We start from the raw sequence: 57,671 nt of genomic DNA, 5'->3' as shown, positions 1-57,671 counted from the left end.
GCCAGGACGCAGCCCTGGGTCGGGATATTGAATTTGTCGATGACGCCGTACACGGTATCAAGTACGCGGCTTAAGTTTTCCACGTCATCTGTTACCGGGTTAACGCCAATCACCGCATCGCCCGCCCCGAAGGACAGCCCTTCGTAGATTTGTGCCGCAATACTCTGCACGTCATCACGGGTGTCGTTCGGCTGTAAACGACAGCTGAAGGTGCCCGGCAGACCAATGGTGGTGTTGGCCTTTTTGATCACCGGCATTTTCTTACCGCCGTAGATCAGGTCCGCGTTAGAGCAGATTTTTGCAACCGCTGCGACCACTTCCGACGTTAATCCTTTGCGCGTAAACGCAATGTCATCAACGGAGGTTTCATCGCTCAGCACGTACTCGCGCAGCTCGCTGATACTCCAGTTTTTGATGCGGTTATAGGCCGTTTCGTTGACGTCGTCCTGAATCAGACGCGTCACGCAGTCCTCTTCATAGGAAATCACCGGGTTGTTGCGGATATCCGCTACCGTCATTTCCGACAGCACCTGTTTGGCCGCCACTCGCTCTTGCGAACTGGTTGCGGCTACCCCTGCCAGCACATCCCCCGAACGCAGTTCGTTGGCTTTTGCCAGCACCTCTTTAACATCCTTAAACTGATAAACATTGCCGAACAATGTGGTCTTTAGTTTCATAAGTCGTTCCCTCAGGAAGGAAATGCGAGTGATTTCACCGTCACCGGCACAACCGATCCGCCAAAAAGAGGCGTACCAATGTCGATATAGTCCCCCGCCCGGACAACCACCTCATCGATGACTGCCAGCGGGTGTTGCTGTAACTGTGGGCGTAACAGCATGCCCAGGGCTTTACCAAAATCCTGCTCGGCTACCACCAGCAGGGGATGCGGATTCGGATGGCGCGCGACAAAGGCCAGTAGCGCATCAATAACCGTTAACAGCGCGGCGTAGCGCACCGGCAGCGAACCGGGCAGCGCCAGCACGTAAGCGTCTGTTTGCGGGTCCAGATCGAGCTGCATCAGCGCTTGTTGCCAGGCGGCCACCAAATCAGCCTCATCAACCGGAATCGCCACCGGCAGATTGCGCAGCGGAAGCGCCACACCTTCCAGCCAGATGGTGCTGCCCGAAAGCGACAGCGTATGCGCACCGGCGCCAATCACCGTGGCGCGCACGGTTTGCGCCGGGAACTGCACGTTCATCTCACGCAGACGCGGATGTTCATGCAGCGCCGTCGCTAACAGCGGCCCAATATCGGAAAAACAGAATGGATCGGCAGGCTGGTTGCGGTAGCACTCGCCCACCCCGCCGGACAACGTAATAACTTCCGGCTTCACACCCGTCGGTAACAGACCGGTTTGCATCAGCGCCTGCGCCAGCGGTGACAGCGTGCCGTCAATCACCTCAACGATCAGCGCCGCCATCCGTCGGGCCACCTGAACAAGCTGCGCCGCATTGAGGGTCCGGGCGTCGGTGCCTGGACCAAATACGTCATCAACAATCATCTGTCCTGGCTGATGCGCATGCACCACCCGCCCCTGACCGTCCGTTTCCAGCAGCCGTCCGCCGACGTTCAGGCAGGCCGAACCGCTGACTTTTCCGGCATCGAACAGGACGTAGTTCGACGTCCCGCCACCGATGTCGATATTCAGTACGCGGCACAACTTCTGCTCTGACAGGGTTTGAGCCCCTGCGCCGTGACCGGCAATCACTGATTCCAGATGCGGACCGGCGCTGGCAACCACAAAGTCCCCCAGCGACTGAGAGAGCGTCATTACCGCAGGTCGCGCGTTGCGGGTTTTGGCACTTTCTCCGGTAATGATGATCGCGCCGGAATCGACGGTCTCAGGCGCAATCCCCGCCGCCTGATACTGGGCGAGGATCAGCGCCTTAAGTTCGGCCTCTTTCAGCCCGCCCTGCTTATCAACGGGGGTAAAGAACACCGGGCTTTGCCAGCTAATTTCGCGTTTGATGAATTCGTAACGCGGCACCTGCGACACTGCCGCACGGTTGACCAGCTCAAGGCGTGAGAAGATCACCTGAGTGGTGGTGGTGCCGATATCGATACCGACGCTGAGTAGCTGGCGAGTATTCACGATTGCGCCTCCGGGTTGGTTTCTGCTGGTGCCGGAATATCTTCGTCTTTCGGTACCAACAGCATAGCCACACCAATCGCCGTCACGCCGCCAATCAGCTTGCCGACAATCATTGGGAAGATCATCGCGTTCATGTTGGCCGCGGCGAAACCTAAGTGGTCACCCAGAGCGAAGGCTGCGGAGACCGCAAAGGCGCAGTTGATCACTTTGCCGCGGGTATCCATATTCTTCATCATGCCGAACATTGGGATGTTGTTCGCCAGCGTCGCCACCATGCCCGCAGCCGCAATATTATTGATTTTTAACAGGTTACCAACGCTCATCAGCGGCTTTTCAAACCAGCGGGTCAGCAGCAGTACCATTGGGTACGCACCCAGCAGCACGCAGGAGATAGAACCGATAACTTCGATGGCGCGCATCACTTCACCCGGCTTGTCACCCGGTGCCATGAAGATAGGATCAAGGCCCGGAATCAGTTCCCAGCCGAGCAGGAATTTGATTACCGCTGCCGCCAGACCGATGGTGATCAGCGCCACCAGGAATTTCGCGAAGATCTGGAAGCCGTTGATCATTTTTTCCGGGATGAATTTCAGTCCCAGCGCCACCAGCACGGCAACGATCAGCACCGGGATCATGTTCATCAGGATCAGCGCGAAGGTGAACTCCACCGGCTGCCCGTTGATTTCGACACCGGAGTACATCGCGATCAAACCACCCGCAATACAGCCAATCGGAATGGTGACGATCCCAGCCAGCACGCCCAGCGCCAGATAACGACGGTCGGACGGCTCAATAATCCCCAGCGCAACCGGAATAGAGAAGACCAGCGTCGGCCCCATCATCGCCCCGAGGATCAGGCCAGAGTACAGCCACGCCGCAACGTCGCCGCCCGCCAGTTCTTTCGCCAGGAAGAAGCCGCCCATATCGCACGCCAGCAGCGTTCCGGCAAACATCGACGGGTTAGCACCTAACATTTCGTACAGTGGAATAATCACCGGCCCGAGCACATGCGCCAGTACCGGTGCCAGCGCGGTCATACCGACCATCGCCAGACCCAGCGCACCCATCGCCATAAAACCTTCTTCAAACTGGCCGCCCGATCCCTCAATACTCTTCCCGAACTTACCGAGGAAGCGTGCCGAACCGCCGAACTGTGACAGGATCCTGTCCACGGCGGCAATCAGCATAAAGAACATCATGATGTACATGATGATTTCGTTAATTCCCATAACCTTCACTCCCTGTCATATGTGTATTTATTGTGCCGCCGCATACAACGCGATAATGTCGGCCTGCGTGGCGGTGCGTGGGTTACTGCGAATACAAATATCTTCCAGCGCGGCGTGAGCCCATGCGCTGTAATGCTCGGGCTTCGCCCCAACGTCAGAGAGTCGTTTGGTCTGGCCCACTTCGCTAATCAACTCGCTGACGGCGTTGATGGCATCGCGATCGTCCGACTTCTTGTTGGTTAGCGCCCGTCCGATATGGCTGAAACGCTCACGACACACCATGCGGTTGAAACCCATTACTGTGGGCAGCAGCATGGCGTTAGCCTGTCCATGTGGGATGTGCAGCGTCGCACCCGGCTGGTGCGCCATCGCGTGACACAGGCCCAGCCCCGCGCTGGAAAACGCCATCCCGGCCATACAGGAAGCCAGTAGCATGCTTTCTCGCGCCGCCAGATCCTGACCATAGCCAACGGCCTTCGGCAGCGATTTACCTATCATCGCAATCGCGCCAATCGCCAGACTGTCGGTAAACGGCGTCGCGTTCAGAGCGCTATACGCTTCAACAGCGTGCGTCAGCGCATCTATCCCGGTCATCGCCGTTACGTGTGCGGGCACACCTTCCGTCAGCGCGGCGTCAAGAATCGCCACATCCGGCATCAGGGTTGCGTGGGCCAGCACTTTTTTAAGCCCGGTCGCAGCGTCGATAATCACCGTGACATTAGTGGTTTCTGAACCCGTTCCGGCGGTAGTCGGTACGGCAATCAGCGGCAGACGCGGGCGTAACGCGCTGCTCTCGTCCATGTCTGCCAGCGTCTGGGTGGGATTGGTCACCAGCAACGCCACGGCTTTTGCGGCATCCAATACGGAACCGCCACCAAAGGCCACTACGCCATCGCACTTCGATTCACGCAGTTGCGCGACCGCCGCGCAGACGTCCGTAATGCACGGTTCGCCCACCGGACATGGCCACAGCGTCATCGCCACGCCTTTCATCGCCAGGCTGCGTTCCAGTGCGGCGGTCATCCCCGCCTGGTGCAGGAAACTGTCGACCATGACGAACATATGCGTCAGGCCGCGCGTTTGTGCTTCCTGTCCGCAGGTACTGAGCGCTCCCAGTCCACACAACGTAACCGGTGGAACGCTAAACGTTTTTACGCGTTGCAGATTCAGGGTATCGAATGCCTGAAAGAGCGCGGTCTGCAATTCAGCTTGCATAGATTCCTTCCGCTTTTTCTTTTCCGCTATTTGCAATCGCCAGCGGGGTCATAAACAGGCTGTGCTGGGGTAAATGCACCTGCAGTTCCGGGAAACGCTTACGAAACAGTTCATCAACGCCCGGCTGCATACAGGAACCACCGGCCAGCCATAAATCAGCCACGCCCTGTCCGGCAATATGGTGAGCCACAATTTCCGCCATTTTTTCGTAGACCGGCTTAACCACCGGCCAGATTTCTTTACCGTTGCTGCGTTTGTACTGCTCCGCCTCTTCCAACTGGATGCGACGGTTCCCGGCAAGCGTCAGAGAAATGTGGTGCCCGCCAGTCGCTTCATCGGCGGAGTAAGTCACCTTGCCTCGCTTCACAATCGCAATCCCGGTGGTACCGCCACCGATATCCACCACGCCAGCGTTATCAAGCTGCAACAGGTCCGCCACCGCGGTCGGTTCGTCGAGCACATGACTGACTTCAAGCCCGGCAGATTCCAGCACGTTGATCGAGATCCGTGGGTCAGTTCCCGGTGGAAACGAGGTTGCCGCGTGGGTAAAGCGGCAACCCAACTGTTGTTCGAGCGTATCGAGATGGCGACGAACGATAGTCACCGCACCGAAGAAATCCCAGACGATGCCATCGCGCACGACGTCGGCCCAGTCCAGGCAAACCGCAACCGGCTGTCCGTCACTGTCGACAACCATCGACACCACATCACACGTCCCTAAATCCACGCCCAGCCACAGCGGTGAATCGCTCTTTACGGGCGTCTGGTTACATAGCGTTGCCGCTTTTAGCAATCTGGGTGTCAGCCAACGTTGTTCGTCGTGCGCCATGTCGTTTACTCCTTATACAATTCTGAAGGCGTCCACCAACACACAGCGACGCAGACGCACAAACGTGCGTGCGCTGGTCACCCCTTCCCCGGTTGGCGTGGTAATGGTCATCGTGGTCCAGCCTTCGCCGCCGAGTCCAAGACCGGCAATGCACGGTCCGTTCTTAACGAAAATGCTGGTATCAATGGCGTTGGCCATGCGGTTCATGTTGTCGATATTGCGCGAGTGCATCGCCGCCGTATGGTGACAGCCGCCTTCAAGCTTGACCGCCAGTTCAATGGCCTCATCGACGTTGGCGACCCGCACGACCGGCAGAACCGGCATCATCAGTTCGGTTACGGCAAACGGGTGAGTCGCAGAGGTTTCGACGAATAACAGCCGGGTTTGCTCCGGTACGTTCAGACCAATCGCCGCAGCGATTTTTCCTGCGTCGCGGCCAACCCAGTCACGACTGACCGTGCCTTTACCGCGTTCATCGACATTTTTCAGCAGCACCGGTTGCAGCTGTTCGGCCTGAGCCGTGGTCAGCTTGACTGCATGCTGGCTTTCCATCAGACGCATCAGCTCATCAGCGACGCTATCGACCACGATCAGCACTTTTTCGTCAGCGCAGATAATGTTGTTGTCAAACGAAGCGCCTTTGACGATCGACTGCGCTGCGCGTGCCAGATCAGCCGTTTCATCAACCACCACCGGCGGATTTCCCGCACCGGCGGCAATCAGACGTTTGTTGGTGTGCTTACGCGCGGCATCCACTACGGCTTCACCGCCGGTCACCACCAGCAGGCCGATGCCTGGGTACTTAAACAGACGCTGGGCGGTTTCGATATCCGGATTGGCCACGGTAACCAGCAGGTTTGCCGGTCCGCCTGCAGCAACTACCGCCTGGTTAAGCAGAGTGATAGCGCGCTGAGACACGCCCTTGGCAGCCGGATGCGGTGCGAAGACCACGCTGTTGCCAGCCGCAATCAGGCTGATGGCGTTGTTAATAACGGTCGCAGCCGGGTTGGTGGACGGTGTCACCGAGGCCACCACGCCCCACGGCGCGTTTTCAATCAGCGTCAGGCCGTTATCACCGGTCAGAACCTGTGGAGACAGGCATTCCACGCCCGGCGTGGCGCGTGCCTGCGCCACATTTTTGGCAAATTTATCTTCAACGCGTCCCATGCCGGTTTCTGTGACGGCAAGTTCCGCTAATTCTCGGGCATGTTTTTCGCCCGCCTCACGTAGAGCCGTGATAGCCAGTTGGCGCATGGCAACGCTTTTCAGCCCTTGCTGGGCCAGTTTTGCTGCCGCCACTGCGTCATCCAGGGAGGCAAAAACGCCCATTTCTTGAACGGCACTGACGGGTTGGCTGCTGTCTTTCATTTTCAGCAGTACCGCTTTCACGACCTGTTCAATATCCTGTTGATTCATGATTTTCTGCCTTATTTATGGAAGATCACCTGACCACCTGCCACCACTTCATCAACAATGCCAATCACGCACAGATCGACAGGTGATGATTCGTTACGGTGCGCCTGACGGGCTGAGCTTCCGCTGACCAGCAGCACCCACTCTCCGGTTCCCGCCCCAATGCTGTCGATAGCAACAGCACATTGCCCGTCGGGATTTCCGCAGGCATCAATCATTTCCACCATCAGCAACTTGTCGTGCGCGAGCCCCTGATGGCGTACGGTACAAACAATTTGTCCTGTGACGATTGCCAGTTTCATACGCGCCTCCGTGGCATATTTCAGGTAAAACCTCCCCCTACCCTCCGCAGAAGGTAATGTGAAAAGGAGAGAGGGTGACGCCAGCAATGAAGTCTGTGGCGTCACATGGACGACTTACATGTCGTTGCTGTCGCCTTTAAAGCTGATCGGGAACACTTCTTCCAGATCGCCATGCGGACGCGGGATTACGTGTACGGAAACCAGCTCACCAATACGCTGTGCAGCAGCAGCACCAGCATCCGTTGCGGCTTTACATGCCGCTACGTCGCCACGGACCATTGCAGTAACCAGACCGCCGCCGATCTGCTTCACGCCGACCAGTTTCACGCGTGCCGCTTTAACCATTGCGTCAGAAGCCTCAATCAGTGCAACCAGGCCCCGGGTTTCAATCATTCCTAATGCTTCCATTGTGTTTTCCTCTCATTAAGGGGTCCAGAACGGGACCTAAACAACCAGTGTGTGTGAGGCGTTTTCACGACTCATGTCAGTCTGACGCGGCACTGCTGCCACCAACGCCAGTTCGATAATTTCCTGTACGCTACAGCCGCGAGAGAGGTCATGAAGCGGTGCGGCAAGCCCTTGGATTAACGGACCTACGGCACGATACCCTCCCAGACGCTGGGCGATTTTGTAGCCAATATTGCCTGCCTCCAGCGATGGGAAGACCATCACATTGGCATTGCCCTTTAACGGACTGGCGGGCGCTTTTTGCGCGGCGACATCCGGAACAAAGGCGGCATCAAATTGCAGTTCCCCATCCACGGTAAGCTGCGGGGCACGCTCACGAACGATCTCCGTAGCCTGCTGCACGTTAGCGACGTTGGGATGACGAGCGCTGCCTTGACTTGAAAACGACAGCATGGCCACGCGCGGTTCTTCACCGGTAATCGCCTGCCATGTCTGCGAGCTGGCAATCGCAATATCCGCCAGCTGTGCGGCTGTGGGCTGCGGCACGACGCTGCAATCGGCAAACCCTAATGCCGGCCCGAGGTACTGCGGCAGCATCAGGAAAATTGACGACAGCGTTTTACAGCCTGGCTGTAACCCAATAATGCGTAACCCAGCGCGCAGCACGTTTGCTGTCGACGACAAATTGCCCGCAATACAGACGTCAGCTTTACCCGCGCTAACCATGGCGGCGGCGAACATCAGCGGATCGTTGAGTTTTTCCAGCGCATCTGCAGGCGTTTTATCTCCCGCGCGGGCCAGCCAGCGCAGCGCAAACTCTTCACGCATGGACTGGTTGCTTTGCGGGTCGATAACCTGAATGCCATCCATCGCCACCCGATGGCTGAGGGCAAACTGGCGCAGCGCAAACGGACTGGCGACGAGAACAGGATGTGCCAGACCGTGCTGATGCAGGTAATTTGCCGCTTTCAACACCCGAACATCCAGCGCATCCGGGAACACCACCCGTGCAGGTGAGCGCTGGGCGAGTTGACGAGCACGTTCAATGATCATTGCTTCTCCCCCAGTCGCTGTTGAATTTGGCTAACCGTCAGTGGATGCTTCGCTACGCTCAGAATCATCATCACGTAGACCGTACTGGAAAGGCGATTGAGCGCCTGCATGATGTCCGGTCGCATCACGTCAAAACTACGGGTGATGAATACCTGGGCCGCCACCGTCTCCGTTTCACGGACTTTGGTACGCAGCAGATTAAGCAACGCGCAATCACGGCCATGACTGGCTTCAGGCACCAGATGGTCGTGGTCCAGATAGCGCAGCGGCTGATGCGAAAGCCGGTGTAAATCTTCGTCGCTTAACCCGACGATAGCTTGTGCTGCCAGCGGCTCGTCGATAGCGTCGGCGCGCATAATGTTGCCCAGACGCGAACGGATATCCGCCAGCCACGGCTGCCATGGTTCCGCCAGCTCTATCTGCAACCACACGGCCAGGGCGATGGTGCTGTCCAGCGCGGCGCGAAATCCCAGGCGCGGGTCACTTTTAGCGACCATCTTGTCCGCTGTCAGATGCGTCAGCGTGTCTGCTTTCTTCACCACCGGTTGATGACACAGTTCGCAACTGGCCTGTGGATGCGTATCGCTGCTGGTTAAACCATGCACCGGTTGCGGCTGCTGTGCTTCGTCATCAATAAACAGGCTGCCCTGCTCGTCGATAAACTTAATGCGCAGATGTCGGCTTTCCAGTAATTCCCGGGCAGATGGCGTCAGGCGAGCATCAGCGGGGAGATGAATTTCAGCCCCTTCGCTGAGCGTATGATTCGCTCTGAGCCATGCTTCGGTAATGAAATCCTTCATACATCCGCCTTAGCAGGACTGCCAGTTCGCAGGCCAGGCCACATACAGAAATTTCACCGTCGATGGCGTACCAAATTCGATGCTGGAGCCTTTCGGGATAAACATCACGTCCCCGGCTTTAGCAATCATGGTTTCGCCTTCGTGGCGAACGTGCAGCTCGCCTTCCAGAATCATGTCGATTTCGTCGTAGTTCAGCGTCCATGGGAAAAAAGCGTTATCCCACTGCATGAACCCGGCGGCCATGCTGCTACCGTCCTGGTCGGTCACCAGATCGGTTAAACCCACGCAGTGCGGCTGTGCGCCGTCAAAACGACCAAACTTCACGCTGCTGCCGTCGATGACTTTGACGCCGCCTTTGCCGGTCACCGAGTTAAAGCTCGGCTGCATTCCGCCCTGCTCCAGCGACTGTTTCTCCTTCATGACTTTGTCCATCAGTTGGGCGACCAGGCTTTCGGTAAACTGCCCTTCCGGTAACTGCGCAATGATGGTTTCGCGAATGCGCTGGCTTTCCGTTTTGCCATCATCCACCGCAGCTGGTGCGACAGCAGCAGCGGTTGGCGCGGATTCATCGCATTCACTGATGGTGACGCCCAGCAGCTCCGCAACTTCGCGCGCCTCCGGGGTGATGATGCTGGCGCGCAGAACAACCGACATTTCCTGTTCGCCGCGTGCGTGGGCCGCACGAATATCGTTAGCTGTGATGAGTTTTTTCACCTGCCCTTTCCTCCTTTTGGCTGAGCTCAGTCAGATAATCCACCAGGTGCTGCACGCTGCGCGGGTCATGGCTGTTGAGTTCGAAAATCGGCTCCTGGAACCCTATCCCGCGAAGTAGTTGTCGCGTTGCGGCGACGTCGGCATCCGGCATGTCCGTTTTGCTGATAACGGCGATTTGTCGTTTACTGGCGCCGATATCCAACAGCCCGGCAGGTAAGCGACTTTCTTTATCATTTGCCGCGTGTATATAAATCAACGTATCAACATCCTGCAGCGTGGTAATTAAGGCGTGATACCAGCGCGGATGGCTAAAATATTCTCCTGGCGTGTCGATATCGCCATTTTCATTAAACTCCACGGCCTGTGTTTTTCTGGCGAGGGAATAATTTCCCTGTAGCGCATTAAAGAGCGTTGTTTTCCCCGCCCCCACCGTACCGACAAACGCAATACGTTTCATCGCCGCCTCTGATTAACTTTTTGTCAGGTTGCACAAAGTGAAATTTAATAACCGACCCAGACCGCTTACCGTCTGTAATAACGCTTCTTCTACCGCGCCTACCGAGCCGTAGATGACCAGCGCACCGCTGAATCGATCGAGAAAGCCGATATGTACATCTGCCGCCTTCATAGCTAAGTCACCGGCAATCATCGCGGTTTCGCCTGGCGTCAGCGTCATGATGCCGATAGCGCCCGCTTCGGGAACGCCGATCTTTTTCGCCAGTTCCTCACCAGGGTGCGCAATGAGATGCGCCAGCGTAACCTGTTTCCCCGGCACAAATTCCTGAATAATGCGTTCTTTTTCCATTGCTCACCGCCTCCGCTAAAACTGCCCTCATCGTGGCAATTTTTTGTCAGAGTAAATAACAAAATTCGGCAACCATGTTTAAAAGGTGAAGTGGATCACTAAGAAAGGGGAAATAAAAAGGCGCGGGAGAAACCCGCGCCGGAAATAAATTAAAGTGAAATTACAGCGGCTGAGTTTGGGCTTCTACGACCGCCAGCGCCACCATATTAACGATACGACGAACAGAAGCGATCGGCGTTAATACGTGAACCGGTTTCGCAACCCCCATCAGCACCGGGCCGACCGTTACGCCTTCAGAGCTGGAAACGCGTAGTAAGTTGTAACTAATACGGGCAGCTTCCATATTCGGCATCACCAGAATATTCGCTGAGCCTTTCAGCGGACTGTCCGGCATGCGGTCATGACGGATGCTTTCCACCAGCGCGGCATCGCCGTGCATTTCGCCATCAATCATCAACTCTGGCGCACGCGCCTTAATCAGCTCCAGCGCTTCGCGCATTTTGCTGGCCGACGGACAGTTAGATGAGCCAAAGTTGGAGTGCGACAGCAGCGCTACCTTCGGTTCGATACCAAAGCGACGCACGGTTTCTGCCGCCATCACGGCGATTTCCGCCAGTTGCTCCGGCGTAGGATCGTCGTTAACGTAGGTATCGGCGATAAAGGTGTTACCGCTTGGCAGCAGCAAGGCGTTCATCGCCCCGGCAGTATGCACGCCATCGCGGTGACCAAACACCTCTTTCACCACGCTGAAGTGCTCATGGTAGTCGCCTATCGTACCGCAGATCATCGCATCCGCTTCGCCGCGCTGCACCATGATCGCGCCGATCACCGTGGTGTTGGCAATTACCGCACGCTGCGCCTGCTCCTGGGTAATACCACGACGTTTCATAATCTGGTAGTACTCGCTCCAGTACTCCTTAAAGCGCGGATCGGATTCATTGTTGACGATCTCAAAATCGACGCCTGCTTTGATCTGCAGACCCAGTTTCTGGATACGCATTTCGATAACGCTCGGACGACCGATCAGGATCGGTTTCGCCAGACCTAAAGTGATCAGCTCCTGCGTGGCATGCAGTACACGCGCCTCTTCCCCTTCAGTCAGCACCACGCGCTTCGGCGCTTTGCGTGCCAGAGAGAAAATCGGTTTCATGAACAGGTTGGTTTTGTAGACGAATTCGGTCAGCTTATCGATGTAAGCATCAAAGTCGGCAATCGGACGCGTTGCCACACCGGAATCCATCGCCGCCTTCGCCACCGCAGGGGCGATTTTGACGATCAGACGCGGGTCGAACGGTTTCGGAATGATGTATTCCGGCCCGAAGCTCAGGTCCTGGTCACCATAGGCGGAGGCCACCACTTCGCTCTGCTCGGCGTGCGCCAGCTCAGCAATGGCGTGTACCGCGGCCAGTTTCATCTCTTCGTTGATGGCAGTAGCGCCGACGTCCAGCGCGCCGCGGAAGATGAACGGGAAGCACAGAACGTTGTTAACCTGGTTCGGGTAGTCGGAACGGCCGGTGCAAATGATGGCGTCAGAACGCACCTCTTTCGCCAGCGGCGGCAGGATTTCCGGTTCCGGGTTGGCGAGGGCCAGGATCATTGGCGCACGCGCCATCTTCTTAACCATTTCCTGCGTCAGCACTTTCGGACCAGAGCAACCGAGGAAAATGTCTGCGCCGTCAATGACATCATCCAGCGTACGCTTACCGTCATCCACCACTGCGTAAGCCGCTTTGGTTTCCGCCATGTTTGGTTCACGATCTTTGTAAATCACCCCTTTGGAGTCGCAGACCACAATGTTGTGTTTCTGCATACCCAGCGCCACCAGCAGGTTCATACAGGCAATCGCCGCCGCACCTGCACCGGACACCACCATGCGCACATCAGAGATATTTTTCTCAACCACCCGCAGACCGTTAAGAATTGCGGCAGTACTGATGATTGCCGTACCGTGCTGGTCATCGTGGAATACCGGAATATTCATGCGCTCACGGAGTTTTTGCTCAATGTAGAAGCACTCCGGCGCTTTGATATCTTCGAGGTTAATGCCACCAAACGTTGGTTCAAGCGCCGCTACCACGTTGATAAATTTATCCGGATCGAGTTCATCAACTTCGATGTCGAACACGTCAATCCCGGCGAATTTCTTAAACAGAACGCCTTTACCTTCCATCACCGGTTTACCGGCCAGCGCGCCAATATTACCCAGGCCCAGAACCGCAGTACCGTTGGAAATAACCGCAACCAGGTTGCCGCGTGCGGTGTATTTGTAGGCTGCCAGCGGGTCCTTTTCAATTTCAAGACACGGTGCAGCCACGCCCGGCGAGTAGGCCAACGCGAGGTCGCGCTGGGTTGCCAGAGGCTTGGTCGGAGAAACCTGGATTTTACCGGGTACCGGAAATTCGTGGAAATCGAGGGCGCTTTGTTTTAACTGGTCATCCATCTTGTTGTTCCTTTCACGTATCTATCAAAAAAGTGGCGCGGGTAACCATTCTACTGAGCCGCACATTATCACCTCAGTCAACGGCACAAACTTTGAAGGTCCCCATACTCTCACCATTCAAAGAAAGAATTTGTTATCAATTTATAACATCTATGTTACCTGCTTAAGCCAGCAATACCATGCTTGTCTGCTATGCTTTTTGCTGACAACGCCCGCAATTATCTCAAAAGTGTGAATCACAACACGCATCTAACACTTTACTTTTCAAGGAGTATTTCCTATGACCCGTAAAGAGCTTGCCAATGCCATTCGTGCGCTAAGTATGGATGCCGTCCAAAAAGCTAACTCCGGCCACCCTGGAGCACCAATGGGGATGGCCGATATCGCCGAAGTACTGTGGAACGATTTCCTGCGCCATAACCCGTCCGATCCCACCTGGTACGATCGTGACCGGTTTATTTTATCCAATGGCCACGCCTCAATGCTGCTTTACAGCCTGTTGCATCTTTCCGGCTACAACCTGCCGCTCGAAGAGTTAAAGAACTTCCGCCAGCTCCATTCGAAGACGCCAGGACACCCGGAAATTGGCTATACGCCGGGCGTGGAGACCACCACCGGACCGTTGGGTCAGGGTTTAGCCAACGCTGTCGGAATGGCGATTGCAGAACGCACGCTGGCGGCGCAGTTTAACCAGCCAGACCACGAGATTGTTAATCACTATACCTGGGTCTTTATGGGCGACGGCTGTCTGATGGAGGGCATTTCTCACGAAGTGTGCTCGCTGGCGGGCACCCTGGGACTTGGCAAACTCATCGGCTTTTACGATCACAACGGCATCTCAATTGATGGCGAAACCGACGGCTGGTTTACCGACGATACCGCGAAACGCTTTGAGGCCTATCACTGGCATGTAGTGCACGAGATTGACGGCCATGACCCTGAGGCGGTGAAAAAAGCGATTCAGGAAGCAAAGGCCGTTACCGATAAACCGTCGCTGATTATCTGCCGCACGGTGATTGGTTTTGGTTCACCGAATAAAGCCGGGAAAGAGGAAGCGCACGGCGCTGCGCTGGGTGAAGAAGAAGTGGCGCTGACCCGACAGAAGTTGGGGTGGCATCATCCTGCCTTTGAAATCCCCAAAGAGATTTACCGGGCGTGGGACGCTCGTGAAAAAGGCGAGAAAGCCCAACAGAGCTGGAATGAGAAATTCGCCGCTTATCGACATGCGCATCCGGATCTGGCGGCAGAGTTTACCCGCCGGATGAGCGGTGGACTGCCGGAAGAGTGGGAAGAAACGACCCAGAAATATATCACCGAGCTGCAGGCCAATCCGGCCAAAATCGCCACCCGTAAGGCCTCGCAAAATACCCTGAACGCTTACGGGCCGATACTGCCTGAGCTGCTTGGCGGTTCGGCGGATCTGGCGCCCAGCAACCTGACCATCTGGAAAGGCTCCACTTCTCTTAAAGAGGATCATGCAGGAAACTACATCCACTACGGCGTGCGGGAATTTGGCATGACCGCGATTGCCAACGGTATCGCTCACCACGGGGGCTTCGTACCGTACACCGCAACGTTCCTGATGTTTGTCGAATATGCCCGTAATGCCGCACGCATGGCGGCGCTGATGAAAGCCCGACAAATCATGGTTTATACCCACGACTCGATTGGCCTTGGGGAAGATGGTCCCACGCACCAGGCCGTCGAACAGCTCGCCAGCCTGCGTCTGACGCCTAATTTCAGCACCTGGCGACCCTGCGATCAGGTTGAAGCGGCGGTAGGCTGGAAGCTGGCGGTCGAACGCCATGACGGGCCAACGGCGCTGATCCTCTCGCGGCAAAATCTGGCGCAGGTTGAGCGGACGCCTGAGCAAGTGCAGCAGATTGCCCGCGGCGGCTATGTGCTGAAGGATGGCGGCGGTAAGCCGGATGTTATCCTGATTGCTACCGGTTCAGAAATGGAAATCACACTGCTGGCGGCGGAAAAACTGACCGGTGAAGGTCGTAACGTGCGGGTGGTTTCTCTACCCTCAACCGATATCTTCGACGCCCAGGATGAAGCGTATCGGGAATCGGTCCTCCCCTCAAACGTCAGCGCGCGCGTGGCGGTAGAAGCAGGAATTGCCGACTACTGGTACAAATATGTTGGGCTGAAAGGGGCGATTGTCGGTATGACGGGTTATGGGGAGTCGGCTCCGGCAGACAAGCTGTTCCCGTTCTTCGGCTTTACGGTGGATAACATTGTCGACAAAGCGCATAAGGTGCTTAACGTGTGATCCACAGCGTGGGCCAGGCATCTGGCCCATGCCAGTTATCGCAGCTTGGCTCTTGGGCATAGCGCACCAGACGAAAACGCTGACCGTCGTAGCGCCAGCGAGTCTGGATACCGCAATCTGCCAACCCTCGTCCTTTAGCGAGGGTTACCAGCTCGCGCGACTTCTCATCAAACGTGGCGTTGGTCAGCTCCATATCGCGGCTTTCCGCATCCGTTTTAAAAGGCAGGCTTAGCCGTACCGCCCGTGACGTCAACGGGGTAGTACGTGAAACCACCCACGCCAGATCGATGGTGTTATATGCCCCGGCTTCACAGCCGATCATCAGCAGCGCTTTATCATCCGTTAAGGCCGTGACGCGCATCTCGCGACGCAGCGGATCGATCGAACAGCGAATACCGTTGATCCGCCAGTTACCGTAATCCAGCAATTCACTGCGCTCTTGTTGCGTGAGAGGCGTTGGCGTTGGGTTAATCACAGCCACGCCTTTTAAAGCGGGAGCGGGAGGAACGCTGAGCGGAGGCTCGTCGCCTTTTTCGATCCATGCGGTTTCGCTGCCGACCCGTTTTTGCTGGGCGTCGATAAAAAGCAGCGCGGCTTTTAGCCCGACCAGGGACAGGTTTTGCGCCCCTTTTTGCAGGGTTATCGCCTTCGCGTCCTGTACGGTTGTTAAAAATGCGCTGATGGTGGCCGGATCATCGGTCATCAGTTGCCAGGGGGTAATACGCCAGTGTTCGCCGCGAAGCGGGAGCGACGCGCCATCCAGTAGCAGACGTGGCGCAATATCGCTCTCTTTGGCTGTAGGCGATTCCAGCCCACCCAGTTCAATACGCAACACGGCGTCGGTATGTGCCCCGGCACTGCGGCTCAAGGTCATGACCAGGCCGTGATGTTCTCCGGTATTGCGCGCCACGCAAAAGTTTTGGTTATTGCACGTCACCTGCCAGTCAGAAAACGTCTGTTGCGCGGGCGCGGCCCACAGCAAACGGACGGGTAACAACCCGAGCAGGAAAAGTAAAATAACGCGATAGCGCATGGACGGTACAACCCCGAAGTCAAAACACACAGCCTAAGCGGTATCTTCCTTGCGCGACTGATGTGGCTCAATAAGAATCGTCGGATTGGCCGAAAATTTGTAAAGAAATATAAATCCCGCGCATTAGTCCATGAGATGCGACGACTGCAAATAGTTCAGCAATAGCACCGTCTTACCGTCACGGATTTCACCCGTTTTAATCATTTCCAGCGCCTGGGTGAACGGCAGCTCCAGAACCTCAATATCTTCATCTTCCACCCCTCCGCCCGCATTTGCCCGCTGGCTGTCGCTGTATTGTGCAATAAAGAAATGAATTATCTCCGTCACGCCGCCCGGCGACATATAGAGCTCAAACAGCTTACGCACTTCCCCCACTTCAAAGCCGGTCTCTTCAATGGCCTCTTTCCGAATGCACGCTTCCGGTTCGTCGTTATCCAGCAGCCCGGCGCAGGTTTCAATCAGTTGACCGTTTTCATTACCATTGACCCAGGTGGCGACGCGAAACTGGCGGATGAGCACCACCGTTTTCTTCTCCGGGTTATACAGCAGGATAGTGGCGCCGTTGCCGCGATCGTAAACCTCGCGTTTGTGACGAATCACCTCTCCATTGCTACGGGTCAGGTCATAGGTGATATTGCGCAGGATGAAGTAGTTATCGGAAAGGACTTTATCTTTGATGAGGGTAATTTTTTGCGACATACCGGCTCCACAGCAAGAAGTGAGAAATAATACTACGCCGTGAAACCGGGTTTGTCTTGGTGCAATGTCGGCCTGATAAGCGAAGCGCCATCAGGCAATTATGCGGCACAGAACCGGATAGCAACGCTTGCGCGCCTTATCCGGCCTTCTTAGCGACTTAGTGAGATTTGACTGATTTTACGCCCAGCCAGTCGACGATCCCCTGGGCGGCATGCCGTCCTTCCGCCATGGCCGTAACCACCAGATCCGCACCGCGTACCGCGTCGCCACCGGCGAAGATTTTCGGGTTACTGGTTTGATAACGGTATGCGCTTTCAACATTGGCGGCAATGCGCCCCCAGTTATCGACCTTAACCCCATGCGTCTCCAGCCACGGCATGCCATGTGGGTGAAAACCAAACGCCATGATCACCGCATCTGCGGGCATGACAAACTCACTCCCGGCGAGGGGAACCGGGCGACGACGCCCCTGCGCGTCCGGCTCGCCAAGCTGGGTACGTAAAAAACGCACGCCGCTGACTCGCCCATCATCATGTAACACCAGCTCAACCGGCTGGACGTTAAACTCGAAGTTAGCCCCCTCTTCCCGGGCGTTCTTCACCTCTTTTTTCGAACCGGGCATGTTGGCTTCATCACGACGATAAGCGCAGGTCACCTGGCGTGCGCCATGACGCAGCGCGGTACGCACGCAGTCCATCGCCGTATCGCCTCCGCCCAGTACAACCACGTTCAGTCCGGCGGTATCGATGAACGGCTCTTCAGGCAGTTCATCCAGCCCCATCACCTGCTTGGTGTTGGCAATCAGGAACGGTAACGCGTCATAAACGCCAGGCGCGTCTTCATTCGGCAGATCCGCCTTCATGGAACGATAGGTCCCTACGCCCACGAATACGGCATCGTAATCCTCCAGCAGCGCCGACAGCGCCACATCCTTACCCACTTCACAGTTAAGTTCGAAATGAATACCCATGGCGCTGAAGATTTCACGGCGGCGGGCCAGCAGCGATTTGTCCAGCTTGAAGGCCGGAATGCCGAACGTCAGCAAACCGCCGATTTCAGGGTGGCGATCGTATACGGTGGCGCTGACTCCGCTGCGCGCCAGCACATCCGCGCAGGCCAGACCCGCCGGACCCGCGCCGATGATAGCAACGCGCTTATCCACTTTCTGCACGTGGCTTAAGTCCGGTCGCCATCCTTTGCTCAGGGCCCGATCAGAGATGTAACGCTCAATATTTCCGATAGTGACCGCCCCATGCTCGCTACGCACCGTGCATGCCCCTTCGCAAAGTCGGTCCTGCGGACATACGCGCCCGGTCACTTCCGGCAGGCAGTTGGTCTGGTGAGAAAGCTCAACCGCCGCGTCGATATTCCCGGCTTTGACCAGTTCAATCCACTGCGGAATATGGTTATGCAATGGGCAGGTCCATTCGCAAATACTGTGGTCGCCGCATTTCAGGCAGCGGGACGCTTCCCGTTCCGCTTGCGCCGTACGAAACGGCAGATAGATCTCCTCAAAGCTGGTTTTACGGACCTCAATTGCCAGCTTATCCGGCTCACCACGCGCAGGCGTCGCCTGCATTTGCTCACGTTTGGTAATTGCATGCGAAACGAAATCGGTGGCGTTGGCATGCCAGGGCTGGCTTTCCAGACTGGCGGTGCGTAGCCTGCGCGCTTTTGACAGACCAGTAAGCGAATTTTCCGTCACCAGTTGTAACGCCTGCGCCGGACAGTTCTCTACGCAGGCGGGTCCCTGTTCGCGTCCCTGACACAAATCGCATTTGTGCGCAGTGGCTTTCACCTTCCCTTTAGCGACAGGAGTGAGTACGATCTGCATCGTGCCGAAAGGACAAGCAACGACGCACGATTTACAGCCAATACACTTTTTCGGGTTCACCTGAACGCTGTCGTTATCATGGCTGATTGCCCCGTTCGGGCAACTTCTGGCGCAGGGCGCATCTTCACAGTGATGGCAGGTTACCGCACTGCGCTGCTGCTGATGCTTGATGACGGTAATTCGGGGCTGGAAATGCCGTTGACTCAGGACATGCTGCTCGCCATTGTGAGCCATGACGCAGGCGACCTCACAGGCATGGCATCCCAGGCACTGCTGGCTATTAACCATAATAAAACGATTCATGGCTTCCTTCTTTTTTGGTTGCAAAAACCTTATTCTTTATATGAGTGTTGTTATTAACCGACACGGAAGGAAGCGGCAATGTTCATTTGCCCAGGAAGCACAACTATTTATCCAGAACCTGTGGCAGATCAATTTATTTCATCGCATATGAAATTGCGTTTCAGTTACCATCCAGTTTCATGGCGTTTTATTAACATTTATCAAATACACCGCATCGTTCGGGCTGTTTTAAGGCGCGACGTGTATTGTGTGAGGATGTACAAGTGACGGTAAAGCGTCCGGTCTCGGCCAGTCTGGCTAAAGCTTTTTTCTACATAGTGCTGTTGTCGATTCTCTCAACGGGTATTGCGCTGCTCACGCTGACCAGCAGCTTACGAGATGCCGAAGCCATCAACGTGGCTGGCTCATTGCGCATGCAAAGTTACCGTCTGGGTTACGATCTGCAAAGCCAAAGTCCGCAGCTTAACGCTCACCGCCAGCTTTTCCAGCAGGCGCTAAACTCGCCAGCACTACAGAACCTGAACGCGTGGTATGTGCCTCAAGCGGTAAAAAGTCGCTATGGGCGTCTACATGCAAACTGGCTGGAAATGAACGCCCGTCTGATCGATGGCGATTTAAATTGGTACCAGAGCAATATCAATAACTATGTCGATCAAATCGATCTCTTCGTGCTGGCGCTGCAACATTATGCTGAACGCAAAGTGATGCTGGTTTTTGGTATTTCACTGGCGGGCGGGATCGGCATATTCACCCTCGTTTTCTTTACCTTGCGGCGTATTCGCCAGCAGGTGGTGCGTCCGCTGAATAAGCTGGTGGTGGCCAGCCAGCACATTGAACACGGTCAGTTTGACATCCCGTCGCTGGATACTGATTTGCCCAACGAACTCGGGTTGTTGGGCAAGACCTTCAGCCAGATGTCGAGTGAATTACACAAGCTGTACCGCTCGCTGGAAGCGTCTGTCGCTGAGAAGACCCACGATCTCCACGAAGCTAATCGTCGTCTGGAAGTGTTGTATCAGTGCTCTCAGGCGTTAAATACCAGTCAGATTGATGTGTACTGCTTCCGCCATATTTTACAGATCGTCCGCGAGCATGACGCCGCCTATTTCCTGGAACTCACCGTCGGAGATAACTGGCGAATTAGCGAAGGCGCAAAAAGCCCCGAGCTGCCGATGCAGATCCTGCCGGTCACCATGCAGGAAACCGTCTACGGTGAACTGCACTGGCAAAGCCCGAACGTCAATGCTTCTACCCCGTTGCTTAACAGCGTCTCCTCGATGCTCGGTCGCGGGTTGTACTTCAACCAGGCGCAAAAACATTTTCAGCAGCTGTTGTTAATGGAGGAACGGGCGACGATTGCGCGCGAGCTGCACGACTCGCTGGCGCAAGTGCTCTCTTATTTACGCATTCAGCTCACGCTGCTGAAGCGTTCGATTCCCGAAGATAACGCCCCGGCGCAAAGCATTATGGCGGATTTCTCTCAGGCGCTGAACGATGCCTACCGCCAGCTACGCGAACTGCTCACCACCTTCCGCCTGACTTTACAGCAGGCCGATCTCCCCTCCGCCCTGCATGAAATGCTGGAAACGCTGCAAAATCAGACATCGGCTAAACTGACGCTTGATTGCCGGTTACCGACCCTGGCGCTGGACGCGCAAATGCAGGTGCATCTGCTGCAGATCGTCCGTGAAGCGGTGCTGAACGCGATTAAACATGCCAGCGCAACCGAAATTGCCGTCAGTTGCGTGACCGCGCCGGATGGTAATCACACGGTTTATATTCGCGATAACGGCATCGGCATTGGCGAGCCGCATGAGCCTTCGGGGCACTATGGATTAAATATTATGCGCGAGCGGGCGGAAAGGCTGAGCGGCACGCTGACTTTCTCTCAACCCTCCGGAGGGGGAACGCTGGTGAGCATCAGTTTTCGTTCGGCAGAATCCGACGGTGAGCTAACGTAAAGAACCGCAAAGCGCCGTCGGTTCTCGATCCAGGCCTGACGGCGTTGGCACGAAAGGTATGCTGTAAACGGGCATGATAATTTACATTATCTTCTTTTTTTCTCCACGTTTGCCCCGTACCTTGCCGCTAAAGTGAAGCAATTCACACCCATAACGATACGCAGAAACACGAGGTCCCCTTTTAATGGCGAATTTTTTCATCGATCGCCCCATTTTTGCCTGGGTGTTAGCAATCCTGTTGTGCCTGACAGGAGCCCTGGCTATTTTTTCGCTGCCCGTTGAGCAATATCCCGATCTGGCACCGCCAAATGTGCGGGTAACCGCGAACTACCCTGGCGCGTCCGCACAAACCCTGGAAAATACCGTCACCCAGGTTATCGAGCAGAACATGACTGGTCTCGATAATCTGATGTACATGTCGTCGCAGAGCAGCGGGACAGGCCAGGCGTCAGTTACGCTGAGCTTCCTCGCGGGAACCGATCCTGATGAAGCCGTCCAGCAGGTGCAAAACCAGCTGCAATCGGCAATGCGTAAGCTGCCGCAGGCGGTACAGAATCAAGGGGTCACGGTGCGCAAGACCGGGGACACCAATATTCTGACCATCGCCTTCGTCTCCACCGATGGCTCAATGGATAAGCAGGACATCGCCGACTACGTCGCCAGTAATATCCAGGATCCGCTCAGTCGTATAAACGGCGTGGGCGATATTGACGCCTACGGTTCACAATATTCCATGCGTATCTGGCTCGACCCGGTCAAACTTAACAGCTTCCAGATGACCGCCAAAGATGTGACCGATGCTATCGAGTCACAAAATGCGCAGATTGCCGTCGGGCAACTTGGCGGCACGCCTTCGGTGGACAAACAAGCGCTGAATGCGACGATCAACGCCCAGTCGCTGCTACAGACTCCGGATGAATTTCGCGCGATTACACTACGCGTCAATCAGGACGGCTCAGAAGTTAAACTGGGTGATGTGGCGATGGTCGAAATGGGTGCGGAAAAGTATGACTATCTCAGCCGCTTCAACGGCCACCCGGCTTCCGGTCTGGGGGTAAAACTGGCCTCCGGCGCCAATGAAATGGCAACGGCGGAGCTGGTTATCGACCGCCTGAACGAGCTCTCACAGTATTTTCCGCACGGGCTGGAATACAAGGTGGCGTATGAAACTACCTCCTTTGTCAAAGCCTCAATCATCGACGTGGTGAAAACACTGCTGGAAGCGATCGCGCTGGTATTCCTTGTCATGTACCTGTTCCTGCAAAACTTCCGCGCCACGCTGATTCCTACAATCGCCGTTCCCGTCGTCCTGATGGGTACTTTTTCCGTGCTCTACGCCTTTGGCTACAGCGTTAACACCCTGACGATGTTTGCGATGGTGCTGGCGATCGGCTTGCTGGTCGATGATGCCATTGTGGTGGTGGAAAACGTCGAGCGTATTATGAGTGAGGAAGGCCTCTCGCCGCGGGAAGCGACGCGGAAATCGATGGGGCAAATCCAGGGCGCGCTGGTCGGTATCGCCATGGTGCTGTCGGCGGTGTTTATCCCGATGGCCTTCTTCGGCGGCACTACCGGGGCTATTTACCGCCAGTTCTCGATTACCATCGTCTCCGCAATGGTTCTTTCAGTTCTGGTGGCGATGATCCTCACCCCTGCCCTGTGCGCCACTCTGCTCAAACCGCTACATAAAGGCGAGCATCACGGGCAAACCGGTTTCTTTGGCTGGTTTAACCGGATGTTTAACCGCAACGCCGAACGCTACGAAAAAGGCGTCGCCAGGATCCTGCACCGCAGCCTGCGCTGGATACTGATTTACGGCCTGCTGCTCGGCGGTATGGTTTTCCTGTTCCTGCGCCTGCCAACCTCCTTCCTGCCGCTCGAAGACCGCGGCATGTTTACCACCTCGATACAGTTGCCCAGCGGCTCGACCCAGCAGCAAACATTGAAAGTAGTTGAGGAAGTGGAGAAGTATTACTTCACCCATGAGAAAGACAACATTACGTCGGTCTTTTCCACGGTCGGTTCTGGCCCTGGCGGGAACGGTCAAAACGTGGCGCGGATGTTTGTCCGCTTAAAAGACTGGGATGATCGTGACACCACCACCGGAACCTCTTTCGCCATCATCGAGCGCGCGACTAAAGCCTTTAATAAGATTAAAGAAGCCCGCGTCTTCGCCAGCAGCCCTCCGGCGATTAGCGGTCTCGGGAGCTCTGCCGGTTTCGATATGGAGCTGCAAGATCACGCCGGTGCGGGCCATGATGCGTTAATGGCCGCGCGCGACAAGCTGATTGAGCTGGCCGGGAAAGACGCGTCTCTGACCCGTGTTCGTCATAATGGTCTGGACGACAGCCCGCAGTTGCAAATTGATATCGATCAGCGCAAAGCCCAGGCACTGGGCGTTTCCATTGATGACATCAACGACACCTTGCAAACGGCCTGGGGCTCCAGCTACGTCAATGACTTTATGGACCGGGGTCGCGTGAAGAAGGTTTACGTGCAGGCGGCGGCAAAATATCGCATGCTCCCGGACGACATCAATCTGTGGTACGTCCGCAATAATAGCGGCGGCATGGTGCCTTTCTCGGCCTTTGCCACGTCGCGCTGGGAAACGGGTTCACCGCGTCTGGAACGCTATAACGGCTACTCCGCCGTCGAGATTGTTGGCGAAGCCGCCCCAGGCGTCAGTACCGGTACGGCGATGGACATTATGGAATCGCTGGTCCACCAGTTGCCGACCGGATTCGGACTCGAATGGACCGCGATGTCTTACCAGGAACGGCTGTCGGGCTCTCAGGCGCCAGCCCTGTACGCCATTTCTTTGCTGGTGGTGTTCCTGTGTCTGGCGGCGTTGTACGAAAGCTGGTCGGTTCCCTTCTCCGTCATGCTGGTTGTACCGCTGGGGGTCATTGGCGCGCTGCTCGCTACCTGGATGCGCGGCCTGGAAAACGACGTGTACTTTCAGGTCGGGTTACTCACCGTTATCGGGCTTTCGGCGAAGAACGCAATATTGATTGTTGAATTCGCCAATGAGATGAACGAGAAAGGTCACGACTTGCTCGACGCCACGCTGCATGCCTGTCGCCAACGCTTACGCCCAATTCTGATGACGTCACTGGCGTTTATCTTTGGGGTGTTGCCGATGACCATCAGCAGTGGCGCAGGTTCCGGCGGTCAGCATGCGGTAGGGACTGGCGTAATGGGCGGGATGATTTCAGCCACAGTCCTTGCGATTTACTTCGTTCCTCTGTTCTTTGTGCTGGTACGCAGACGTTTCCCGTTGAAGCCACGCCCAGAATAATCGGACACAAAAAAGGCGACTTACGTTGAGTCGCCTTTTATTATCCTTTGCAGGATATGAATTTCTTCCAGAAAATTATTTACGAAGCATCACTTCGATAAAGTCTTTCCAGTTCCCCAGTTCACGTTCAATCATAACAACCTCTCTTATTATTATGGGCATTCTACGAAATCATCATCATAAAAAGAAGATCATTTAACCAATGGTTGCGATTACATCCTCCATGTGTTCGGGGGTATATGTAATCACTATGCGCTAACCCCATAAATTTTATGTGACTTACTGCAATATTTTGAAATATTCATACATCATCTACGACTTTGGCAATTCTGATGGAAAAACAGGCTGATGCAAACAGGCAAAATCTGATTTTCAGTTCCCCGTGAATTTTGGAACTTTCAGGAATCATTATTCACCATTCAACAACAATGTTATATTTTTCTATAACGGTTCGATGACAATATGTATTATTCATGTTTATAGAACACGAGAATAAATATTCAAATTACGTCAATAAGGATTCAAATGATCACCCTCTACGGCATTAAGAATTGCGATACGATTAAAAAAGCCAGACGCTGGCTGGAAGACAATGGGGTCGACTACCGCTTCCATGATTATCGCGTCGACGGCCTGGACAACGCGTTATTACACGCCTTTATCAGCGAATTAGGTTGGGAGGCGCTGCTCAATACACGTGGAACCACCTGGCGCAAACTGGATGAAGCCACACGTAACCAAATCACCGATGCGTCCTCTGCTGCTGCATTGATGATTGAAATGCCTGCAATTATCAAACGCCCATTGCTCTGCGCGCCGGGTAAGCCTATGCTGCTTGGCTTTAGTGAATCCAGTTATACGCAGTTTTTTAATGAGGTATAGTCTATGTCGTGCCCGGTTATTGAGCTGACACAGCAGCTTATTCGCCGTCCTTCCCTGAGCCCGGATGATGCCGGGTGCCAGGCGTTAATGATTGAACGCCTGCGCGCGGTAGGTTTTACCGTTGAGCGTATGGATTTTGGTGACACACAGAATTTTTGGGCATGGCGCGGCAAAGGTGAGACTCTGGCATTTGCCGGTCACACTGACGTAGTGCCTGTCGGCGATGTCGATCGTTGGATTAATCCACCGTTCGAACCGACTATTCGCGATGGCATGTTGTTCGGGCGTGGCGCAGCCGATATGAAAGGCTCACTGGCGGCAATGGTCGTGGCCGCAGAACGTTTTGTCGCCCAGCATCCGAACCATCAGGGTCGTCTGGCGTTTTTGATAACCTCTGACGAAGAGGCCAGCGCCCAAAACGGCACCGTAAAAGTGGTTGAAGCACTTATGGCACGCAATGAACGACTGGATTATTGTCTGGTTGGCGAGCCGTCCAGCACGGAAATCGTTGGTGACGTGGTGAAAAATGGGCGTCGTGGTTCACTGACCTGCAATCTGACCATTCACGGCGTGCAGGGCCACGTAGCCTACCCGCATCTGGCCGATAACCCGGTACACCGCGCGGCGCCAATGCTTAATGAACTGGTGGCGATTGAGTGGGATCAGGGCAACGAATTCTTCCCGGCGACCAGCATGCAGATTGCCAATATTCAGGCAGGAACCGGCAGCAACAATGTTATTCCCGGCGAACTGTTTATCCAGTTCAACTTCCGTTTCAGCACCGAATTAAACGATGAAATGATTAAGTCCCGGGTGCTGGAACTGCTGGAGAAACATCAGTTGCGTTATACCGTCGACTGGTGGCTTTCCGGTCAGCCGTTCCTGACCGCACGCGGTAAACTGGTGGATGCGGTGGTGAACGCCATTGAGCACTATAATGAGATTAAACCGCAGTTACTGACTACAGGCGGGACGTCCGACGGGCGTTTTATTGCCCGCATGGGGGCACAGGTAGTAGAACTGGGGCCGGTCAACGCGACCATTCATAAAATTAATGAATGTGTTAATGCCGCCGACCTGCAGCTGCTTGCCCGTATGTATCAACGTATCATGGAGCAACTCGTCGCCTGATGAGTGTTCCTGTAAGAGGAAATGAGCATGGACTGGCTGGCAAAATACTGGTGGATTCTAGTGTTGGTGTTTCTGGTAGGCGTATTGCTGAACGTGATTAAAGATCTCAAGCGCGTCGACCACAAGAAATTTCTTGCCAATAAGCCGGAGCTTCCCCCGCATCGTGATTTTAACGATAAATGGGATGACGACGACGATTGGCCAAACAAGGATCAACCGAAGAAATAAGCCAACGTAGGCCGAATGGCGGTTTCACATCGCCATCCGGCCTGCGGGTTAAATCATCTCAATCACATCATCATCGTGAGGCTTACCGCCGCTCAGCGCTTCATCAAAGTAGTGCTTCGGTACGGTAAAACGCAGGTGGTCGAGCGCAAACTGCATACTGCGTTCATCAATGGCGTGCCCCAGATTTTCGACGATATCCAGCGTCACATCCCCACCGGCGCGTATTAACGCCTCCTGCGCGGCAACGGCATGAGATAACTCAATCACCCGGTCTTCACCGCCGTGAATCAAATGCACCGTCGTCGCGGTGGTTGCAACCTCCGGCAACGTGGCATAGCGACCATTAAAGGCGATGACCCGCGACGCCAGCCCAGGCTCGGCTTTAATACTCTCAAGCGACATAATCGAGCCCTGAGAAAAACCAATCAGCGCGGTCGCCTGAGGCGAAACGCCGCTTTGCTTCTGCCAGTAGCGAACGGTTTCGATAAAGACCGGCATAATCGCGTCAATACGCGCCTGGCGGTTCTCTTCCGTTATCCCCTGTACCGAAAACCACTGACGCCCGGAAGTCGTACCATAAGGCTCTGCCCCGCCAATGCTGACGATTAGCGCATCCGGAAACAGCGGCGCAAACCAGGAGCCAATTTCGCCCATGGCAACCGGGTTATCGCCGACGCCATGAAACAGCAACAAGAGCTGTTGAGCGGGTTTATCGGGACTTTGAACAACAAAATGGTCATGTTTCATGGCGATCTCCTTAACTGATGAGAATCATTCTACGCCGCTTAACCGCAATGACCATGCCAGGAAATTGAAGAAGTTAGTGAAAAAATTGCCATTGCATAATGCGATTATGTAGCCGTTGTTCACGCTCAGCATCCAGCTGTTTTAAGGCCTGCGCCGCCTCGGCGCGCTGAACTGCCAACAGCGCTTTGCGACCCGATATTTTCAACTGTTGGCACAATTCAGCATCGCTGCGTTGAGCCTGTATACGCCCGCGCAATGCCGGAAGAGGTAACTCGCTGCGCTCAAGCAAACGACTCAGACAACCTAATGATGTCAGTAATGGTCGATGCGCGAAGGCAAACCCAGCCAGCTCACCCCAGTCATCCTCATTAAGCGTAGTCTCTTTCAGTGGTACCAGCGGAATGCGCTCTGCGTTCCACTGCGCAAGAATCTCCGCATCCCGTCGCAGGCGCTGGTGCGCCCGCCAGGCAAGGCATTTCCCCGCTTCGCTGATGGGCAGCACCGCCATAGCGGTATAACAGCCGCTGCTGGCTTCCCGATGATTGCCCATCCGTACCAGGACAAAACCGCAACGCTGCCAGAAACGCCATAATTCAGCCGTATAACCAAAGCTGACGGACAGATAGTCGCACTGCGTGCAATAGTGCCGGGCCTGCAGAATCAGCTGTTGCCCAATACCTTCTCTTTGACGTGCGGGATGAACCGCAATTCGACTGACCCGCCGCCCGACGAGCGTCGCTGCCAATGGGTCTCCGCCGTGCGCCGCCAGTGACTGCGCAACCAGATTTCCTCTTGGTCGGCGATATCCGGCCCAGACGGCCTGGCTTAATTCTGCGGATAATCCCCCCTCGTCGACCAGCCAGACAGCACCCGCCACCGAGTCAGCAGCCGAAGCCTGAAGAAAATGCTGACCCGGCGCGTCCATCATTCGCCGCAGATCCAGTGGCGAGGTGCGATAATGCGCACCGGAAAGTAGCTGATATACCGCTAACGGCAGCGCCGGGTTTGTCTGCCATGAGAGTTGATCAAATGCCGAGAAGTTAAGCTCCCCTAAGGGGGCATGCGTAAAGGTTTCGTCGTCAAACACCAGCACATCGCTGACGATTTTCTCCAGCGGACATCCCTGCGCCCAGCGCACGGGTTGTTGCAACTCATAGCGTCGAAGATGGGGAAAGCGGGCGCAGAATTTCAACAAAAAGCCTCTGCCAGTTCCCTCATAGCCCTGTACGGTGGTGGTTAACAGCGTACGAGGGAAACGCGCAACCAGTTGGTGCAGCAGCGGCGCGGGGATCGCGGCGGCTTCATCCACAACCAGCCAGTCTGCGGTTGCAGAACTGCTTAACAGCGCATCCGGGGCCATAAAGCGGTAACCCTCTGCGGCAAATTGCGCCAGCACATCCGTTGCCGCTTTAGCAGGCGCGGTGACAATCGCGGTCCCGTTGATACGTGCTATCAGTTGCCCTGCCAGAGCCGATTTGCCCCGGCCACGTGCAGCTGTGACCGCAGCCACGCCGGGAGGCATATCCAGCAACTGGGTTAAAATCATCGCCTGTTCAGGCTGAGGGTCACCGGTTGCCGCGTGCCAGACTGCACGAACAGGAAAACACGGGCTGGAAACTGCGTGATGCTGCTGCCAGTGCAGAGCCTGTCCGTCACGGGAAATCACCCGTTTGACATGTTCAACAAAGTGCGGCGTTGGGATAGGTTCAGCACAGTCGCTCCAGCGCAGTGAATCCACGTCCGGATGCGTGTGCCAGGTATGCCAGGGGGGAGTCAGCAAAACCAGCCAGCTCCCGGCGATCAGCGTTCCGCTTAAGGCGGCAAACGCCGCAGCGTCAAATCCCTGCCCGGCGTCAAAAACCGCATGACGAAACTCGCGGCCTAATAACGTTTGCAGCGCCTGTGGCGTACAGTTTGGCTCAGCAGGGGCGGGGGCGCCCACCCATAACCAGTCGCCGGGTAACGTGTCGCGTAGCGCTAATGCCCGCTCCTGACACCAGTTCCCCTCGCCACTGATAATCAGCAGACGACGGATCCCTTCGTGGGCCATCTGTTCGGTTAACGCGCTCAGCGCCGTATTATCAGACATCCCTGCCTCAGTAGCTTAAATGCCTTTACCAAAAGTATTACATTGTCCCGGATCGCCGCTGTCAAAACCGCGTTTGAACCAGCTAAGCCGCTGCTCAGAAGTGCCGTGGGTAAAGCTGTCCGGCACAACGCGTCCTTGTCCCTGCTGCTGCAGGCGATCGTCGCCAATGGCCTGAGCGGCATTCAGCGCTTCTGCCAGGTCGCCGGACTCCAGCACGCCCTGCTGCTGCATACTGTTGCCCCAGACGCCGGCAAAGCAGTCCGCCTGCAGTTCCATACGTACGGAAAGACGGTTTACCTCAGCCTGTGAGGCATTCTGCTGCATCTGGCGAACTTTCGGTTCAATACCCAGCAGTTTCTGCACGTGGTGACCCACTTCATGGGCGATAACATAGCCCTGAGCAAAATCGCCATCGGCGCCCAGCTTGTTTTTCATGTCATCATAAAATGAGAGGTCGATATACACCGTACCATCCGCCGGGCAGTAAAACGGCCCCATCACCGACTGACCTGCGCCACAGCCGGTACGCGTCGCTCCGCGATACATTACCAGCTTCGGCTGTTGGTAGGTCCGACCCATTTTTTCAAACTGCTGCCCCCAGGTATCTTCCGTGGTGGCCAGAATCACCGAGGTAAATTTTGCTGCTTCATCATCATTTGGACTGATGGAGTGTGATGATTGCTGTTGGGAAACTGGCTGGCCGGTCATTAATCCGGTGAGATCCACGCCATAATATCCCGCCACCAGCACCACAATCAGCAGGATGATGCCGCCTTTACCACTGGGCAAACGAAAACCAGGGCCGCCTATAGAAGGGCCGCCACCGGAGCTATTTCGTCTGTCTTCCACATTGTCACTTTCACGACGCCCTTGCCAGCGCATAATCACCTCAACTTTTTATTCATTATGATGATGATCGTAGGCGGTTCGGAACAGGATTACCATAAGAAACAGTAATCAAAATCGGCGGGATTGATGAGCCGGAGAGCGATCGCCGGCTCAGGGGAGGATTAGTCTAACTTCACACCCAGACGATGCGCGACGGCTTCATAGGCTTCGATCAGGCCGCCCAGGCTCTGGCGGAAGCGATCTTTGTCCATTTTATCCAGCGTTTCTTTGTCCCACAGACGGCTGCCGTCCGGTGAGAACTCATCGCCCAGGACCACTTCACCTTTATACAAACCAAATTCAAGTTTGAAGTCGACCAGAATCAGACCGGCATCATCAAACATCTTTTTCAGCACGTCGTTGGCTTTGTAGGTCAGCTCTTTCATACGCGCCAGATTCTCTTTGCTCACCCAACCAAAAGTTTCGCAATAGGAATCGTTAATCATTGGATCGTGCATAGCATCGTTTTTCAGGAACAGATCAAACAGCGGCGGATTCAGTTCAATACCTTCCTCAACGCCTAAACGCTTAACCAGGGAGCCTGCTGCGCGGTTACGAACCACACATTCAACCGGTACCATCTCCAGTTTTTTCACCAGACATTCAGTATCGGAAAGCAGTCGCTCCATCTGGGTAGGAATGCCCGCTTCTTGCAGTTTAGTCATAATGAAATGGTTGAACTTGTTGTTCACCATGCCTTTACGATCAAACTGTTCAATGCGCGCGCCATCCCCTGCTGACGTATCATTGCGGAATTCGAGCACCAACAGGTCCGGGTTTTCCGTGCTGTATACGGTCTTCGCTTTACCACGATACAACTCAGCTTGCTTTTGCATCTTTATTACTCCTGGGTGTGAATTAACGATAAATATTGCGTTTTTCTGCCGACGCACACGTTTGCGTATCATATCAGAAAAAAAGGGCTGGAGTTATCCAGCCCTTTATTTTTACTTACTGAACGCTGCCTGGAAGACGGCGACCAGCGCGTCGTTCTGGCTTTGCGTCAGGGTATGCCCCTTCGGATCGATAAACTGCAAGCTACTGCGGTTGTCTAAATCACCGACCTGCAGTTTATAGTCGCCGGATACCAGACCCGGATCGCTTGCGCCCAGCTCCTGCCAGTTGCTATCAGACAGTGGTTTGTAGGTCACGGCGATGCTGCCCTGAGAACGGGTGCTGTCGGTCACTTTCATCCCCACTTTCTCAAGCGCTGCCGGCAGACGCTGCCATACCACGTTGAACGGTCCACGTACCACCAGCATCGGTAAACCGGTGTCATCGGCAGCACTTTGAACATCCATGGTGGCGGCAGAGCGGTTCTGCGCGGCATTCGCGGCATCAGTGGCGTTCTTATCCAGACCTGCGGAGATAACGTTCATCATCTCAGCGCTGTAACGCTGCATTGATGCTGGATCAGCTACGGGTTTACCCGCCTGCTCGAGGTTAATCAGTTTCACCGTTACCGCTTGCTGATAGCCCTGCGGTTTAACCGAGATTTGATAACGTCCACGGTACTGCTCGTCTTCATCCAGACGGTTCCAGTTAACCCAGTCGGTGGTCAACGTCTGGCTGGCATCATCACGTTTGGTGATCGTGTAGTTTTTAGACTGAATGACGCTAACGACCTGTGGCCACAGCGTGTTGCCACGACCATTTTCCACCAGCAATGTCGACGTATCACCCGCGATCTGAGTGCGAGCACCGGTGACTAATGCTAACGGCTGAGCCGGCGGGCGAATGTCCAGCGCTTTACCAACGGCACCGCTGCCGTTGGTGACCGGGATATTATAGTCACCCGACATAACCGGCAGAATCATCCCAGCTGGAGCGTGAAGCTCAGCAAGCGGTGCGGCCTCCAGATAGGATTCATCACCGCTCACCTGGCGCTTATAACGCGAGTCAGAACTACAGGCCGCGAGCAACATAACAAGCGAAACACCCGCAACCTTGGCCAGGCGCGACTTTTGTACTGAGTAAGCCATCAAATCTCCCTAAACTTTACAGCAAACCGGCATGCTTAAGCGCCGCTTTGACGATTTCACGAGCATTATCCGTGATTGGCGTCATCGGCAGACGTAGCGTATCGGTCGCCACAAGTCCCAACTCCTTACACGCCCATTTCACTGGGATAGGATTGGGTTCGACAAATAGTTTGTTGTGTAACGGCATCAGACGCTGGTTAATCACCCGCGCCTCGGCAAAGTTCCCGGCTGCCGCCAGTTTGCACATTTCGGCCATATCGCGTGCCGCAACGTTAGACGTCACGGAAATCACGCCATGACCACCGAGCTGCATAAAATCCAGTCCGGTCGCGTCATCACCGCTGAGCAGAATAAAGTCGTCTGAAACCAGCTCTTTGATCTGGTGAACGCGACTTAAGTTCCCCGTGGCCTCTTTAATAGCGATAATATTTTTTACTTTCGCCAGGCGACCAACGGTTTCCGGCAACATATCGCAGCCGGTACGGGACGGTACATTATACAGAATTTGCGGCAGGTCAGTATGTTCAGCGATGGCTTTGAAATGCTGGAACAAACCTTCCTGGGTTGGGCGGTTGTAGTAAGGCGTCACCGTCAGGCAGCCGACAACACCACTGTCGTTGAAACGCTGCGTCAGACTAATGGCTTCCGCGGTCGCATTAGCGCCGGTTCCGGCAATCACCGGAATACGCCCGTCGGCCAGCTCCAGGGTCATCATCACCACATCGCCATGTTCATCATGACTCAGGGTGGCAGACTCACCGGTGGTGCCAACCGAAACGATCGCCGAAGTGCCGCTGGCGACATGATAATCAATCAGTTTTTTCAGGCTCGACCGGCAGACTTTACCTTTCTCATCCATCGGCGTAACAAGCGCGACAATACTTCCCGTGAACATGGGCCATCCTCTGTGCAAACAAGTGTCTCAATGGTACGTTTGGTACGACAATAAAAGCAAGCGACCAGAGCCGTTCTGATTGTTGTATGCATGTTTTTTTTATGCTTTCCTTATGATTACCCCACCGCTCAAAGGAAGAACAGGTTTGACATCGTCATCGCAACACTATCTGGTCATTACTGCGCTGGGTGCTGACCGCCCGGGAATTGTGAACACCATCACACGTCATGTCAGCAGTTGCGGCTGTAATATCGAAGACAGCCGACTGGCCATGCTGGGTGACGAGTTCACGTTTATCATGTTGCTGTCGGGCACCTGGAATGCCATTACCCTAATTGAATCAACCTTGCCGTTGAAAGGTGCAGAGCTGGATTTACTGATTGTGATGAAGCGCACGACCGCACGCCCCCGTCCGGCGATGCCCGCTACGGTATGGGTGCAGGTCGATGTTCCTGATTCTCCGCATTTGATTGAACGCTTTACCGCCCTGTTTGACAGCCACCAAATGAATATTGCGGAACTGGTTTCACGCACGCAACCGGCTGAGAACGAAAAGGCGGCACAGCTGTTTATTCAAATTACCGCACATAGTCCTGCGTCACATGATTCGGCAAATATTGAAGATGCGTTTAAAGCACTCTGTACAGAACTCAATGCGCAAGGCAGTATTAACGTCGTCAATTACTCACAGCATGATGAACAGGATGGAGTTAAGTAATGAACCCACTGAAAGCCGGTGATATCGCACCGAAATTTAGCTTGCCGGATCAAGACGGAGAACAAGTAAATTTAACCGACTTCCAGGGACAGCGTGTTCTGGTTTATTTTTACCCGAAAGCCATGACACCCGGCTGTACCGTACAGGCCTGCGGCCTGCGCGATAACATGGATGAGTTAAAAAAAGCAGGTGTTGAAGTGCTGGGAATCAGCACCGATAAACCAGAGAAGCTTTCCCGATTCGCGGAGAAAGAAGTCCTTAACTTCACGCTCCTGTCCGACGAAGATCACCAGGTTTGCGAGCAGTTCGGCGTCTGGGGTGAGAAGTCATTTATGGGCAAAACCTATGATGGCATCCACCGCATCAGCTTCCTGATTGATGCTGAAGGGAAAATTGAGCATGTGTTTGATGACTTCAAAACCAGCAACCACCACGACGTAGTAATGAACTGGCTGAAAGAGAACGCCTGATTTACATTTTGCCGGATAGCGCCTGATGGTGACGCCACGCGTCTTATCAGGCCACCATCCGCATAACTCCGTAGCCGGATAAGGCGTTTACGCCGCCATCCGGCATCAACGTCGTTTATTCAAACGTCCCTTTTACACAGGCTTTTTTCTCTCTGACGACGGCTTTGCCCTTCGCCCACAGATGATGAACTTCAAGCGCATCATTGAGCACCAAAATGTCGGCATCGCATCCTACCGCCAGACGCCCTTTATGTTCCAGTCCCAAAAATTCTGCGACCGTTCGCGTCAGCGGACACAGCGCCAGTTCCAGCGGTATGGCATGAACCTTCACCAACTGGCGCACTGTTTCAGCCAGTGATTCAAAGCCTGCGACACCGATGCCGGTAAGATTACCGTAGTCATCAAATTCCGGCTGGCTACCGTTGCCGTCTGAACTCAAGGTAATACGCGACAGCGGCACGTTCTGGCGTAGCGCCGTGGCGATAGCCGTGGCCGGGTCGACGGGTTCATCAATGCTGCTGGTAATGTCGATATAACCGCCTTTGCGGGCATACTCCAGCGCCGACTGAAACAGCAGTTCCGCACGATTGACGTGTGTGGGCAGCAGCTTGGTAATCGGTACATCGCAACTGTCGAGGATCTGGTACAACGGCTCCAGCATGCGCGGGCTGTCGCCCATATGGAAGACGCTAATCCCCGGCTTGCGCCCTAACAATCCGCCAACGCGCGACTGCGCCGCCATGTTTGCCAGCGCCGAGGTGTCCGGGGCTGAAGAACGATGGTCCGAAACAGCACATTTCACGCCAATGATTTTATCGATCAGCGCCACATCGCGATCGATACTGCCGGTGATGGTCGGAGAAGGCAGAGAATACGCCCCGGTCAGCATCCATGCGCTGATGCCTTCAAATTCCAGCGCGCGGGTTTTCGCCAGCAGCGATTCAGGGTGACGGGTAATACCATCTGTCCCCAGTAATCCCACCACCGAGGTGACACCAGCTTCAACCAGCCGCGACAAGCGCACTTCCGGCGTGCGGGTGTGCGGCCCTGCTTCTCCGCCGCCGCCAATCAGATGGACGTGTTGATCGATAAATCCTGGGCACACAATCGCACCGTTAAGATTGATACACTCGCAGCCAGGAAAATCGTCAGGGGAAATCGACGGCGCGATGGCAACAATTTTGCTGTCAGACACCAGTATATCCTGGCGCCCTAAATCTTCCGGCGCGTACACGTGTCCCTGCTGGAACAACGTCAAATTAAGAATGGAACAGTTCATAACCTTCCTTGTCAGGCAATAACCTGCATAACCCAAATAGAGAGCAGCGCATTAATTACGCATACCGCAATAATAAGCGGGTAATAACGGGGATGGACCCCCGCGGTACCCAGACAGCGTCCCACATTTTGCACCGGATTGCCCATCAGGTAGATAGCCGGTAACAGCACCGTAGCATCATGTCCCGAAAGCGTACCGGCGACAACCAGGCTGGCGCAAACACCGACGCCGCCTCCCATACTCATCACTGCCGCCAGCAGTACGGTAGCAGATTCCCCCGGCAGTCCCCACAGCGCCATTACCGGCTCACATACCCGCCCGACAATCTCGAGCAGTCCCGTCACCTTCAGCGCCTGAATAATCACAAACGCCATTACCACGTTAGGCAACAGGCTGGTTGTTGCAATAGTGAATCCGCGCCGTGCGCCATCGATAAACATATCCATGACGTTTTTACGTACTTGCGTTGTCATCTCACGCCTCCTGCTGCGTACGGCGATTTTCCAGCTGCGCAATCCACAAACGCAGCAGGTTCGCACCCACAAATTTGAAGACAAGGATCACCGCCAGCGGCGTAATCACCGGGACGGTAACCATCGTAAACAGCGCAGCACCCGAGGAAAAATAGTTGGTAATACACGCACTGCCGCTGGTTTGCCAGCAGGCAAAAATGACACGTTCCTGTTCAGTGATAATGCCCTCTTCCGCCATTTCTTTAGTCATCCCTGCCGCAGCATCGGTATTTTGCAAATTCGCAATCAGCGCCAGCGAACAAATACCCGGAATACCGAGTAACGGGCGCAGGACTGGCGTCATCAGTTGCTGTGCCGCACGCAACCCTCCCAGCCCTTCGGTGACGGAAATTATCCCGAGTGAAAGAATGACGGAAGGCGCCAGCTCAAGCGCGAATAAGAAGCCGTCTTTTGCGCCCATACCGCCCGTGCCGCGAAAAGAGACCGCCGTGTCCCCCGCCGCATTAATCTGCCCAAACGCACCGTTGAGAACGGTGAAATCAAAGACTCGCCACCATTCGGTACTTTTCGCAAACATGCCGGAAAAAAGAATAATCGTAATAAAAAAAGCGAGATAACCGCCCCATCCCACCTTCTGCTGCGTGTGTGTGTTGTGACCCATTTTGTTCTCCTGTTGGCCTTATTCCTTGCGTGACTTAAAGACATCACGCGGGTCAAGTTAAAGACAAACGCAGAGAAAAACGACACCAGAGGAGATTATTCAGAATGTGTGGATAGAGGTCAGACAAGTTCGGCTCCGGCGACATTGCATCGCCGGAGCAAACAGATTAGGGTTCATCAACGACCTGACCATCCGGCCAGGCATGCATTACCGCTTTGATTAACGTCGCCAGAGGAATCGCAAAGAATACGCCCCAGAATCCCCACAGGCCGCCGAATATCACTACTGAGAGAATAATCACCAGCGGATGCAGATTTACCGCCTCGGAGAACAGCACCGGCACCAGCAAATTACCGTCCAGCGCCTGGATTATCAGGTATACGGCAAAACAGCTCCAGAACTCGGTGCCAAGCCCGAACTGGAACAATGCCACACCGACCACCGGAATAGTGACCACGAAAGCGCCGATATACGGGATCAGTACGGAGAAGCCTACCAGCACCGCCAGCAGCAGCGAATAGTTGAGGCCAAACAGCAGGAAGCCGAGCCAGGTCGCCACGCCGACCACCACCATTTCCAGCACCTTGCCGCGGATATAGTTGGTGATTTGCTGGTTCATCTCTTTCCACACCTGCCCCGCCAGTCCGCGATTACGCGGCAGCACCCGACGCACAGCGTTCAGCATTTGTCCTTTATCTTTGATCAGGAAGAACACCATCAACGGGACGAGAATCAGATACACCGCCAGCGTCAGCAATCCGACCAGTGAAGCCAGCGAATATTTCACCACCGAATCGCCCATGGTGAGCATTCGCGAGCGCATATTCTCCGCCATCGCATCAATAATGCCCGCATCCATCAGCGCCGGATAACGCCGCGGTAAGGTGGCGGCAAAATCAGACAATTTATTGAGCATGCCGGGCATATCGCGGATCAGGTAGATCCCCTGTTGCCACGCAACGGGCATTACCACAAACGCCATCAGCAGCAAAATACCGACAAACACCACCAACACAATTGATGTCGCCCAACGCCGTGAACAACCAATATGTTCCAGCCGTACTGTCGGCCATTCGAGCAGGTACGCCAGCACAATGGCGACCAGCAGCGGCGCCAGAAGACCGCTAAAAAAGAACAGGATGCCAAAACCGGCAACCAGAATAATCAGCAAGGCGATGGCTTCGGGGTCGCTAAAGCGGCGGCGATACCATTGCATCAACATTTCGAGCATAAAACCCTTCCATGAATCCAATAGCGGGATTGCGATCCCGAATTGTATCGAAATGTCACAAAAAAGACTTCGCTTTTTATAGCGGATTACGCAAAGTGAAAAGACATTTTCCTGGGTGTTCATCGTCAGGTTTCGCAGTTACACTCCCTAAGCTTGCGGAGTGTGAACGATACTTCACGGCATTGGTCAAATGGCTATCTCAAAAAAGAATACAGGACAGAGGTTATGTTCAGGCAGTTGAAAAAAAACCTGGTTGCTACCCTCATTGCTGCACTGACCATCGGTCAGGTTGCGCCCGCATTTGCAGAAACCGCGGACACCCTGCCTGATATGGGAACCTCGGCAGGGAGTACGCTTTCCATAGGACAGGAAATGCAGATGGGCGATTATTATGTACGCCAGCTGCGCGGCAGTGCGCCATTAATTAACGATCCGTTGCTGACGCAATACATTAATGCGCTGGGGATGCGTCTGGTCTCGCACGCCGACTCGGTAAAAACGCCCTTCACCTTCTTTTTGATTAACAACGATGAAATCAACGCCTTTGCTTTCTTTGGCGGCAACGTTGTTTTGCACTCCGCACTGTTCCGCTATTCCGATAACGAAAGCCAACTGGCATCGGTTATGGCGCACGAAATTTCCCACGTTACGCAGCGTCACCTGGCGCGTGCAATGGAAGACCAGAAACGCAGCGCGCCGCTAACGTGGGTGGGTGCGTTAGGGTCAATTTTATTGGCGATGGCCAGCCCGCAGGCGGGTATGGCGGCGCTGACCGGTACGCTGGCGGGTACACGCCAGGGGATGATTAGCTTTACGCAGCAAAACGAACAGGAAGCAGACCGCATCGGTATTCAGGTACTGCAACGCTCGGGATTCGATCCCCAGGCCATGCCGACGTTTCTGGAAAAATTGCTCGATCAGGCCCGTTACTCTTCGCGTCCACCAGAAATTTTGCTGACTCACCCCCTGCCAGAAAGCCGTCTGTCGGATGCCCGTAACCGCGCCAACCAAATGCGTCCGGCTGTCGTCCAGTCTTCAGAAGATTTTTATCTGGCCAAGGCACGCACCTTAGGCATGTACAACTCTGGTCGCAACCAGCTGACCGATGACCTGCTGAGTAACTGGTCGAAAGGCAACATACGTGAGCAACGTGCGGCGCAGTATGGCCGGGCATTGCAGGCAATGGAGGCCAGTAAATATGACGAGGCACGTAAAGCACTGCAACCGCTGCTGGCGGCAGATGCTAACAATGCCTGGTATCTCGACCTGGCAACGGATATCGATCTCGGCCAGAAGAAAACCAGCGATGCCATTAATCGGTTGAAAAACGCCCGCGACCTGCGCACCAACCCGGTACTGCAGCTCAACCTGGCAAATGCGTATTTACAGGCCGGGCAAGCCAAAGAGGCGGCGACCATCCTGAATCGCTATACGTTTAACCATAAGAACGACCCTAACGGCTGGGATCTGTTAGCGCAAACGGAAGCCAACCTGAACAACCGCGATCAGGAACTGGCGGCCCGCGCGGAAGGGTATGCCCTCGCAGGACGTCTGGATCAGGCGATTTCGATGCTCAGCAGCGCAAGCTCACAGGTCAAGCTGGGTAGCCAGCAGCAGGCCAGATACGATGCCCGTATCGACCAGCTACGCCAACTGCAAGAGCGCTTTAAACCGTATACGAAAATGTAATTATCGAACCCTTGCCGGATGGCGATATGTAGGCCAGATAAGGTCTTTTGGTCGCCATCCGGCAGGATTGTTATGCAAGGAGAAGTCATGTCAGACGCGATTAAAATCTACCATAACCCACGCTGCTCCAAGAGCCGTGAAACGCTGGAGTTACTGAAGTCTAACGGTGTGGACCCGGAAGTGGTGTTGTATCTGGAAACCCCGGCTGACGCCACAACCCTGCGTGAATTGCTGCAGATGCTGGGCATGTCCAGCGCGCGCGAGCTGATGCGCCAGAAAGAAGATCTCTATAAGTCACTTAATCTGGCGGACGTAAATCTGAGTGAAGATGCGCTGATTCAGGCAATGGTGGAAAACCCGAAATTGATGGAGCGCCCGATTGTGGTTGCCAAAGGCCAGGCGAGAATTGGACGCCCGCCGGAGCAGGTACTGGAAATCATCGGTTAACCTGAAACCTGCCGCAGTCTCTTCGGCTGCGGCGCTTACAGCTTCAGTATCTCTTTTACGAATGGAATGGTCAGCTTACGCTGGGCGGTGATCGATGCATGATCAAGCTGATCCAACGTCATAAACAGCGTACGCATTTCTCGATCCAGACGCTTGAGCAGGAAGCGTCCCACATCTTCCGGCAGTTCAAACCCACGAAGTCTGGCGCGTAATTGCAACGCCTGCAGCTTATCTTCATCGGAAAGCGGCTGCAGCTTGTAGATTTGTCCCCAGTCCAGGCGCGAGGCGAGATCCGGCAACCCCAGATTCAGCTGCCTTGGCGGGCGATCGCCTGTGATCAGCAGACGCGTTTTCCCCGACTCCAGGATGCGGTTGTAGAGATCAAAGATCGCCATTTCCCACAGCGAATCCCCGGCCACACATTCGATGTTATCGATGCATACCAGCGATAAATGCTCCATACCGTCGAGCACCTCGGGGACGAACCAGGTACGCTTGTCGAGCGGCACATAGCCTACCGCATCGCCGCGCGCGGACAGTTCCGCACAAGCTGCATGCAGCAAATGACTACGGCCAGCGCCTTCACGCGACCAGAGATAAATATACCCGCTATGGTCCTGACGCAGCACGTTTTGCAGTGCAGCCAGTAAAGAGGAGTTATCCCCCGGCCAGAAACTTGCGAAAGTTTCGTCGTCAGGAAGATAAAGTGGCAAAGAGAGCTGTGCCGGTGTGTTCAGAGATACCTCAACCCAGGATTTCATAAAATCGCGTTGAGTTTAACACAGAAATACGTCGTGATAGAACCGGGCAGCATCGCCACCCGGTAAGAGATTTACTGTTGCGGACTGTCGGCATCTTCCGCGTCAAGCACGACTTCTTCCGGACGCAGCAGGCTGATAACTTTGAAAATCAGGCTCAGACAAACGCCAACAATGGTCGCCAGCGCCATGCCTTTCAGCTCAGCAGCGCCAATGTGAACTTTCGCACCACTCACGCCGATGATCAAAATAACCGAGGTCAGGATCAGGTTTTGCGCTTTGTTGTAGTCAACTTTTGACTCGATCAGTACGCGAATACCAGAAGCACCAATCACGCCGTACAGCAGCAGCGATACGCCACCCATGACCGGCAGTGGAATGATTTGGATCGCCGCAGCCAGTTTGCCCACACAGGAGAGCAGAATGGCAAAAATTGCCGCGCCGCCGATAACCCAGGTACTGTAAACACGGGTAATCGCCATTACGCCAATGTTTTCGCCGTACGTGGTGTTCGGCGTAGAGCCGAAGAAACCAGAGATAACCGTAGACAGGCCGTTGGCAAACATAGAACGATGCAGGCCAGGATCGCGAATCAAATCTTTTTTCACGATATTCGCCGTTACCACCAGGTGTCCAACGTGTTCAGCGATGACCACCAGCGCCGCCGGCAGGATGGTCAGAATGGCAACCCATTCAAAGCGCGGCGTGTAGAACGTTGGCAGAGCAAACCAGTGGGCCTGCGCAATCGGCGTGGTGTCCACGACCCCCATCACGAAGGAGAGCGCGTAGCCGGCCAGCACCCCAATCAGAATCGGGATAATCGCCATAAAACCGCGGAACAGTACAGAGCCAAATACCGTAACCGCCAGCGTCACCATTGAGATGATGATGGTTTTTGAATCCGGTAATTGTCCCTCTGCTGGCAGTAACCCCGCCATGCCCGCAGCGACGCCAGCCAGCTCCAGACCGATGACGGCAACGATTGCGCCCATCGCCGCAGGAGGGAACATGACATCCAGCCAGCCGGTTCCTGCTTTCTTAACGATGAAAGAAACCAGGCAGAACAGAACGCCGCACATAATGAAACCACCCAGCGCCACTTCATACCCTAACGGCAGCAACAGCAGTACTGGGGAAATAAATGCGAAGCTGGAACCCAGATACGCAGGAATTTTACCTTTACAGATAAAGAGATACAGCAACGTACCAATGCCGTTAAACAGCAGAACGGTAGCCGGGTTGATGTGGAACAGGACTGGCACCAGTACCGTTGCGCCAAACATGGCGAACAGGTGCTGCAAACTAAGCGGGATTGTCTGTAAAAGCGGCGGTCTTTCACTCACCCCGATAGCACGGCGCGTCATAGTGTTTTCCTCTGAGTGTTGTTTGTTATTAGCCTTGGGTTGTTATATTCAAAAAAAAGCCGACTCTTAAAGTCGGCTTCTTTTCACTTATTCGTTTACTTGGTACCAAAAATCTTATCGCCGGCATCGCCGAGCCCCGGAATAATGTATCCGTGCTCGTTCAACCCCTGATCGATGGAGGCCGTGTACAGCTCAACATCCGGGTGCGCTTTTTCCAGTGCCGCGATACCTTCCGGTGCCGCAACCAGGACCAGCACTTTAATGCTGGTGCAGCCTGCATTTTTCAGCAGATCGATGGTGGCGATAACGGAACCGCCGGTTGCCAGCATCGGGTCAACGATCAGCGCCATACGCTCATCGATGTTAGATACCAGCTTCTGGAAGTACGGAACCGGCTCCAGCGTTTCTTCGTTACGGTACATACCAACCACGCTGATACGCGCGCTCGGAACGTTTTCCAGTACGCCTTCCATCATGCCCAGGCCCGCACGCAGGATTGGCACAACGGTGATTTTTTTACCTTTGATTTGGTCAACTTCAACCGGACCGTTCCAGCCTTCAATGGTCACCTTTTCGGTTTCCAGACCAGCGGTTGCTTCATAAGTCAGCAGGCTGCCAACTTCCGAGGCGAGTTCACGAAAGCGTTTAGTGCTGATGTCGTTTTCACGCATCAGTCCCAGCTTGTGTTTGACGAGTGGGTGTTTGACTTCCACGATCTTCATACTCTTCTCCTTTCCTCAGACGAGTGGCAACCACAAAAAAAATCGCCGGATTATACCGCTTTTCGTCTCTGGCGCAACACTGGATACGCTTGATATGGATCAACCAAAGTCGTTTGCGTCTGGATGATGAGTATAAAACAAGCCCCGCATTATTGGCGGGGCTGGCTGTCAATACTATGAATTTTATAGATATTCAGCATTGGTCTGGATAACGTTTTGATACCATGAAAAAGATTTCTTCGGCGAGCGTGCTAACGTTCCGCTTCCGTCATTATTTTTATCAACATAGATAAAGCCGTAGCGTTTTTTCATCTCCCCCGTCCCGGCCGAGACTAAATCAATACAGCCCCACGGGGTATAGCCCATCAGGTCCACGCCATCTTCCACTACCGCTTTTTTCATTTCGCTGATATGTGCGGCCATATAGTCAATACGATAGGAATCATCTACCGAGCCGTCGGCCTGCTGCACGTCAATCGCACCAAAGCCGTTTTCGACGATAAACAGCGGCAGTTGGTAATGATCCCAGAACCAGTTCAGCGAATAGCGCAGACCGACGGGATCAATCTGCCAGCCCCAGTCCGATTTATGCACGTACGGGTTGGAAACCAGATTTTTCGACTCGTCGTAGTCCAGCTGTGGGTTGTCTGCCGTGGACTGCGTTGCGAAAGACATATAGTAGCTAAAGCCGATGTAATCGACACAACCCTCAGTCAGCGCCTGACGGTCTTCCTCAGTGATATCAAGATCAAAGCCACGCCGGGTAAAGTAGTTGAGAAGATGCCGTGGGTATTTGCCGCGCACATGGACATCGGTAAACCAGTAACGCCGGTGCATGGCGTTCATCGCCATCATCATATCGTCCGGCGCGCAGGTCAGTGGATAGATAGGACACATGGCAATCATGCACCCTATCTGCAATGCCGGGTTAATCTCACGCGCAGCCTTTACCGCCAGCGCGCTTGCCACCAGTTCATAGTGCGCCGCCTGGTACATAACCGGCTCGCGGTCTTCACCGGGCTGATATTTCAGGCCAGAGTTAGTAAAAGGCGCGAAGTCTTCGTGATAATTTGCCTGGTTGTTAATTTCATTAAACGTCATCCAGTACTTCACTTTGTGCTGGTAACGGGTAAAAACCACTGCGGCAAAACGGACAAAGAAATCGATAAGCTTACGGTTACGCCAGCCGCCATATTGCGTCACCAGATGGTATGGCATCTCGAAATGCGACAACGTAATCACCGGTTCAATGCCATATTTCAGGCATTCGTCAAACAGGTCATCATAGAACTGCAGGCCAGCCTCATTGGGTTGCGCTTCGTCGCCTAAGGGGAAAATACGCGTCCAGGCAATCGAAGTACGAAAACATTTAAACCCCATTTCGGCAAACAGCTTAATGTCGTCTTTATAGCGGTGATAAAAATCGATGGCGTCGTGGTTAGGGTAGTTTTTACCGGCAATCACACCGTCAGTGATTTCACGCGCCACGCCATGCGCCCCCGCCGTCATGACATCGGCAACGCTAATTCCTTTTCCACCTTCCTGCCAGCCACCTTCCAGTTGATGAGCGGCTACGGCACCACCCCACATGAAATCTGCTTTAAATCCTGACATACCCTTCCCCTCTCGTGATTACTCTGTGCAAAACGCTGTTGATGAGGTCCGCAACAGAAAACAGAAACCGGTTTCAGTACGATACTGTGTATTCAGCAGACAGGTTTCAAGCACAAGACTGTACCCGGTTTCATTTTCGTGGCGCAGTTCAAACAAATAGATAAATGATTGTAAAATGCTGAAAAAATCAGCACATAAAACTTGATGCAGAGCAGGCTCGCAAACGTTTGCTTTCCCTGTTAGAATTGCGCCGAATTTAACTTTTACTGCAAGTAAACATGTGGGGAAGCAGGCAGTGACCGATAAAACCTCTCTTAGCTACAAAGATGCCGGTGTTGATATTGATGCAGGTAATGCTCTGGTTGATCGAATCAAAGGCGTAGTAAAGAAAACTCGTCGTCCGGAAGTTATGGGTGGTCTGGGTGGCTTCGGTGCGCTGTGCGCATTGCCGCAAAAATATCGTGAACCGGTACTGGTTTCCGGCACTGATGGCGTCGGCACAAAACTGCGTCTGGCGATGGATCTGAAACGCCACGACACTATCGGCATTGACCTCGTCGCAATGTGCGTCAACGACCTCGTGGTTCAGGGCGCTGAGCCGCTGTTTTTCCTCGACTACTATGCTACCGGCAAACTGGATGTGGATACCGCAGCCAGCGTCATTAACGGTATTGCCGAAGGCTGTCTGCAGTCTGGCTGTGCGCTTGTCGGCGGTGAAACGGCTGAAATGCCGGGGATGTACCACGGCGAAGATTACGACGTGGCAGGCTTCTGCGTTGGCGTCGTCGAAAAATCAGAGATCATCGACGGTTCAAAAGTGGCTGACGGCGACGTACTGATTGCACTCGGTTCCAGCGGTCCGCACTCCAACGGCTACTCTCTGGTGCGCAAAATTGTTGAAGTCAGCGGTTGTGACCCGGAAACCACCGAGCTTGAAGGCAAGCCGCTGGCCGATCACTTACTGGCCCCGACCCGCATTTATGTCAAATCCATTCTGGAACTGATTGAGAAGGTTGATGTGCATGCCATTGCCCACCTGACCGGCGGTGGTTTCTGGGAAAATATTCCACGCGTTCTGCCAGACAACACGCAGGCTGTGATCGACGAATCTTCATGGCAGTGGCCAGCCGTCTTCAACTGGCTGCAAACGGCGGGTAACGTCAGCCAGCATGAGATGTATCGCACCTTTAACTGCGGCGTAGGCATGGTTATCGCCCTGCCAGCTTCTGAAGTGGACAAAGCCCTTGCTTTGCTCAATGAGAAAGGTGAAAACGCATGGAAAATCGGTATCATCAAAGCTTCTGATTCCGAACAGCGTGTGGTCATTGAATGAAAAACATTGTGGTGCTCATTTCCGGCAACGGAAGCAATTTGCAGGCGATAATGGATGCCTGCGAACAGAATAAAATCAATGGCACCATACGTGCAGTATTCAGTAACAAGGCCGATGCGTTCGGCCTTGAGCGCGCACGCGAAGCGAATATTCCTGCACACTCGCTGGAAGCCGCCCAGTTTGCCAGTCGCGAAGCATTCGACCAGCAACTGATACAAGAGATCGACGCTTATGCCCCCGATGTCGTGGTGCTGGCCGGTTATATGCGCATTCTAAGTCCGACGTTTGTTGCTCACTATTCGGAACGATTGCTGAATATCCACCCGTCTTTATTGCCGAAGTATCCTGGCCTGCACACGCACCGTCAGGTTCTGGAAAACGGCGATGAAGAGCATGGCACCTCCGTCCATTTCGTCACCGATGAACTGGACGGCGGACCGGTTATTCTCCAGGCCAAGGTTCCGGTATTTGAAGGCGACAGCGAAGATGATGTCACGGCACGAGTCCAGGCCCAGGAACATACCATTTACCCGCTGGTGGTAAGCTGGTTTACTGATGGCCGACTGAAGATGCGTGATAACGCAGCATGGCTGGACGGCGTTCGTCTGCCGCCACAAGGCTACGCCGCCGACGAAGAATAAAATCAACCTGTAAACCGGATCTCACCATCCGGTTTACAGGCATAAATACCTTTTCCGGTTAACATCTCCGGTATTCATCTACGCTCCCCCTTTCTCTTTGCTATCAGACGGTTTATTGTCATATTTTTCTGGCACTGTTGGACATCTGAGAGCAATGCTCGCCATAATAAATCGGTAGTGTCCCGTGAATGAAACGGAGTAAAAGTGGTAATGGGTCAGGAAAAGCTATACATCGAGAAAGAACTCAGCTGGTTAGCGTTCAACGAACGTGTACTCCAGGAAGCTGCTGATAAGTCAAACCCGTTGATCGAACGGATGCGTTTCTTAGGCATCTATTCCAATAATCTCGACGAGTTTTATAAGGTTCGTTTTGCCGAACTGAAGCGCCGAATCATTATTAGCGAAGAACAGGGTTCAAACTCTCACTCCCGCCATCTGTTAGGTAAAATCCAGGCCCGTGTATTAAAAGCCGATCAGGAATTTGACGGCCTGTACAACGAGTTGCTGCTGGAGATGGCGCGCAACCAGATTTTCCTTATCAATGAACGTCAGTTGTCGGTCAATCAACAGAGCTGGTTACGCCATTACTTCAAACAATATCTTCGCCAGCACATTACACCGATCCTGATCAACCGCGAGACGGATTTAGTTCAGTTTCTGAAAGATGACTACACCTATCTGGCGGTGGAAATTATCCGCGGCGATACGATCCGCTACGCGCTGCTGGAAATCCCTTCCGACAAGGTTCCCCGTTTTGTGAATCTACCGCCGGAAACCCCGCGCCGTCGCAAACCGATGATCCTGCTGGACAACATCTTACGCTACTGCCTTGACGACATTTTCAAAGGGTTCTTTGATTACGATGCGCTGAACGCCTATTCGATGAAAATGACTCGCGATGCCGAATACGATTTGGTGCACGAGATGGAATCGAGCCTGATGGAGCTGATGTCGTCCAGCCTGAAACAGCGTCTGACCGCAGAGCCTGTACGTTTTGTCTATCAGCGCGACATGCCCAATGCGCTGGTCGAGGTACTGCGTGAAAAGCTGACGATTTCTCGCTACGACTCGATTGTTCCCGGCGGGCGTTACCATAACTTCAAAGACTTTATTAATTTCCCCAACGTTGGCAAAGCTAACCTGGTGAACAAACCGCTGCCGCGTTTGCGCCATATCTGGTTCGATAACGAGAAGTTTCGTAACGGCTTTGACGCCGTTCGCGAACGCGACGTGCTGCTATATTATCCGTATCACACTTTTGAGCACGTTCTTGAACTGTTGCGCCAGGCCTCTTTCGACCCGAGCGTGCTGGCGATAAAAATCAACATCTACCGTGTGGCCAAAGACTCGCGCATCATTGATTCGATGATCCATGCTGCGCACAACGGTAAGAAAGTCACCGTGGTGGTGGAGTTGCAGGCTCGCTTTGATGAAGAAGCCAACATTCATTGGGCCAAGCGTCTTACCGAGGCAGGCGTTCACGTCATCTTCTCCGCGCCGGGCCTGAAAATTCACGCCAAATTGTTCCTTATCTCGCGTAAAGAAGGTGATGAAGTTGTGCGCTATGCGCATATCGGGACGGGGAACTTCAACGAAAAAACGGCGCGTCTCTATACCGACTATTCGTTACTTACTGCCGACTCACGCATTACCAACGAGGTTCGTCGGGTGTTTAACTTCATCGAGAACCCGTATCGTCCGGTGACGTTCGATTATCTGCTGGTTTCTCCGCAGAACTCGCGCCGTTTGCTGTACGCGATGATTGACAAAGAAATCGCCAACGCGCAGCAAGGACAGCCTTCCGGTATCACCCTAAAACTGAATAACCTGGTCGATAAAGGCCTGGTTGATCGTCTCTATGCGGCCTCAAGCTCAGGCGTGCCAGTCAATTTATTGATTCGCGGTATGTGCTCTTTGATTCCGAACCTGGAAGGCATTAGCGACAATATTCGCGTGATAAGCATAGTTGACCGCTACCTTGAACACGACCGGGTTTATATCTTCGAAAACGGTGGCGACAAGCAGGTATACCTCTCCTCCGCAGACTGGATGACCAGGAATATCGACTATCGCATCGAAGTCGCCACACCGCTGCTGGACCCGCGTCTTAAGCAGCGTGTGCTGGATATTATCGATATCCTGTTCAGCGACACGGTGAAGGCTCGCTTCATCGATAAAGAACTCAGTAATCGCTACGTACCACGCGGAAACCGCCGTAAGGTTCAGTCACAATTGGCGATATACGACTACATCAAATCACTCGAGCAACCTGACTAACGCTATGCCAATACACGACAAGACTCCACGACCGCAGGAATTTGCTGCGGTCGACCTTGGTTCAAACAGTTTCCATATGGTCATTGCCCGCGTGGTTGATGGCGCAATGCAGATTATCGGGCGACTGAAACAGCGCGTTCATCTGGCGGATGGCCTCGGCGAAGATAACAAGCTGAGCGAAGAGGCAATGGAGCGCGGATTAAGCTGCCTGTCGCTGTTCGCCGAACGTCTGCAGGGCTTTCCCCCATCAAGTGTATGCATCGTGGGAACCCATACTTTGCGTCAGGCGCTAAATGCGACCGATTTTCTCAAGCGAGCAGAAAAAGTTATCCCCTACCCGATTGAGATTATTTCCGGTAATGAAGAAGCCCGACTGATTTTTATGGGCGTGGAGCACACCCAGCCGGAAAAGGGTCGTAAGCTGGTTATTGATATCGGCGGTGGTTCAACAGAACTGGTGATCGGCGAAGATTTCGAGCCCAAACTGGTGGAAAGCCGTCGTATGGGCTGCGTCAGTTTTGCTCAGATGTATTTCCCGGGCGGCGCTATTAGTCGGGAAAACTTCCAGCGTGCGCGCATGGCGGCAGCGCAAAAGCTTGAAACCTTAACCTGGCAGTTTCGCATTCAGGGCTGGAACGTTGCGCTGGGCGCATCGGGCACGATTAAAGCGGCACACGAAGTGCTGCTGGAGATGGGCGAGAAAGATGGTTTTATCACCCCCGAACGCCTGGACAAACTGCGATCCGAAGTGCTGAAGCATGCGTCATTCGATGCGCTCAGCCTGCCGGGGCTGTCTGAAGAGCGAAAAGCGGTGTTTGTGCCAGGACTCGCGATTCTGTGCGGCGTTTTTGACGCACTGGCTATCCGCGAACTCCGCCTTTCTGATGGCGCACTACGCGAAGGCGTGCTGTATGAGATGGAAGGTCGTTTTCGCCACCAGGACGTTCGCAGCCGTACCGCGAGCAGCCTGGCGAACCAGTACAACATCGACAGCGAACAGGCCCGGCGCGTACTGGAAACGACGATGCAAATGTACGACCAGTGGCATACGCAGCAGCCAAAGCTGGCCAATCCACAACTGGAAGCGTTGCTGCGCTGGGCGGCGATGCTGCATGAGGTTGGGCTGAACATCAACCACAGCGGTTTACATCGCCACTCGGCGTATATCCTCCAAAACAGCGATTTACCGGGTTTCAATCAGGAACAACAGCTGATGATGGCAACCCTGGTTCGATATCATCGCAAAGCGGTGAAACTGGATGATTTGCCCCGCTTTACGCTGTTCAAGAAAAAACAGTTTCTGCCGTTAATTCAGCTGTTGCGCCTGGGCGTGCTGCTGAATAATCAGCGACAGGCGACCACCACGCCACCGACGCTGACCCTAATTACCGACGACAACCACTGGACCTTACGCTTTCCGCATGACTGGTTTAGCCAGAATGCGCTGGTGCTGCTCGATCTGGAAAAAGAGCAGCAATACTGGGAAGCCGTTACCGGCTGGCGACTCAAAATTGAAGAAGAGAGTTCACCCGATATCGCCGCATAAGCTCTCAGCAGGTGCCAGTTCTTCTGGCACCTGTTCTTCCAGCATTTCATGCAACGGCTGCGGTTTACCAATCAGATACCCCTGCATGTAATCAATCCCCAGCGAAATTACCGCACTGCGTATTTCTTCGCTTTCGACGTACTCCGCGACCACCAGCATTCTTTTCATCCGCGCCAGATGGCAAATAGAGGCCACGATTTGATAGTCGAGGCTATTCGAAACGATGTTGCGAATAAAGCTGCCATCAATTTTCAGGATATCGGCATTCACATTCTTCAGCCGCGCATAGCTGGCATATCCGGTACCAAAATCATCAATCGCAATCTGACAGCCCAATGATTGCAGCTGCAGTAACGTTGCCTGCGCCTGTTCCGCATTGGTTAAGGCATTGCTTTCCGTTACTTCAAAAATCAGCTGCCACGGTTCAACTTTGTACTTAATCAGCAACTGGTTGATGTCATGCGGAAGCCGGGCACGGCATACCGACGTGGGAGATAAGTTAATAGCAAACCGACGGGCGGGCATTTTTTCCCGATTCTGCGCCATAAACTTCAGCGTATTTTCAATCACCCACAGATCGATGCTGGATGACAATCCAAACTCATGCGCTACCGGTAAGAAGCTGTCAGGACCGATGGTTTTACCATCATCCCCCTCTAGCCGCAGCAGAATTTCGTGATAAACATCGCCGCGCACGCCTGAAATCGGCTGCGCCATCAGGAAAAAGCGATTGTGCTCCAGCGCCAGTTGCAGACGATTCATCATCGCAACCTTATCTTTCAGGTCACGTTGCAGGTGCATCACGCCTCGGCGCTGCAAATTCTCTGGCGCATTAGTCGCCAGAGAAAGCTCGGCGATGGTGCTTAACTCCCCCAGTAACAAGTAGATGTGGTTAACAGGAGAACGGACATAGCAAAAACTAATCCCCACCTGCGGCTGTAAAGGCATGCCATCCCAGATAAAACGAAACTGCTTGATATGCCTGTCCAGCGCTTCAATACGCTCCTGATGCGACTCGGTGTTAAAACGCAGAACTAAATCATTACCCGATAACTGATAGACATGCTCATCTTGTTTCAGCAATGGCTTTACCCACTGGGCAAGTTTTTGCTTGTACTGGATACGCAGCATAATGCCGTAATTTTTCACCAGCAGTTCCATACCCGGAACACTCAAAAAGCAAAGCACTGACCATGGCGCCTTTCTCAAATCCCGATTCAAAGCGCGCAAATTCGGAATATGCACCATGGGGTCAAAGAAGGCCAGACGATGAGAATGTCTGGCGACAATTCTCTGGCGCGTTGCCAGTACGGCAATAAAATTCACGATGAAGGAGAAAACCAGGTAACTCGATGAGGTAATGGCAAGCTGCACATCGTAACCCGAATACCAGGGCATATAGCGTTGATAATAATGAATTGCTGTAATGAGTACGAGCATCCATATTAACGAAATAAATTTATAACCGTAACGCATTGCTCCCCATAGCATGACGGGCAGCAGCAGTGACAAGGTATAATTCGTGCTAAATATCGAGCTTTGCTCATCTAACGGCATACACAACAATGTCATTAGTATGGTCAATATAATCAGCCAGACCGCAAACTCTGTTTTGGTAACTTTGGTGTCAAACTGCTGCTTTAATTGAGATAAATAGCCTCTGATATACAAAGGATTACGAATCGTGCGAATGATAAAGTAGCACAGTGGAACCCCAACCAGATTCCCGGCCAGCATGGCCTGATAGTTAATCAACGTGCCGGTATTAAGGGGCATAACGCCCACCATGCCGGATTTGCTCTCATAGACGCCCACAAACGCGGCGAAATGGAAGAATAGCAGAAACAGCGTTGCCGGGCAGAAAACCTGCCAAAACATGTGCTGAAACATCAGGTGGGAGTCACCGTAAGAAACGTTATTACGCCGGGGAGCAAAAACTTTATACCCTCCCCAACTAAGCACTATCGTAACTATAAAGTGCGAAATTATTGAGAGCATTTCAAATAACCCAACCTGCGGATATTTGTACCAGATGATGGAAATGATAATTCCTGGTAATGCCGCCCAGCCGAAAAACAACATCAGGCTAACCATTAGCGCTAAAGGCAGGTAGAAAAGAATTACGTTCCCGGTACTAATATGGGCATAGGTGTTAGCAGTGCTCAATATAGGCAACAGCAAGGAAGGCAAGATGAGAGGTAACGCCCACCATCTATCTCTAATACCAATATAATTTTTATTGAGTTTCATAGATGCTCAGTAGAATCCCGCACATCCTGCAGGGGGTATTCGGACAGGCATCCCACCTGACGTTAAAACGATAAAGTTAAATACATTAAAATGACTCATCAATTCTAGTTGTCAGCAAAGGGTGATGCTTGATACATATCAATAAATAAGTCCCTCATTAATCAATTATTACTCTTTTCATGGTTTTTTATCGTTATCTCATTATTAATGCAAATAATAATATTAATTTCCATAACATAAATAGATAAAACAACTGAATCAATTTTACATAACGAAAAATTGACCATTCCCTCACAGTATGCCTTAATGTGACTATCGCCCTCAGTTGGGTACACTACAAGGAACCTTTTGTGAGCCAGGTTACCAGCCTACGCAAACGACACCGATTTAACAGTCGCATGATCCGGATCGTACTGCTTATCAGCTTTCTTTTCTTCTTCGGACGCTTCGTCTACTCCGCCATAGGTGCGTGGCACCACCACCAGAACAAAAAAGAATCTCAGCAGATCACCCTGCCGCAACAGGCATCTCCTGCACAAACTGACGTACGCTGACCGCTCGCGCCGATGATACCCACAGCATTAAGATTCCTTACCGGATGGCTAATCGCCTGACATTTAACCATCCGGTAAGGGATTTGAGTGATGAAACTTCACGCAGTCTTACCCACCCACACGTGCTGATATATCGGATAATCAACCGTGTTTTTCGCACAAATACACAATCTTTTAATCCCACTACACTGCGCTCAAATTGACGCTAATTAATATCTCCAGAAAATATCACTGACTAAAACATTCATATTTCACATGAAATTAAATGCTTATTTGAATTGTTACCATTATTAAATTCTACAGGGTAATACCATGAGTATTTTTCATTATTTCCGTAAATAAGAAGCGGTGTTGAATGGATCGCAGACATTAAGTGTGTGATTAACCCTACTATCGAGCAGGACTGTCGCATCGATAAAATTCGCGCAATAAAAAGCCCTCTGTAAACAGAGGGCTTTTACATACTACCGGTTCAGAAACCGCTAAACGGGAGGAATATTATTCCCACTCAATTATATTCAACACAAAAAAGTTATTTTAAATCAGATAAATATAGGGATTTAATATCATCATACCATAACTTATACCATATTTTGATAGTTGTTTCTGATTATTGGTGTCAGCAGAGACGTTACAAGTAGTTAGTCGTTGCAGTCTGTCTCATTCGACGCAAAATTTTGCGGCCATTAAGCTCAATGCAGACAAACACACCTCTACTACACATGATATATGATCTGTCGTGAGTCATAAAAAGCGGCTGTAGATCCTTGATGTAGAAACTGCAATCTAACGATAGCCGGATAGTGCCGAAACTGAATATAGCTGCAGAAATTCGGTCATTATAGACTCAATGCTTCCTTCACCTGCGGGCTTTCAAAGGCTGGTGCAAGCGCCTTGATGTCTTTCGACGTCATTCCCAACTCGTAGGCAAGAGGGCGCCATTTATCTATAATAATTTCCGCCATTACCCTGAGAGCCTCGCGAGCTTCATCTGTGTTGATGTTGAAGAGCTGCGCCGCGTCCAACACCTCCAAAATTTTGAGTTCGTTTCCATGGATCTCGCTTATCGCGGTCTTTAGGGTGCCACCAATTGACGGGTCGGGATTAATATCATAGGCGGGAGAAAGAGCCCAGCGATTGGCCGTTCGTATGAAACCGTGATTACGCAGATGGTCGTCTGTATTCTGAATCAGCACAGAATAAGCCATTCGTGTCCAAAGTTCGACCAAATCATCACCTGCACCATGTATAAGCATCTGCTCTGCTAGAGAGACATAGTTTGATGGCTCAGTCCCCGCTAAGCCCATAAAAGTCTGAGCCGTGATAAAATGAATACGACGAGGGTTTTTAGGATCTTCATAAGACCGATCAAAACGCTTAATTAAGGCCACAGGAAATTGGCCAGCTACGACAAGTAGCTTGGCTTCAGAAACCGTCATTCCTATTTCCCCTGCGAGACGAAGCGTAAGTACTTCTGCACGAGCCATATCGTATTCATCGCCCATCTTAGGCAACTTCGCTATCCAGATAGTCTGGTCATCTTCACGAACATTTACTTTTGGTCGCGCTCCACCTAACGAACCTGCAGCATCAAGCAGTATTTGTCCGGCAAGCAACTTTGCACGGTTTTCACGATAATGAGCCGGATCTGCTTCTAAAGCGCGAGCCTCATGAATCATAGTCTCAAGTTCAATGAGCCGTGGTATGGAATAGGCTCTTTCTCCAATCCGAGGTTGAGCTAGAGGAAGCGCATCTGGCGTATCGCTCTCATAAAAGCGAAGTGCCCCCGAACGTAAGAAATCATCGACCCCAATTAGGTACTCGAAATCATTCATTACACGACCGCCATTCGCTGCACGCATAATAGCGCGCCCCCAGGAATCAGGGGTGCTATCGGCGATCGGCATCACAAGAGGAGATGAATTTCCTTGTAGGCTGGCCGACGCGACTATCTGGCTGCGCGGCATGAAAGGAGAGAGGTCATAGCCCTCAGGATTATCGATCCAATTCTGCGCATAGGTGAACACGGAGCTCTGTCGCATTCCGTCTACATTGAAATCCAACTGTCCGACCAGATCTTGATCATCCATCCAGACATAAAGTCTTTGCTTCATATAAATTCTCTAATTACGAGCCCGAAGAGTCTCGCGTAGCTTTTAAGCGAGAGAGCAGCGATGATGTATGTCCTGACGGGCTGACTACTAACGTCCCCTGATTGCCCTGTGCCTTTGCTTCAACACCAGATTTTGTCGATTTGTTAACAGTCGCTGTACCTACCGCTCGTTGCATCGTCTTGGCCCTGGACCGGATCACAACATTCGTCTTAGTATCTTTACGGAGCGGCTTTGCACCTTGCATAACATTTTCACGTAGCATAGACAGTCCGATGTCATCATTGCGCATGTCGATCAAATTACTCAAAAGGTCAAGTTTTCCAAGAATGGTGAGCACCATCGCAAGCGTGTTGAGTGAAATACCGGCACCACCACCACTCTCAAGTCTATGCAAAGTAGAGCGCGAAATTCCTGCGGATTTTGCAAACGTATCAGCAGGGATTCCTCTTACTCTACGTGCGAATTCGATGTCTTTGCCCAATTTGACCAAAGCTGCTTCGGTTGAAGGGCGTACAACCGAGCCTTTTGTCCGACGAAGCTTACTCATGTTTTTTTCTTCCGGCATACTAACCTCACTCAGTTGCGTCTCATCTGTGATACAAATAACTATAACATCGAATGAGTAACCCTTGCAAAATAGGGCTAATCTGCTTTTCATCCGTCTCACTTGTGAGTCTGTGGCCATCATACTGCCGTACCAAACTGAAAACATTCATGAATATGTCGAGTCAAATTCTAGTCGAGAGAAACTCATTGTGAGTAATTGTTATATCAACTCCGTAGGGGTATACTATCCTGTTGAATCGATGAGGTTTAAACGTATCTGTGATGCAGCAACAAACTGCTCCAGTTACTATTCCACTTTTAGCGATATGAATCGCCACGGATAATCTAGACACTTCCGAGCCGTTGATAATATTGTTTTTCATATTCCGTCGGTGGCATCTGATCACTCGAACCATGCCGACGCTTACTGTTATAAAACATTTCGATGTAATCAAAAATATCGCTGCGTGCTTCTTCCCGTGTTCCGTAGATCTTTTTCTTTATCCGTTCACGCTTCAGTAGCTGGAAAAAGCTTTCTGCAACTGCGTTGTCGTGACAGTTACCACGACGGCTCATACTGCCCTCCAGACCGTGTGATTTCAGGAACGACTGCCACTCATGGCTTGTGTACTGACTACCTTGGTCAGAATGAACCAGCACCTGTTTTTGGGGATTACGTCGCCACACGGCCATCAAAAGCGCATTCAGAACAATATCTTTTGTCATCCGGGGTTGCATTGACCAGCCGATAACTTTGCGCGAGAACAGGTCAACAACTACGGCCAGATACAGCCAGCCTTCGTGGGTTCGGATGTAAGTTATGTCCGTTACCCAACGTTCATCCGGAGCTTCCGGGTTGAACTGTCGCTGGAGCCTGTTGGGTGTCACGATACTGACTTCACCTTTACGCGTTCGTGGGCTTCGATATCCGACCTGAGCCTTTATCCCGGCACGCTTCATCAGCCGCCAGACCCGGTTAATCCCACATTGTTGCCCGCTATCTCGCAGGTCGAGATGGATTTTGCGATAGCCATAAACGCAACCGGACTCCAGCCAGAACTGTTTGATTTGTCCTGTCAGTCTGAGATCCGCCTGAAGCCGTAGTGAATGCGGCTGCTGAAGCCAGGTGTAAAACCCACTCGGATGAACATTCAGAACCCGGCAGAGTAGACGAACGGGCCAACAACAGGAGTTGTCACGGATAAAGGCGTACCTCAGTCGGACAGCTTTGCGAAGTACGCCGCGGCTTTTTTTAATATGTCCCGTTCGTCAGTAACCCGCTTCAGCTCCTTCTGGAGTCGGCGGATCTCAGCCTGAGCATCTGACTGCTCTCTGTTGGTGGAAGAGTCCGGCCCGTATTTCTTTATCCAGGCATAAAGACTGTGGGTAGTGATATCGAGACGTGTTGCGACACTGGAAACAGAATGTCCACGCTCAAC

51 protein-coding genes (1 of these 51 running past the window's edge) are annotated in these 57,671 nt (G+C 53.3%); 15 read left to right on the top strand and 36 right to left on the bottom strand.

Annotated elements, in window-relative coordinates; genetic code table 11:
* The 14 genes from eutB to maeB all read right to left on the bottom strand — a co-directional run.
* Positions 1-677 carry the 5' end (the start) of an ethanolamine ammonia-lyase subunit alpha gene (eutB, locus tag OGV52_RS21105; protein WP_003038029.1) on the bottom strand. Its footprint begins 685 nt before the window's first position, so the window shows 677 of its 1,362 coding nt (coding positions 1-677); the start codon lies at positions 675-677; its stop codon lies beyond the left edge, outside the window.
* Between the two features lie 11 nt (positions 678-688).
* Positions 689-2,092, bottom strand: a complete 1,404-nt coding sequence (gene eutA, locus OGV52_RS21100) for an ethanolamine ammonia-lyase reactivating factor EutA (RefSeq protein ID WP_016153949.1) — start codon at positions 2,090-2,092, stop codon at positions 689-691.
* Positions 2,089-3,321, bottom strand: a complete 1,233-nt coding sequence (gene eutH / locus OGV52_RS21095; RefSeq protein WP_047501618.1) for an ethanolamine utilization protein EutH — start codon at positions 3,319-3,321, stop codon at positions 2,089-2,091. Before eutH ends, eutA begins: the two co-directional genes overlap by 4 nt.
* 27 nt (positions 3,322-3,348) lie before the next feature.
* A complete protein-coding gene (gene eutG / locus OGV52_RS21090) occupies positions 3,349-4,536 on the bottom strand; it encodes an ethanolamine utilization ethanol dehydrogenase EutG (RefSeq protein ID WP_016153951.1) in 1,188 nt (395 codons plus the stop codon).
* Positions 4,526-5,365, bottom strand: coding sequence for an ethanolamine utilization protein EutJ (gene eutJ, locus OGV52_RS21085; RefSeq protein WP_016153952.1), 840 nt, complete (start codon positions 5,363-5,365; stop codon positions 4,526-4,528). The genes eutG and eutJ overlap by 11 nt, the downstream gene beginning before the upstream one ends.
* A 12-nt stretch (positions 5,366-5,377) precedes the next feature.
* On the bottom strand, positions 5,378-6,781 hold the full coding sequence (locus OGV52_RS21080; RefSeq protein WP_016153953.1) for an aldehyde dehydrogenase family protein: 1,404 nt from the start codon (positions 6,779-6,781) through the stop codon (positions 5,378-5,380).
* Between the two features lie 11 nt (positions 6,782-6,792).
* The gene (gene eutN / locus OGV52_RS21075) at positions 6,793-7,080 is read right to left on the bottom strand and encodes an ethanolamine utilization microcompartment protein EutN (protein ID WP_016153954.1); all 288 of its coding nucleotides are present in this window, start codon (positions 7,078-7,080) and stop codon (positions 6,793-6,795) included.
* A gap of 114 nt (positions 7,081-7,194) precedes the next feature.
* Positions 7,195-7,488 (bottom strand): ethanolamine utilization microcompartment protein EutM, encoded by a 294-nt coding sequence (gene eutM, locus OGV52_RS21070; RefSeq protein WP_003835054.1) that lies wholly within the window; start codon positions 7,486-7,488, stop codon positions 7,195-7,197.
* A 36-nt stretch (positions 7,489-7,524) separates the two neighbouring features.
* Positions 7,525-8,541 (bottom strand): phosphate acetyltransferase, encoded by a 1,017-nt coding sequence (pta, locus tag OGV52_RS21065; RefSeq protein ID WP_287109115.1) that lies wholly within the window; start codon positions 8,539-8,541, stop codon positions 7,525-7,527.
* A complete protein-coding gene (gene eutT / locus OGV52_RS21060) occupies positions 8,538-9,341 on the bottom strand; it encodes an ethanolamine utilization cob(I)yrinic acid a,c-diamide adenosyltransferase EutT (protein ID WP_080859843.1) in 804 nt (267 codons plus the stop codon). Before eutT ends, pta begins: the two co-directional genes overlap by 4 nt.
* Before the next feature lie 9 nt (positions 9,342-9,350).
* Positions 9,351-10,055 (bottom strand): ethanolamine utilization acetate kinase EutQ, encoded by a 705-nt coding sequence (gene eutQ, locus OGV52_RS21055; RefSeq protein WP_049041588.1) that lies wholly within the window; start codon positions 10,053-10,055, stop codon positions 9,351-9,353.
* Positions 10,033-10,512, bottom strand: coding sequence for an ethanolamine utilization acetate kinase EutP (gene eutP / locus OGV52_RS21050; RefSeq protein WP_016153958.1), 480 nt, complete (start codon positions 10,510-10,512; stop codon positions 10,033-10,035). Before eutP ends, eutQ begins: the two co-directional genes overlap by 23 nt.
* Before the next feature lie 12 nt (positions 10,513-10,524).
* The gene (eutS, locus tag OGV52_RS21045) at positions 10,525-10,860 is read right to left on the bottom strand and encodes an ethanolamine utilization microcompartment protein EutS (protein ID WP_003037995.1); all 336 of its coding nucleotides are present in this window, start codon (positions 10,858-10,860) and stop codon (positions 10,525-10,527) included.
* Positions 10,861-11,020: 160 nt separating this feature from the next.
* Positions 11,021-13,300 carry an NADP-dependent oxaloacetate-decarboxylating malate dehydrogenase gene (gene maeB, locus OGV52_RS21040; protein ID WP_016153959.1) on the bottom strand — a complete coding sequence of 760 codons (2,280 nt, stop codon included), beginning with the start codon at positions 13,298-13,300 and terminating at the stop codon, positions 11,021-11,023.
* A 280-nt stretch (positions 13,301-13,580) separates the two neighbouring features.
* On the opposite strand from maeB, the gene tkt reads away from it, so the two are divergent.
* On the top strand, positions 13,581-15,575 hold the full coding sequence (tkt, locus tag OGV52_RS21035; protein ID WP_047416395.1) for a transketolase: 1,995 nt from the start codon (positions 13,581-13,583) through the stop codon (positions 15,573-15,575).
* Here the strand turns inward: tkt and OGV52_RS21030 are convergent.
* The 3 genes from OGV52_RS21030 to aegA all read right to left on the bottom strand — a co-directional run bounded on the left by OGV52_RS21030 (position 15,565) and on the right by aegA (position 19,444).
* The gene (locus OGV52_RS21030; protein ID WP_141875481.1) at positions 15,565-16,608 is read right to left on the bottom strand and encodes a DUF1176 domain-containing protein; all 1,044 of its coding nucleotides are present in this window, start codon (positions 16,606-16,608) and stop codon (positions 15,565-15,567) included. The two genes, tkt and OGV52_RS21030, sit on opposite strands and share 11 nt — an antisense overlap.
* 123 nt (positions 16,609-16,731) lie before the next feature.
* Positions 16,732-17,307, bottom strand: coding sequence for a GDP-mannose pyrophosphatase NudK (nudK, locus tag OGV52_RS21025; RefSeq protein ID WP_047501610.1), 576 nt, complete (start codon positions 17,305-17,307; stop codon positions 16,732-16,734).
* A gap of 157 nt (positions 17,308-17,464) precedes the next feature.
* Positions 17,465-19,444, bottom strand: coding sequence for a formate-dependent uric acid utilization protein AegA (gene aegA / locus OGV52_RS21020; RefSeq protein WP_287109112.1), 1,980 nt, complete (start codon positions 19,442-19,444; stop codon positions 17,465-17,467).
* A gap of 263 nt (positions 19,445-19,707) precedes the next feature.
* Between aegA and narQ the strand changes: the two genes are divergently transcribed.
* Together narQ and acrD are read left to right on the top strand one after the other, a co-directional pair.
* A complete protein-coding gene (narQ, locus tag OGV52_RS21015; protein ID WP_016157109.1) occupies positions 19,708-21,405 on the top strand; it encodes a nitrate/nitrite two-component system sensor histidine kinase NarQ in 1,698 nt (565 codons plus the stop codon).
* A 184-nt stretch (positions 21,406-21,589) separates the two neighbouring features.
* Complete coding sequence (gene acrD, locus OGV52_RS21010; RefSeq protein WP_047501604.1) at positions 21,590-24,703, top strand: multidrug efflux RND transporter permease AcrD; 3,114 nt, start codon at positions 21,590-21,592, stop codon at positions 24,701-24,703.
* A 75-nt stretch (positions 24,704-24,778) separates the two neighbouring features.
* Here acrD and ypfM read toward each other — a convergent pair whose 3' ends face one another.
* The gene (gene ypfM, locus OGV52_RS21005) at positions 24,779-24,838 is read right to left on the bottom strand and encodes a protein YpfM (RefSeq protein ID WP_001386977.1); all 60 of its coding nucleotides are present in this window, start codon (positions 24,836-24,838) and stop codon (positions 24,779-24,781) included.
* 390 nt (positions 24,839-25,228) lie between these two features.
* Here ypfM and OGV52_RS21000 point away from each other — a divergent pair, with 390 nt between their 5' ends.
* The 3 genes from OGV52_RS21000 to OGV52_RS20990 are packed head-to-tail and all read left to right on the top strand — an operon-like array spanning position 25,229 to position 26,944.
* The gene (locus OGV52_RS21000; protein ID WP_016153966.1) at positions 25,229-25,585 is read left to right on the top strand and encodes an ArsC family reductase; all 357 of its coding nucleotides are present in this window, start codon (positions 25,229-25,231) and stop codon (positions 25,583-25,585) included.
* A gap of 3 nt (positions 25,586-25,588) precedes the next feature.
* Positions 25,589-26,716 carry a succinyl-diaminopimelate desuccinylase gene (dapE, locus tag OGV52_RS20995; protein ID WP_016153967.1) on the top strand — a complete coding sequence of 376 codons (1,128 nt, stop codon included), beginning with the start codon at positions 25,589-25,591 and terminating at the stop codon, positions 26,714-26,716.
* A gap of 27 nt (positions 26,717-26,743) precedes the next feature.
* The gene (locus tag OGV52_RS20990; protein ID WP_003835080.1) at positions 26,744-26,944 is read left to right on the top strand and encodes a YpfN family protein; all 201 of its coding nucleotides are present in this window, start codon (positions 26,744-26,746) and stop codon (positions 26,942-26,944) included.
* Positions 26,945-26,992: 48 nt separating this feature from the next.
* On the opposite strand, the gene ypfH is transcribed toward OGV52_RS20990, so the two are convergent.
* From ypfH to dapA, 6 genes are all read right to left on the bottom strand, one after another.
* Positions 26,993-27,691, bottom strand: a complete 699-nt coding sequence (gene ypfH, locus OGV52_RS20985; protein ID WP_016157110.1) for an esterase — start codon at positions 27,689-27,691, stop codon at positions 26,993-26,995.
* A gap of 73 nt (positions 27,692-27,764) precedes the next feature.
* Entirely contained in the window at positions 27,765-29,780 is a 2,016-nt protein-coding gene (locus OGV52_RS20980; protein WP_049282282.1) for a tRNA(Met) cytidine acetyltransferase TmcA, read from the bottom strand.
* Between the two features lie 15 nt (positions 29,781-29,795).
* Positions 29,796-30,662, bottom strand: a complete 867-nt coding sequence (gene ypfJ, locus OGV52_RS20975; protein WP_016153970.1) for a KPN_02809 family neutral zinc metallopeptidase — start codon at positions 30,660-30,662, stop codon at positions 29,796-29,798.
* Positions 30,663-30,790: 128 nt separating this feature from the next.
* Complete coding sequence (gene purC, locus OGV52_RS20970) at positions 30,791-31,504, bottom strand: phosphoribosylaminoimidazolesuccinocarboxamide synthase (protein ID WP_003835086.1); 714 nt, start codon at positions 31,502-31,504, stop codon at positions 30,791-30,793.
* A 111-nt stretch (positions 31,505-31,615) separates the two neighbouring features.
* On the bottom strand, positions 31,616-32,650 hold the full coding sequence (bamC, locus tag OGV52_RS20965; RefSeq protein ID WP_016153971.1) for an outer membrane protein assembly factor BamC: 1,035 nt from the start codon (positions 32,648-32,650) through the stop codon (positions 31,616-31,618).
* 16 nt (positions 32,651-32,666) lie between these two features.
* Positions 32,667-33,545 carry a 4-hydroxy-tetrahydrodipicolinate synthase gene (dapA, locus tag OGV52_RS20960; protein ID WP_016153972.1) on the bottom strand — a complete coding sequence of 293 codons (879 nt, stop codon included), beginning with the start codon at positions 33,543-33,545 and terminating at the stop codon, positions 32,667-32,669.
* A 145-nt stretch (positions 33,546-33,690) separates the two neighbouring features.
* On the opposite strand from dapA, the gene OGV52_RS20955 reads away from it, so the two are divergent.
* Both OGV52_RS20955 and bcp read left to right on the top strand, forming a co-directional pair.
* Positions 33,691-34,263 (top strand): glycine cleavage system transcriptional repressor, encoded by a 573-nt coding sequence (locus OGV52_RS20955; RefSeq protein ID WP_019077363.1) that lies wholly within the window; start codon positions 33,691-33,693, stop codon positions 34,261-34,263.
* Positions 34,263-34,733 (top strand): thioredoxin-dependent thiol peroxidase, encoded by a 471-nt coding sequence (gene bcp / locus OGV52_RS20950; RefSeq protein WP_003835095.1) that lies wholly within the window; start codon positions 34,263-34,265, stop codon positions 34,731-34,733. The genes OGV52_RS20955 and bcp overlap by 1 nt, the downstream gene beginning before the upstream one ends.
* Before the next feature lie 115 nt (positions 34,734-34,848).
* Here bcp and iadA read toward each other — a convergent pair whose 3' ends face one another.
* From iadA to OGV52_RS20930, 4 genes are all read right to left on the bottom strand, one after another.
* Positions 34,849-36,012: a beta-aspartyl-peptidase gene (gene iadA / locus OGV52_RS20945; protein WP_287109111.1), complete on the bottom strand. Its 1,164-nt coding sequence runs from the start codon at positions 36,010-36,012 to the stop codon at positions 34,849-34,851.
* Between the two features lie 11 nt (positions 36,013-36,023).
* Positions 36,024-36,485 carry a YjiG family protein gene (locus OGV52_RS20940; protein ID WP_003037948.1) on the bottom strand — a complete coding sequence of 154 codons (462 nt, stop codon included), beginning with the start codon at positions 36,483-36,485 and terminating at the stop codon, positions 36,024-36,026.
* Position 36,486: 1 nt separating this feature from the next.
* A complete protein-coding gene (locus tag OGV52_RS20935) occupies positions 36,487-37,146 on the bottom strand; it encodes a nucleoside recognition domain-containing protein (protein WP_287109109.1) in 660 nt (219 codons plus the stop codon).
* A gap of 166 nt (positions 37,147-37,312) precedes the next feature.
* Positions 37,313-38,377 carry an AI-2E family transporter gene (locus OGV52_RS20930; protein WP_016153975.1) on the bottom strand — a complete coding sequence of 355 codons (1,065 nt, stop codon included), beginning with the start codon at positions 38,375-38,377 and terminating at the stop codon, positions 37,313-37,315.
* Positions 38,378-38,602: 225 nt separating this feature from the next.
* Here OGV52_RS20930 and bepA point away from each other — a divergent pair, with 225 nt between their 5' ends.
* Entirely contained in the window at positions 38,603-40,066 is a 1,464-nt protein-coding gene (gene bepA, locus OGV52_RS20925) for a beta-barrel assembly-enhancing protease (protein WP_047501595.1), read from the top strand.
* 87 nt (positions 40,067-40,153) lie between these two features.
* On the top strand, positions 40,154-40,513 hold the full coding sequence (arsC, locus tag OGV52_RS20920; RefSeq protein WP_046275209.1) for an arsenate reductase (glutaredoxin): 360 nt from the start codon (positions 40,154-40,156) through the stop codon (positions 40,511-40,513).
* A gap of 35 nt (positions 40,514-40,548) precedes the next feature.
* Here arsC and OGV52_RS20915 read toward each other — a convergent pair whose 3' ends face one another.
* The 4 genes from OGV52_RS20915 to OGV52_RS20900 form a co-directional block, all read right to left on the bottom strand.
* Complete coding sequence (locus OGV52_RS20915) at positions 40,549-41,250, bottom strand: DnaA inactivator Hda (protein WP_200049399.1); 702 nt, start codon at positions 41,248-41,250, stop codon at positions 40,549-40,551.
* Between the two features lie 95 nt (positions 41,251-41,345).
* Complete coding sequence (gene uraA / locus OGV52_RS20910) at positions 41,346-42,635, bottom strand: uracil permease (protein WP_016157119.1); 1,290 nt, start codon at positions 42,633-42,635, stop codon at positions 41,346-41,348.
* Positions 42,636-42,730: 95 nt separating this feature from the next.
* Entirely contained in the window at positions 42,731-43,357 is a 627-nt protein-coding gene (gene upp / locus OGV52_RS20905) for a uracil phosphoribosyltransferase (RefSeq protein ID WP_003835110.1), read from the bottom strand.
* A gap of 183 nt (positions 43,358-43,540) precedes the next feature.
* The gene (locus tag OGV52_RS20900; RefSeq protein WP_287109107.1) at positions 43,541-44,971 is read right to left on the bottom strand and encodes a 6-phospho-beta-glucosidase; all 1,431 of its coding nucleotides are present in this window, start codon (positions 44,969-44,971) and stop codon (positions 43,541-43,543) included.
* A gap of 295 nt (positions 44,972-45,266) precedes the next feature.
* On the opposite strand from OGV52_RS20900, the gene purM reads away from it, so the two are divergent.
* From purM to ppx, 4 genes are all read left to right on the top strand, one after another.
* Positions 45,267-46,304, top strand: a complete 1,038-nt coding sequence (gene purM / locus OGV52_RS20895; RefSeq protein ID WP_019077369.1) for a phosphoribosylformylglycinamidine cyclo-ligase — start codon at positions 45,267-45,269, stop codon at positions 46,302-46,304.
* A complete protein-coding gene (gene purN / locus OGV52_RS20890) occupies positions 46,301-46,945 on the top strand; it encodes a phosphoribosylglycinamide formyltransferase (protein WP_047501589.1) in 645 nt (214 codons plus the stop codon). The genes purM and purN overlap by 4 nt, the downstream gene beginning before the upstream one ends.
* A gap of 210 nt (positions 46,946-47,155) precedes the next feature.
* Positions 47,156-49,222 (top strand): polyphosphate kinase 1, encoded by a 2,067-nt coding sequence (gene ppk1, locus OGV52_RS20885; RefSeq protein ID WP_003835119.1) that lies wholly within the window; start codon positions 47,156-47,158, stop codon positions 49,220-49,222.
* 4 nt (positions 49,223-49,226) lie between these two features.
* Positions 49,227-50,768, top strand: coding sequence for an exopolyphosphatase (ppx, locus tag OGV52_RS20880; RefSeq protein ID WP_047358231.1), 1,542 nt, complete (start codon positions 49,227-49,229; stop codon positions 50,766-50,768).
* On the opposite strand, the gene OGV52_RS20875 is transcribed toward ppx, so the two are convergent.
* Positions 50,748-53,018, bottom strand: a complete 2,271-nt coding sequence (locus OGV52_RS20875; RefSeq protein WP_047501586.1) for a sensor domain-containing phosphodiesterase — start codon at positions 53,016-53,018, stop codon at positions 50,748-50,750. The genes ppx and OGV52_RS20875 overlap by 21 nt on opposite strands.
* Before the next feature lie 350 nt (positions 53,019-53,368).
* On the opposite strand from OGV52_RS20875, the gene OGV52_RS20870 reads away from it, so the two are divergent.
* A complete protein-coding gene (locus OGV52_RS20870) occupies positions 53,369-53,572 on the top strand; it encodes a YfgG family protein (RefSeq protein WP_047416419.1) in 204 nt (67 codons plus the stop codon).
* 839 nt (positions 53,573-54,411) lie between these two features.
* Here the strand turns inward: OGV52_RS20870 and OGV52_RS20865 are convergent.
* From OGV52_RS20865 to OGV52_RS20855, 3 genes are all read right to left on the bottom strand, one after another.
* Positions 54,412-55,686, bottom strand: coding sequence for a type II toxin-antitoxin system HipA family toxin (locus OGV52_RS20865; protein ID WP_064144472.1), 1,275 nt, complete (start codon positions 55,684-55,686; stop codon positions 54,412-54,414).
* A 13-nt stretch (positions 55,687-55,699) separates the two neighbouring features.
* Positions 55,700-56,251: a helix-turn-helix domain-containing protein gene (locus OGV52_RS20860; protein WP_127097544.1), complete on the bottom strand. Its 552-nt coding sequence runs from the start codon at positions 56,249-56,251 to the stop codon at positions 55,700-55,702.
* Positions 56,252-56,577: 326 nt separating this feature from the next.
* Positions 56,578-57,671 (bottom strand): IS3 family transposase gene (locus tag OGV52_RS20855; protein WP_287109100.1). Its coding sequence is split into 2 segments (ribosomal slippage), with 1,095 coding nucleotides annotated over them: positions 56,578-57,488 and positions 57,488-57,671; the frame shifts between segments, so codons are not numbered across the junction. This gene is flagged as partial in the annotation.

The organism is Citrobacter sp. Cb041 (assembly GCF_030336655.1).
Lineage (GTDB): Bacteria > Pseudomonadota > Gammaproteobacteria > Enterobacterales > Enterobacteriaceae > Citrobacter > Citrobacter braakii.
This window is presented reverse-complemented; position numbering and strand designations above follow the sequence as displayed.

Excerpts from the sequence above, each read along its gene's own strand:
- eutH (WP_047501618.1), bottom strand. The coding sequence starts at position 3,321 with ATGGGAATTAACGAAATCATCATGTACATCATGATGTTCTTTATGCTG.
- eutG (WP_016153951.1), bottom strand. The coding sequence starts at position 4,536 with ATGCAAGCTGAATTGCAGACCGCGCTCTTTCAGGCATTCGATACCCTG.
- eutJ (WP_016153952.1), bottom strand. The coding sequence starts at position 5,365 with ATGGCGCACGACGAACAACGTTGGCTGACACCCAGATTGCTAAAAGCG.
- OGV52_RS21080 (WP_016153953.1), bottom strand. The coding sequence starts at position 6,781 with ATGAATCAACAGGATATTGAACAGGTCGTGAAAGCGGTACTGCTGAAA.
- eutN (WP_016153954.1), bottom strand. The coding sequence starts at position 7,080 with ATGAAACTGGCAATCGTCACAGGACAAATTGTTTGTACCGTACGCCAT.
- eutM (WP_003835054.1), bottom strand. The coding sequence starts at position 7,488 with ATGGAAGCATTAGGAATGATTGAAACCCGGGGCCTGGTTGCACTGATT.
- pta (WP_287109115.1), bottom strand. The coding sequence starts at position 8,541 with ATGATCATTGAACGTGCTCGTCAACTCGCCCAGCGCTCACCTGCACGG.
- eutT (WP_080859843.1), bottom strand. The coding sequence starts at position 9,341 with ATGAAGGATTTCATTACCGAAGCATGGCTCAGAGCGAATCATACGCTC.
- eutP (WP_016153958.1), bottom strand. The coding sequence starts at position 10,512 with ATGAAACGTATTGCGTTTGTCGGTACGGTGGGGGCGGGGAAAACAACG.
- eutS (WP_003037995.1), bottom strand. The coding sequence starts at position 10,860 with ATGGAAAAAGAACGCATTATTCAGGAATTTGTGCCGGGGAAACAGGTT.
- maeB (WP_016153959.1), bottom strand. The coding sequence starts at position 13,300 with ATGGATGACCAGTTAAAACAAAGCGCCCTCGATTTCCACGAATTTCCG.
- tkt (WP_047416395.1), top strand. The coding sequence starts at position 13,581 with ATGACCCGTAAAGAGCTTGCCAATGCCATTCGTGCGCTAAGTATGGAT.
- OGV52_RS21030 (WP_141875481.1), bottom strand. The coding sequence starts at position 16,608 with ATGCGCTATCGCGTTATTTTACTTTTCCTGCTCGGGTTGTTACCCGTC.
- nudK (WP_047501610.1), bottom strand. The coding sequence starts at position 17,307 with ATGTCGCAAAAAATTACCCTCATCAAAGATAAAGTCCTTTCCGATAAC.
- aegA (WP_287109112.1), bottom strand. The coding sequence starts at position 19,444 with ATGAATCGTTTTATTATGGTTAATAGCCAGCAGTGCCTGGGATGCCAT.
- acrD (WP_047501604.1), top strand. The coding sequence starts at position 21,590 with ATGGCGAATTTTTTCATCGATCGCCCCATTTTTGCCTGGGTGTTAGCA.
- OGV52_RS21000 (WP_016153966.1), top strand. The coding sequence starts at position 25,229 with ATGATCACCCTCTACGGCATTAAGAATTGCGATACGATTAAAAAAGCC.
- dapE (WP_016153967.1), top strand. The coding sequence starts at position 25,589 with ATGTCGTGCCCGGTTATTGAGCTGACACAGCAGCTTATTCGCCGTCCT.
- OGV52_RS20990 (WP_003835080.1), top strand. The coding sequence starts at position 26,744 with ATGGACTGGCTGGCAAAATACTGGTGGATTCTAGTGTTGGTGTTTCTG.
- ypfH (WP_016157110.1), bottom strand. The coding sequence starts at position 27,691 with ATGAAACATGACCATTTTGTTGTTCAAAGTCCCGATAAACCCGCTCAA.
- OGV52_RS20980 (WP_049282282.1), bottom strand. The coding sequence starts at position 29,780 with ATGTCTGATAATACGGCGCTGAGCGCGTTAACCGAACAGATGGCCCAC.
- ypfJ (WP_016153970.1), bottom strand. The coding sequence starts at position 30,662 with ATGCGCTGGCAAGGGCGTCGTGAAAGTGACAATGTGGAAGACAGACGA.
- purC (WP_003835086.1), bottom strand. The coding sequence starts at position 31,504 with ATGCAAAAGCAAGCTGAGTTGTATCGTGGTAAAGCGAAGACCGTATAC.
- bamC (WP_016153971.1), bottom strand. The coding sequence starts at position 32,650 with ATGGCTTACTCAGTACAAAAGTCGCGCCTGGCCAAGGTTGCGGGTGTT.
- dapA (WP_016153972.1), bottom strand. The coding sequence starts at position 33,545 with ATGTTCACGGGAAGTATTGTCGCGCTTGTTACGCCGATGGATGAGAAA.
- bcp (WP_003835095.1), top strand. The coding sequence starts at position 34,263 with ATGAACCCACTGAAAGCCGGTGATATCGCACCGAAATTTAGCTTGCCG.
- iadA (WP_287109111.1), bottom strand. The coding sequence starts at position 36,012 with ATGAACTGTTCCATTCTTAATTTGACGTTGTTCCAGCAGGGACACGTG.
- OGV52_RS20940 (WP_003037948.1), bottom strand. The coding sequence starts at position 36,485 with ATGACAACGCAAGTACGTAAAAACGTCATGGATATGTTTATCGATGGC.
- OGV52_RS20935 (WP_287109109.1), bottom strand. The coding sequence starts at position 37,146 with ATGGGTCACAACACACACACGCAGCAGAAGGTGGGATGGGGCGGTTAT.
- OGV52_RS20930 (WP_016153975.1), bottom strand. The coding sequence starts at position 38,377 with ATGCTCGAAATGTTGATGCAATGGTATCGCCGCCGCTTTAGCGACCCC.
- bepA (WP_047501595.1), top strand. The coding sequence starts at position 38,603 with ATGTTCAGGCAGTTGAAAAAAAACCTGGTTGCTACCCTCATTGCTGCA.
- arsC (WP_046275209.1), top strand. The coding sequence starts at position 40,154 with ATGTCAGACGCGATTAAAATCTACCATAACCCACGCTGCTCCAAGAGC.
- uraA (WP_016157119.1), bottom strand. The coding sequence starts at position 42,635 with ATGACGCGCCGTGCTATCGGGGTGAGTGAAAGACCGCCGCTTTTACAG.
- upp (WP_003835110.1), bottom strand. The coding sequence starts at position 43,357 with ATGAAGATCGTGGAAGTCAAACACCCACTCGTCAAACACAAGCTGGGA.
- OGV52_RS20900 (WP_287109107.1), bottom strand. The coding sequence starts at position 44,971 with ATGTCAGGATTTAAAGCAGATTTCATGTGGGGTGGTGCCGTAGCCGCT.
- purN (WP_047501589.1), top strand. The coding sequence starts at position 46,301 with ATGAAAAACATTGTGGTGCTCATTTCCGGCAACGGAAGCAATTTGCAG.
- ppk1 (WP_003835119.1), top strand. The coding sequence starts at position 47,156 with ATGGGTCAGGAAAAGCTATACATCGAGAAAGAACTCAGCTGGTTAGCG.
- ppx (WP_047358231.1), top strand. The coding sequence starts at position 49,227 with ATGCCAATACACGACAAGACTCCACGACCGCAGGAATTTGCTGCGGTC.
- OGV52_RS20875 (WP_047501586.1), bottom strand. The coding sequence starts at position 53,018 with ATGAAACTCAATAAAAATTATATTGGTATTAGAGATAGATGGTGGGCG.
- OGV52_RS20865 (WP_064144472.1), bottom strand. The coding sequence starts at position 55,686 with ATGAAGCAAAGACTTTATGTCTGGATGGATGATCAAGATCTGGTCGGA.
- OGV52_RS20860 (WP_127097544.1), bottom strand. The coding sequence starts at position 56,251 with ATGCCGGAAGAAAAAAACATGAGTAAGCTTCGTCGGACAAAAGGCTCG.